47 protein-coding genes (2 of these 47 running past the window's edge) are annotated in these 57,671 nt (G+C 53.0%); 14 read left to right on the forward strand and 33 right to left on the reverse strand.

Translation table 11 applies throughout. The features are described 5' to 3' along the window. The 7 genes from hisS to yfhM form a co-directional block, all read right to left on the reverse strand. Nucleotides 1–1,026, reverse strand: the 5' portion of a protein-coding gene (gene hisS / locus ACJHYR_RS08120) for a histidine--tRNA ligase (RefSeq protein ID WP_001107167.1). It extends 249 nt beyond the left edge of the window; the window shows 1,026 of its 1,275 coding nt (coding positions 1–1,026); the start codon lies at nt 1,024–1,026; its stop codon lies beyond the left edge, outside the window. Between the two features lie 110 nt (nt 1,027–1,136). Further along, the gene (gene ispG, locus ACJHYR_RS08125; protein WP_000551818.1) at nt 1,137–2,255 is read right to left on the reverse strand and encodes a flavodoxin-dependent (E)-4-hydroxy-3-methylbut-2-enyl-diphosphate synthase; all 1,119 of its coding nucleotides are present in this window, start codon (nt 2,253–2,255) and stop codon (nt 1,137–1,139) included. Between the two features lie 26 nt (nt 2,256–2,281). Beyond that, a complete protein-coding gene (rodZ, locus tag ACJHYR_RS08130; RefSeq protein ID WP_001090848.1) occupies nt 2,282–3,295 on the reverse strand; it encodes a cytoskeleton protein RodZ in 1,014 nt (337 codons plus the stop codon). 284 nt (nt 3,296–3,579) lie between these two features. Next, a complete protein-coding gene (locus ACJHYR_RS08135; RefSeq protein WP_000003317.1) occupies nt 3,580–4,734 on the reverse strand; it encodes a bifunctional tRNA (adenosine(37)-C2)-methyltransferase TrmG/ribosomal RNA large subunit methyltransferase RlmN in 1,155 nt (384 codons plus the stop codon). A gap of 149 nt (nt 4,735–4,883) precedes the next feature. Beyond that, the gene (gene ndk, locus ACJHYR_RS08140) at nt 4,884–5,315 is read right to left on the reverse strand and encodes a nucleoside-diphosphate kinase (RefSeq protein WP_000963837.1); all 432 of its coding nucleotides are present in this window, start codon (nt 5,313–5,315) and stop codon (nt 4,884–4,886) included. A 148-nt stretch (nt 5,316–5,463) separates the two neighbouring features. Further along, entirely contained in the window at nt 5,464–7,776 is a 2,313-nt protein-coding gene (gene pbpC, locus ACJHYR_RS08145; RefSeq protein ID WP_001137960.1) for a peptidoglycan glycosyltransferase PbpC, read from the reverse strand. After that, nucleotides 7,777–12,738, reverse strand: coding sequence for an alpha2-macroglobulin (gene yfhM / locus ACJHYR_RS08150; RefSeq protein ID WP_072837398.1), 4,962 nt, complete (start codon nt 12,736–12,738; stop codon nt 7,777–7,779). It abuts the gene before it with no gap. Between the two features lie 206 nt (nt 12,739–12,944). Here yfhM and sseA point away from each other — a divergent pair, with 206 nt between their 5' ends. Together sseA and timP are read left to right on the forward strand one after the other, a co-directional pair. Next, the gene (sseA, locus tag ACJHYR_RS08155; RefSeq protein WP_000108626.1) at nt 12,945–13,790 is read left to right on the forward strand and encodes a 3-mercaptopyruvate sulfurtransferase; all 846 of its coding nucleotides are present in this window, start codon (nt 12,945–12,947) and stop codon (nt 13,788–13,790) included. 602 nt (nt 13,791–14,392) lie between these two features. Next, nucleotides 14,393–14,518, forward strand: coding sequence for a small toxic inner membrane protein TimP (gene timP / locus ACJHYR_RS08160; RefSeq protein WP_242880333.1), 126 nt, complete (start codon nt 14,393–14,395; stop codon nt 14,516–14,518). Between the two features lie 31 nt (nt 14,519–14,549). Here the strand turns inward: timP and sseB are convergent, their stop codons facing one another. From sseB to trmJ, 11 genes are all read right to left on the reverse strand, one after another. Then, nucleotides 14,550–15,326, reverse strand: coding sequence for an enhanced serine sensitivity protein SseB (gene sseB / locus ACJHYR_RS08165; RefSeq protein WP_001306288.1), 777 nt, complete (start codon nt 15,324–15,326; stop codon nt 14,550–14,552). A gap of 141 nt (nt 15,327–15,467) precedes the next feature. After that, nucleotides 15,468–16,751 carry an aminopeptidase PepB gene (gene pepB, locus ACJHYR_RS08170; protein ID WP_000133560.1) on the reverse strand — a complete coding sequence of 428 codons (1,284 nt, stop codon included), beginning with the start codon at nt 16,749–16,751 and terminating at the stop codon, nt 15,468–15,470. Between the two features lie 244 nt (nt 16,752–16,995). Next, nucleotides 16,996–17,196 (reverse strand): Fe-S cluster assembly protein IscX, encoded by a 201-nt coding sequence (gene iscX / locus ACJHYR_RS08175; RefSeq protein ID WP_000523616.1) that lies wholly within the window; start codon nt 17,194–17,196, stop codon nt 16,996–16,998. Between the two features lie 11 nt (nt 17,197–17,207). Further along, nucleotides 17,208–17,543, reverse strand: a complete 336-nt coding sequence (gene fdx / locus ACJHYR_RS08180) for an ISC system 2Fe-2S type ferredoxin (protein WP_001124471.1) — start codon at nt 17,541–17,543, stop codon at nt 17,208–17,210. A gap of 1 nt (nt 17,544) precedes the next feature. After that, nucleotides 17,545–19,395 carry a Fe-S protein assembly chaperone HscA gene (hscA, locus tag ACJHYR_RS08185; protein ID WP_001196624.1) on the reverse strand — a complete coding sequence of 617 codons (1,851 nt, stop codon included), beginning with the start codon at nt 19,393–19,395 and terminating at the stop codon, nt 17,545–17,547. 16 nt (nt 19,396–19,411) lie between these two features. Beyond that, the gene (hscB, locus tag ACJHYR_RS08190; protein ID WP_000384413.1) at nt 19,412–19,927 is read right to left on the reverse strand and encodes a co-chaperone HscB; all 516 of its coding nucleotides are present in this window, start codon (nt 19,925–19,927) and stop codon (nt 19,412–19,414) included. Between the two features lie 95 nt (nt 19,928–20,022). Next, nucleotides 20,023–20,346 (reverse strand): iron-sulfur cluster assembly protein IscA, encoded by a 324-nt coding sequence (gene iscA / locus ACJHYR_RS08195; RefSeq protein ID WP_000028953.1) that lies wholly within the window; start codon nt 20,344–20,346, stop codon nt 20,023–20,025. A 16-nt stretch (nt 20,347–20,362) separates the two neighbouring features. Continuing rightward, nucleotides 20,363–20,749 (reverse strand): Fe-S cluster assembly scaffold IscU, encoded by a 387-nt coding sequence (gene iscU / locus ACJHYR_RS08200; protein ID WP_000331707.1) that lies wholly within the window; start codon nt 20,747–20,749, stop codon nt 20,363–20,365. Between the two features lie 27 nt (nt 20,750–20,776). Then, nucleotides 20,777–21,991, reverse strand: coding sequence for a cysteine desulfurase (iscS, locus tag ACJHYR_RS08205; protein WP_001295373.1), 1,215 nt, complete (start codon nt 21,989–21,991; stop codon nt 20,777–20,779). Between the two features lie 111 nt (nt 21,992–22,102). After that, nucleotides 22,103–22,591: a Fe-S cluster assembly transcriptional regulator IscR gene (gene iscR, locus ACJHYR_RS08210; protein WP_001241357.1), complete on the reverse strand. Its 489-nt coding sequence runs from the start codon at nt 22,589–22,591 to the stop codon at nt 22,103–22,105. Between the two features lie 269 nt (nt 22,592–22,860). Further along, entirely contained in the window at nt 22,861–23,601 is a 741-nt protein-coding gene (gene trmJ, locus ACJHYR_RS08215) for a tRNA (cytosine(32)/uridine(32)-2'-O)-methyltransferase TrmJ (protein WP_000940019.1), read from the reverse strand. A gap of 118 nt (nt 23,602–23,719) precedes the next feature. Here trmJ and suhB point away from each other — a divergent pair, with 118 nt between their 5' ends. The 3 genes from suhB (at nt 23,720) to csiE (ending at nt 26,993) form a co-directional block, all read left to right on the forward strand. Next, nucleotides 23,720–24,523, forward strand: a complete 804-nt coding sequence (gene suhB, locus ACJHYR_RS08220; RefSeq protein WP_000553451.1) for an inositol-1-monophosphatase — start codon at nt 23,720–23,722, stop codon at nt 24,521–24,523. Nucleotides 24,524–24,667: 144 nt separating this feature from the next. Further along, nucleotides 24,668–25,522 (forward strand): alpha/beta hydrolase, encoded by an 855-nt coding sequence (locus ACJHYR_RS08225; protein ID WP_001207718.1) that lies wholly within the window; start codon nt 24,668–24,670, stop codon nt 25,520–25,522. A gap of 190 nt (nt 25,523–25,712) precedes the next feature. Further along, nucleotides 25,713–26,993 carry a stationary phase inducible protein CsiE gene (csiE, locus tag ACJHYR_RS08230; RefSeq protein WP_000983016.1) on the forward strand — a complete coding sequence of 427 codons (1,281 nt, stop codon included), beginning with the start codon at nt 25,713–25,715 and terminating at the stop codon, nt 26,991–26,993. On the opposite strand, the gene ACJHYR_RS08235 is transcribed toward csiE, so the two are convergent. Beyond that, entirely contained in the window at nt 26,985–28,124 is a 1,140-nt protein-coding gene (locus ACJHYR_RS08235; RefSeq protein ID WP_000244193.1) for a 3-phenylpropionate MFS transporter, read from the reverse strand. The genes csiE and ACJHYR_RS08235 overlap by 9 nt on opposite strands. 159 nt (nt 28,125–28,283) lie before the next feature. Further along, complete coding sequence (gene hcaR, locus ACJHYR_RS08240; protein WP_000423252.1) at nt 28,284–29,174, reverse strand: DNA-binding transcriptional regulator HcaR; 891 nt, start codon at nt 29,172–29,174, stop codon at nt 28,284–28,286. 135 nt (nt 29,175–29,309) lie between these two features. Here hcaR and hcaE point away from each other — a divergent pair, with 135 nt between their 5' ends. From hcaE to ACJHYR_RS08270, 6 genes are all read left to right on the forward strand, one after another. Then, nucleotides 29,310–30,671, forward strand: a complete 1,362-nt coding sequence (gene hcaE, locus ACJHYR_RS08245) for a 3-phenylpropionate/cinnamic acid dioxygenase subunit alpha (protein WP_000211172.1) — start codon at nt 29,310–29,312, stop codon at nt 30,669–30,671. Beyond that, nucleotides 30,668–31,186, forward strand: coding sequence for a 3-phenylpropionate/cinnamic acid dioxygenase subunit beta (gene hcaF / locus ACJHYR_RS08250; RefSeq protein WP_001276064.1), 519 nt, complete (start codon nt 30,668–30,670; stop codon nt 31,184–31,186). Before hcaE ends, hcaF begins: the two co-directional genes overlap by 4 nt. Next, the gene (locus tag ACJHYR_RS08255; RefSeq protein ID WP_001080102.1) at nt 31,186–31,506 is read left to right on the forward strand and encodes a bifunctional 3-phenylpropionate/cinnamic acid dioxygenase ferredoxin subunit; all 321 of its coding nucleotides are present in this window, start codon (nt 31,186–31,188) and stop codon (nt 31,504–31,506) included. Before hcaF ends, ACJHYR_RS08255 begins: the two co-directional genes overlap by 1 nt. Then, nucleotides 31,503–32,315, forward strand: a complete 813-nt coding sequence (hcaB, locus tag ACJHYR_RS08260) for a 3-phenylpropionate-dihydrodiol/cinnamic acid-dihydrodiol dehydrogenase (protein ID WP_001281389.1) — start codon at nt 31,503–31,505, stop codon at nt 32,313–32,315. The genes ACJHYR_RS08255 and hcaB overlap by 4 nt, the downstream gene beginning before the upstream one ends. Before the next feature lie 9 nt (nt 32,316–32,324). After that, nucleotides 32,325–33,527: a phenylpropionate dioxygenase ferredoxin reductase subunit gene (gene hcaD / locus ACJHYR_RS08265; RefSeq protein ID WP_059328283.1), complete on the forward strand. Its 1,203-nt coding sequence runs from the start codon at nt 32,325–32,327 to the stop codon at nt 33,525–33,527. 96 nt (nt 33,528–33,623) lie between these two features. Further along, nucleotides 33,624–34,046, forward strand: coding sequence for a DoxX family protein (locus ACJHYR_RS08270; protein WP_001087250.1), 423 nt, complete (start codon nt 33,624–33,626; stop codon nt 34,044–34,046). A 46-nt stretch (nt 34,047–34,092) separates the two neighbouring features. Here ACJHYR_RS08270 and ACJHYR_RS08275 read toward each other — a convergent pair whose 3' ends face one another. From ACJHYR_RS08275 to ACJHYR_RS08300, 6 genes are all read right to left on the reverse strand, one after another. After that, the gene (locus ACJHYR_RS08275; RefSeq protein ID WP_000158530.1) at nt 34,093–34,965 is read right to left on the reverse strand and encodes an aldose 1-epimerase; all 873 of its coding nucleotides are present in this window, start codon (nt 34,963–34,965) and stop codon (nt 34,093–34,095) included. An 11-nt stretch (nt 34,966–34,976) separates the two neighbouring features. Next, a complete protein-coding gene (locus ACJHYR_RS08280; RefSeq protein WP_000700790.1) occupies nt 34,977–36,071 on the reverse strand; it encodes a zinc-dependent alcohol dehydrogenase family protein in 1,095 nt (364 codons plus the stop codon). A 32-nt stretch (nt 36,072–36,103) separates the two neighbouring features. Beyond that, nucleotides 36,104–37,102 carry an ABC transporter permease gene (locus ACJHYR_RS08285; RefSeq protein ID WP_001276664.1) on the reverse strand — a complete coding sequence of 333 codons (999 nt, stop codon included), beginning with the start codon at nt 37,100–37,102 and terminating at the stop codon, nt 36,104–36,106. A 24-nt stretch (nt 37,103–37,126) separates the two neighbouring features. Further along, nucleotides 37,127–38,638 (reverse strand): sugar ABC transporter ATP-binding protein, encoded by a 1,512-nt coding sequence (locus ACJHYR_RS08290; protein WP_000493485.1) that lies wholly within the window; start codon nt 38,636–38,638, stop codon nt 37,127–37,129. 22 nt (nt 38,639–38,660) lie between these two features. After that, entirely contained in the window at nt 38,661–39,644 is a 984-nt protein-coding gene (locus ACJHYR_RS08295; protein ID WP_001124932.1) for a substrate-binding domain-containing protein, read from the reverse strand. Nucleotides 39,645–39,740: 96 nt separating this feature from the next. Beyond that, nucleotides 39,741–43,022 carry a DUF5107 domain-containing protein gene (locus ACJHYR_RS08300; protein ID WP_001309664.1) on the reverse strand — a complete coding sequence of 1,094 codons (3,282 nt, stop codon included), beginning with the start codon at nt 43,020–43,022 and terminating at the stop codon, nt 39,741–39,743. A 117-nt stretch (nt 43,023–43,139) separates the two neighbouring features. Between ACJHYR_RS08300 and ACJHYR_RS08305 the strand changes: the two genes are divergently transcribed. Further along, complete coding sequence (locus tag ACJHYR_RS08305; RefSeq protein WP_001200781.1) at nt 43,140–44,333, forward strand: ROK family protein; 1,194 nt, start codon at nt 43,140–43,142, stop codon at nt 44,331–44,333. A gap of 197 nt (nt 44,334–44,530) precedes the next feature. On the opposite strand, the gene glyA is transcribed toward ACJHYR_RS08305, so the two are convergent. After that, entirely contained in the window at nt 44,531–45,784 is a 1,254-nt protein-coding gene (gene glyA / locus ACJHYR_RS08310) for a serine hydroxymethyltransferase (protein WP_000919149.1), read from the reverse strand. A gap of 327 nt (nt 45,785–46,111) precedes the next feature. Between glyA and hmpA the strand changes: the two genes are divergently transcribed. Continuing rightward, nucleotides 46,112–47,302 (forward strand): NO-inducible flavohemoprotein, encoded by a 1,191-nt coding sequence (gene hmpA / locus ACJHYR_RS08315; protein WP_059328280.1) that lies wholly within the window; start codon nt 46,112–46,114, stop codon nt 47,300–47,302. Between the two features lie 44 nt (nt 47,303–47,346). On the opposite strand, the gene glnB is transcribed toward hmpA, so the two are convergent. From glnB to purL, 5 genes are all read right to left on the reverse strand, one after another. Beyond that, on the reverse strand, nt 47,347–47,685 hold the full coding sequence (gene glnB, locus ACJHYR_RS08320) for a nitrogen regulatory protein P-II (RefSeq protein ID WP_000717694.1): 339 nt from the start codon (nt 47,683–47,685) through the stop codon (nt 47,347–47,349). Nucleotides 47,686–47,745: 60 nt separating this feature from the next. Continuing rightward, the gene (glrR, locus tag ACJHYR_RS08325) at nt 47,746–49,080 is read right to left on the reverse strand and encodes a two-component system response regulator GlrR (protein WP_001298983.1); all 1,335 of its coding nucleotides are present in this window, start codon (nt 49,078–49,080) and stop codon (nt 47,746–47,748) included. Then, the gene (qseG, locus tag ACJHYR_RS08330) at nt 49,070–49,783 is read right to left on the reverse strand and encodes a two-component system QseEF-associated lipoprotein QseG (protein WP_001215899.1); all 714 of its coding nucleotides are present in this window, start codon (nt 49,781–49,783) and stop codon (nt 49,070–49,072) included. The genes glrR and qseG overlap by 11 nt, the downstream gene beginning before the upstream one ends. Before the next feature lie 164 nt (nt 49,784–49,947). Then, entirely contained in the window at nt 49,948–51,375 is a 1,428-nt protein-coding gene (gene qseE / locus ACJHYR_RS08335) for a two component system sensor histidine kinase QseE/GlrK (protein ID WP_001309666.1), read from the reverse strand. Between the two features lie 575 nt (nt 51,376–51,950). After that, nucleotides 51,951–55,838 (reverse strand): phosphoribosylformylglycinamidine synthase, encoded by a 3,888-nt coding sequence (gene purL / locus ACJHYR_RS08340; protein WP_001544847.1) that lies wholly within the window; start codon nt 55,836–55,838, stop codon nt 51,951–51,953. Nucleotides 55,839–56,094: 256 nt separating this feature from the next. On the opposite strand from purL, the gene mltF reads away from it, so the two are divergent. Beyond that, nucleotides 56,095–57,651 (forward strand): membrane-bound lytic murein transglycosylase MltF, encoded by a 1,557-nt coding sequence (mltF, locus tag ACJHYR_RS08345; protein WP_410233108.1) that lies wholly within the window; start codon nt 56,095–56,097, stop codon nt 57,649–57,651. On the opposite strand, the gene tadA is transcribed toward mltF, so the two are convergent. Then, nucleotides 57,648–57,671: the end of a tRNA adenosine(34) deaminase TadA gene (gene tadA / locus ACJHYR_RS08350; protein ID WP_001446663.1), read on the reverse strand. Its footprint extends 480 nt past the window's final position; 24 of the gene's 504 nt are visible here — the last part of the coding sequence; its start codon lies beyond the right edge, outside the window; it ends in the stop codon at nt 57,648–57,650. The two genes, mltF and tadA, sit on opposite strands and share 4 nt — an antisense overlap.

Raw genomic sequence — 57,671 nt, forward strand, 5'->3', positions numbered from 1 at the left:
AGATTGTGTATCAGCACCTGAAGCCACCAGGTATATATCGACAACAGGATCGGCTTTAAATTCCGGATTAACGGCCTGTACTAACAATACAAGACGTTCGAGGCCCATCGCAAAACCGACAGCCGGTGTAGCACGACCACCCAGTTGTTCCACCAGACCGTCATAACGACCGCCTGCACACACGGTGCCCTGGGAACCGAGGCTGTTAGTCACCCACTCGAAAACGGTACGGTTATAGTAATCCAGGCCACGCACCAGACGCTGGTTGACGGTGTAAGCGATCCCCGCGCTCTCAAGCAGTTTGCACAGACCGGCAAAATGCTCACGAGATTCCTCGTCCAGATAATCGCCTAATGCCGGAGCGTCGTTGAGAAGCGCCTGCACTTCCGGATTTTTTGAATCCAGCACGCGCAGCGGGTTAGTGTACATGCGGCGTTTGCAGTCTTCGTCCAGCTTTTCTTTATGCTGCTCAAGGAATGCCACCAGCGCATCGCGGTAATTCGCACGAGCTTCCAGCGAACCGATAGAGTTCAGCTCAAGTGTTACGTGCTCGGAAATACCCAGCGCGCGCCACCAGCGGGCAGTGAGCATAATCAGTTCAGCGTCGATATCCGGACCTTGCAGACCGAAAACTTCGCAGCCCAACTGATGGAACTGACGATAACGTCCTTTCTGCGGACGCTCGTGACGGAACATCGGCCCGATATACCACAGACGCTGTTCCTGATTGTACAGAAGACCATGCTCGATGCCGGCGCGTACACAGCCCGCCGTCCCTTCAGGGCGCAGAGTCAGGCTGTCGCCATTGCGATCCTCAAAGGTGTACATCTCTTTTTCAACCACGTCGGTGACTTCACCAATCGCACGTTTGAATAGCGGGGTCTGCTCTACAATCGGCAAGCGGATTTCACTGTAACCGTAGCTGCCGAGCACGTTTTTCAGTGTGCCTTCAATGCGCTGCCAGATGGCCGTTTCGCCAGGCAGGTAATCGTTCATGCCGCGAATGGCTTGAATGTTTTTTGCCACGTTTATTCTCTTTCTGAATATAAAAATGAACCCTCAACGCTTCCCTCAATGTTTCGGGAGCCATGCGGGTTCAATCATACACGGGAAGCGAGGCGCTTCCCATCACGTTATTATTTTTCAACCTGCTGAACGTCAATTCGACGCGCTTCGTCCAGCTGACTGGCTTTCGCACGAATGCGTGCTTCCAGCTGGTCGATCATATCGTTGTTGTCCAGACGGTCTTTGCGCACGCCATCTTCATAGAGGCCGCTTTTCTTGTTGCCGCCGGTGACGCCGAGTGTAGAAACCAGCGCCTCACCTGGGCCATTCACCACGCAGCCGATAATCGAAACGTCCATTGGAGTGATGATATCTTCCAGGCGTTGCTCCAGCGCGTTAACCGTACCGATAACATCAAATTCCTGACGCGAACAGGTCGGGCAGGCGATGAAGTTGATCCCTCGCGAACGGATACGCAGCGATTTCAAAATATCGAAACCGACTTTGATCTCTTCAACCGGATCGGCCGCCAGCGATACGCGCAGCGTGTCGCCGATGCCTTCAGACAGCAGCAGACCTAAACCAATGGCGGATTTAACCGCCCCGCTGCGCGCACCACCCGCTTCGGTGATCCCCAGATGCAGCGGCTGATCGATCTGTTTTGCCAGCAAACGATAAGACTCAACAGCGAGGAAGACGTCTGACGCTTTCACGCTGACTTTGAACTGATCGAAGTTCAGGCGATCGAGATGATCAACATGACGCATGGCGGATTCCAGCAACGCCTGCGGCGTCGGTTCGCCATACTTTTCTTGCAGATCTTTTTCCAGCGATCCGGCGTTAACGCCAATACGGATCGGAATGTTTTTATCGCGCGCACAGTCAACCACCATGCGAATACGCTCTTCATTACCGATATTGCCAGGGTTAATACGCAGACAATCGACGCCGTATTCCGCTACTTTCAGCGCAATGCGATAGTCGAAGTGGATGTCAGCCACCAGCGGCACGTTAACCCGCTGTTTGATGAGTTTGAACGCTTCTGCCGCGTCCATCGTCGGTACGGAGACACGGACGATATCAGCGCCAACGCGTTCCAGCGCCTTGATTTGATTGACCGTTGCTTCGACGTCTGTCGTACGCGTATTGGTCATGGACTGTACGGCGATGGGAGCACCATCGCCAATCGGCACATTCCCAACGTAAATACGTGTTGATTTTCTACGTTGAATTGGAGCCTGGTTATGCATGAAAAATCTCCCGCGTTACCCGTCTGTTACTGCGCCGGTGATTGTTCGGCATTGAGGGTCAGACGCGCAACCTGGTTAGTTCTGATAAAACGACTCAGATCGACAGGTTTCCCTTGATACTGGATCTGTACTGCGGCTGGCGCACCAATTTTCAGTTTATACGGTGCCTGGCCGGTTAAATTCAAATTACCGTCTTTACGCTGCATCCCGCTAAACAGTTTTTTACCGGTAGCATCAGTGACCTCCAGCCAGCAATCGGCAGTAAAGTTCATCACCAGCGCATTCGGATCAGCCGCCGGCGTAGTCACGCCTGCCTGATCGGTTGGCAACGGCGCAGCACCATCTGGCGTTATTGTTGCCGTTGGTGCCGGGGTCGCAGCAGTATCAACATTTGCCTGTGAAGGCGAAACAACCGCATTCTGTTGCGGATCAACAGCTGGTGCTGGCGCAGTTACGGCAGGTGTTTGCGTGTTGGTTGCGGTAGTATCCACAGACGCTGGCGGCGTGGACGTTGTAGCCGGGTCTGTAGTTGTCGACGTATTTAACGGAACACTCTGCCCCTGCTCGCTATTACTGCTCAGTTCCGCCGAAGATTGATCGGCCATAGTGGTGATCTCTTCCTGCTGAGCTTTGTGGTCTTGCCACCACCAGGCACCGCTCAGGCCGATAACCACAAACAACACCAGCCAGGTGAAGGTCATCAGCCAGCCGTCGCGTTTTTTGCGGCGTTTACCGAGGGAAAAACTCTGCATCGGCGCAACTTTTGCAGCCCGTAGTGGAGCCTGCTTTTCCAGCCCTGGCAGCAGTTCTTCTTCTGGAATATGTACCAGACGCGCATAAGAGCGGATATATCCGCGCAGGAATGTTGAAGCAAGATCGGCGGGTGCCTTATCTTCTTCAATGTCGCGTACCGTGGAAACCTTCAGGCAAAGTCGCTCGGCAACGGCCTGCTGACTAAGTCCTAGTTGTTCGCGAGCATTACGCAGGCGAGCGCCGGTAGTAAGTGCTTCATTTTGGTCGTGCGTGGCTTCAGTATTCATTCGCTGCAGGTACGTTTAAATGAGAATTGAGATGCCGGTGAACCATCATGCTCACCCACACCGCGAAACATCCGTTAAGTTAACCGTTATCATACAGTATAAGACCGTCTGTGTGCTCGTGACAAAGCCCACATTCACTAAGGCTAACTTACTGTTGCATCGTTACATACTGCCTTAAAGTCAGCAAAAACGCACCGTTAATATTGACCAGACAATTGCAACTTAATACTTCATTCATAAAAGATTACGCCACGGTACATAAAGTAACCGTGGCGTAATGGCTATCAGACCGCTTTAATATCGATGGCTTCACCCTGCATCCGTTTACGCAGGGTACGTTTCGTACGGTCGATAACATCGCCCGCCAACTGACCACAGGCAGCATCGATATCATCACCACGAGTTTTACGCACAATAGTGGTGAAACCGTAGCTCATCAGCACTTTTGAGAAACGGTCGATACGGCTGTTCGAACTGCGTCCATACGGCGCGCCAGGGAACGGGTTCCACGGGATCAGGTTGATCTTACACGGCGTATCTTTCAGTAGCTCCGCCAGTTGGTGCGCGTGTTCAGTGCCGTCGTTAACGTGGTCAAGCATCACGTATTCAATAGTGACTCGGCCCTGATTGGCGTTGGATTTCTCCAGATAACGGCGCACCGCAGCAAGGAACGTTTCGATATTGTACTTTTTGTTGATCGGCACAATTTCGTCACGAATTTCGTCGTTCGGCGCGTGCAGGGAAATTGCCAGTGCAACGTCGATCATATCGCCCAGTTTATCCAGCGCCGGAACTACACCGGAAGTGGAAAGCGTCACGCGACGTTTAGACAGGCCAAAACCGAAATCATCAAGCATGATTTCCATCGCCGGAACGACATTGTTCAGGTTGAGCAGCGGCTCGCCCATGCCCATCATCACTACGTTAGTGATTGGGCGCTGACCGGTGACTTTTGCTGCGCCGACGATTTTCGCTGCACGCCACACCTGGCCGATAATTTCCGATACCCGCAGGTTGCGGTTAAAGCCCTGCTGGGCGGTGGAACAGAATTTACACTCCAGCGCACACCCCACCTGCGAAGAGACGCAGAGCGTGGCACGGTCGTCTTCCGGGATATACACCGTTTCGACGCGCTGATCGCCAACGGCAATTGCCCATTTAATGGTGCCGTCAGATGAACGCTGTTCTTCAACCACTTCCGGTGCGCGGATCTCCGCCACCTCTTTCAGTTTGCCGCGCAACACTTTGTTGATGTCGGTCATCTCATCAAAGTTGTCGCAGCAATAGTGATACATCCACTTCATCACCTGATCGGCGCGGAAGGGTTTTTCACCTAAATCTTTAAAAAACTCCCGCATCTGCTGACGGTTGAGATCCAGCAGGTTGATTTTTCCATCTTTCGTGGTGACGTTTTCAGGTGTGACTAATTGTTCAGACATATGCTATTCCGGCCTCGTTATTACACGTTATGGCCCCTGGAGGGTTGAAAAAAGAAACGCCCCGGTGAGCGGCTGCTCGTCCGGGGGCGCTGCATTGTACAAATTCTGGCGCACGGATGCCACGTTTGCACGCGGCATTTACGAAATTATTAACGGGTGCGCGGGCACACTTCGCCTTCGCCGAAGAAATAAGCGATTTCGCGAGCGGCAGATTCGACGGAATCAGAACCGTGGGTACCATTTTCGGTCAGGCTGTCGGCGTAATCAGCACGCAGAGTACCGGCCAGTGCATTTGCCGGATTGGTCGCGCCCAGCAGATCGCGATGACGCTGAACAGCATTTTCACCTTCCAGCACGGAAACAACGATCGGGCCAGAAGTCATGAATTCAACCAGACCATCAAAGAACGGTTTTCCATCGTGTTCAGCATAAAAGCCACGAGCCTGTTCAACGGTCAGGTGCAGCATTTTGGTGCCGACAATTTTGAACCCTGCAGCTTCAAAGCGCGCAAAGATATTACCAATGACGTTTTTTGCTACCGCGTTCGGTTTGATGATGGAAAAAGTACGTTCAATAGCCATTTTTACCTCTGTAAATTGTTCTGTTGTTGTCTGTACCAGCGTACGAGATGGCGCGGATTATAATGAGCAACAGGGCCGTTGACTATTGATGAAAGTAACATTTTTTTAAAATAAACCTAGTTTAAGCAACAATCAGGGACAAAACAGACTATTGCATGACAAATTTCACTGTCGCGATTTGCCCCACGTCATCCATCACCAGCAATTGATAATCGCCTTTATCCGTCAAATGCAGGGTCACGTTGCGCCCGCGTTCAGTTAACGGTTCGCCGTTTAGAAACCACCAGCGTTCACCTGCCCCTCCACTTGATTGCAACGGCAAAGTCGCTTCCGCTGCGCCCGGTAAACGTTTAATAATCGCGCCATCGCGAACACCTGTCAGCTGCAGTGGGAGTTGTGCATCGTGACCGTATGGCGGGCAAATTGTCGAGGCCGGTGGTAAGCGCACAGCGCGGCGTTCTGATGCGGGCAACCAGGGTTCCAGCGGTAGCGGCCAGACATTTATCATTTCTTGTCGCGCCTGAGGGCAATCAGCGGCAACACGTTTGCCGTTTTCATCCAGCCAGATGGGGAAACGAATGCCATTAATGCCTTCCTGCTCCGGCAGTAATAGAGTTGGCGGCTGACTCCCGTCCAGCAGCCAGGTTGCCAGGCGGCGGCGGCAGTTACCGTCACCTTCCGGCAAAGACTGTCCGCCCGGCCAGCAGATAACGCCACGACTTACAGAGTCAGGACGTGGGTCTTCCGGCAGATTCGCACTGCGCGACAGTAAGATATTATTAACCTGATTCAACAATGGTACGGCGCTGGCAAAGCCAAACTGACCAACAACGGGCGTGCCGTCCGGTCTGCCAGTCCAGATCCCAATGACATAGCGAGCGTTAACCCCAATCGCCCAGGCATCACGATAGCCATAGCTGGTGCCCGTTTTCCATGCCAGTGGGGCGACGCGCGGCAAGGCACCATCCGGCAAGGGTTGCGCTTCATCAGCCATAATCCGGCGAATGATCCACGCAGCCCCCGACGACATTAAAGGCCGTTCAAGCAGCGGATCGTCAGGCTGTAAGCGCAATTTACCTGCCTTGCCGTGGCGAGCAAACGCGGTATACGCTGCCGCCATATCTTCCAGTTTTGCACCAGCGCCGCCGAGAATGAGCGAAAGATTCGGTGCAGCACCGTTGGGCAAATATAACGGCAATCCAACATTGCGTAACTTTGCCGTAAACCGTTTCGGACCATAGGCTTCCAGCACCTGCACAGCTGGTAAATTCAGCGAGCGCACCAGCGCCTCGCTCATGCTGATCGGGCCATGAAAACCGCTGTCAAAGTTACCTGGTCGATAATCACCGGTGCGCCGGGGGACGTCTTGCAACAGCGATGCCGGATGGATCAAGCCTTCATCCAGCGCCAGACCGTAAACAAACGGTTTGAGCACCGATCCTGGCGATCGGATCGCATTGACCATATCAACATGACCAAAGCGTGAATCATCGTTGAGATCAACCGATCCCACCCAACCGCGAACACGCATATCGGTATGGTCAACCACGATCATCGCCAGTGAGCTGCGCGGTGGTAATCGTCCTTTCCAGTTTTGCGCCAGTTCTTCCAGACGTCGTTGAAGACCGGCATCCAGCGTCGTAACGATTTTGTCGCTTTTGCTTTTACCGAGCATCATGCGCGAAAACAGCGGTGCCAGTTGCGGCATTTGTCGGGGTGCCAGCCAGATGGGTTCTTCCCTTGACTCTTTTACCTGCTCACGGGACCACACACCTTGCACGGCCATCCGTTCGAGCACTTTATTACGCGCGGCTTCGGCACGCTCCGGCCAACGATCCGGGCGAAGACGGCTGGGAGCTTGCGGCAAAACCGCCAGCATTGCCGCCTCGGAATAGCTTAAATTCGCAGGCGATTTTCCGAGATAAGCCCAACTTGCCGCACCGATCCCCTGCAACGTACCGCCAAACGGAGCGCGGTTAAGATACAAGGTCAGAATTTCACGCTTAGACAGATGCCACTCCAGTTGCAACGCGCGCCAGAGCTGGCGAATTTTGCCGCCAAATGTTTTGGGGTGAGGATCAAGCAGACGAGCAACCTGCATAGTGAGCGTGCTGCCACCGGAAATAACTCTTCCCGAAGTGAGATCTTGCCATGCTGCGCGCGCCACCGAGAATGGATTCACCCCCGGATGCTTCCAGAACCAGCGATCTTCATAATTGATCAGCGCTTCAAGGTAACGTGGAGAAACATCTTCGATTGTTACCGGATAACGCCAGATGCCGTCCGCATCGGCAAAGCGCCAGAGCGGCGTCCCATCCTGCGCCACAACCACGCGTGCGGGATTGACTTCATGCAGCGGTAGAGGCCAGAGTTTATCAGCTCCCCACGCTGCAAGAAAAAGGAGAAAGGGCGCAGCTGCCAGCATTATCCAGCAGCCGCGTTTTGTTAACTGGCGAGGCATTTACGGTCTGACAATCAGCAAATCTTCAGCCGCGCCGGTCGCCCGCCATTGGGGAACATACATCGATTCCACCATAGGCTGCGGCACCTGATACGTTCCCGGCGTCACCGCCCGCGCCAGATACACCAGCGTTACCGGTTGGTATTCATCAACGGCAACCGCCGCCACAAAGCGATCGTCACGGAACTCAATGTGCTTAATACTCGCCTGCTGCATCTGGTTCAGTAAGTTCTGCACTTCGCCACCACTTTGCTCCAGGCTGGCGCTACCGTTCGCCAGATTCTGGTTTTCCAGTTCCAGACCCGCAGGCAGCAGATCCACGACTAACGCATCCGGCACGCTGTTACTGGCTTTTACCTGCAACCAGACCAGCACCAGATCGCCGCTACGTAACGAGTCCAGCGATTTGCTCTTACCATCAGTACCAAGAATATGACGCTCGATTTGCAGCACATTGTTCGCCGGTAAAGGTGCGGATTGAGGATAACCGCTGGCATCCACACGCAGCCATAACGGCTGATCGCCACTGTTGGTCACCTGTAAGGTAGCAAGTTGATCGCTATTCAGATTACTGTTTTGCGCTTTCTCGCCTGTCAGCGGCTCAGCTGAGAAAGAGGTTTGCGCCTGCCATTTACCGGGTAAATCCTGAACCGTACGGGCAGCCAGGAACAACGCGTTACTTTCCTGGGTCGATAGCCAGCGTTCACCAAATGCCTGCTGCGAAAGCGTGTTCAGCAAAGTGTTCTGCTCATCGGGTAGCAGTTTATTTTCTTCCAGCAAGGAGAGCATCAACGCGTTGTCGCGCAGTGGACTACCGTAATCACCCAGCCATATCCGCTCATCACTATTACGCGGCGTTTTCAGCGCCAACGCAATTGCTTCTTCACCACGCGTCGCATCACCCATGGTTTTCAGCGCAACGCCAAGTTGCAGCAGCGGTAAACCAGAAGCGGCATCTGCACGATGCTCCCAGATTTCACGCAGCGCACCCAGCGGTACCTTTTGCTGACGGGCCAACACCAGCGCAGCGTAAGACTGTACGGCGAATTTACTGGCTTTGAGATTATCCGCGTACGGGATCGACATCATGCCCGGATCTTGTAAATAGCGCAGCAGACGCTCATTACCCCGGTTAATGGCGTCTGTCGGCACGCTGTAACCCTGTTCGCCTGCGCGGACCAGGAAATCCATCACGTAAGCCGTCAGCCAGTACTCTTCGTCACCGTTTTTATCCCACAGCGCAAAGCCGCCGTTATCACGTTGCATTTGCAGCAAACGGGAAATACCGATATCGACCGATGCACGGCGTTTCTCATCACTGTCGCCTTTGATGCCCAACGACTGCAGTTGGGCTGCGTTGGTATAAAGTGACGGGAACAGGCCGCTGGCGGTTTGCTCGAGACAGCCGTACGGATACGCTTTTAACTCTTTGATATAACGTGCGATGTTCAGCGGTGGTTTGCCGCTCAACAATAGCTGACCTTGCAGCGTAACAGGCGAGAAGTTTTGCAATCCATCCGCCGGGAGCGCCCAGGTTTCACCAGGCTGCAACGCCGTACCGTAATTAACCGTTTGTGCCGGGAACGCTGGACGGACGCCGATTTTCCACTGCTTATGCTGGTCGGCAACGGTTTCACCTGGTAACGCTAACCCACTAATGGAGGCCTGAATTTCTCCATCGCCATAACCTTGCAATGCTCGCACCGGGATAAACAGCGTAGTACGTACGCCTGGCGCTAATTCAACGGCTGCGGGTGAATCGCTGACCAGTTCAAGCAAACCACTGGCGGTCAGGGCAACGTTTAGTTTTTGCGGTTTATCGGTAAGATTAGTGATATCCAGCGTCAGGCGCGAGGTATCGCCACTCGCCATAAAACGCGGCATGTTCAGTTCAGCAATCACCGGTGCGGCAACTATCACTTTCCTTTCGTTGCTACCGAAGTCATCTGCCGTCCAGGCTTGCGCCATGACGCGCAATTCACCGTTAAAATCGCCAATCGGCAGTGTAACCGAGCCTTCACCCTGTTCGTTGAGCGTTACCGGCAGCGCCTGCTGCGCGACAATATTGACGTGATTGACCGGCGGTTTACCACCACGTTTCAGCTCATCACCATCGCCACCGAAACGCAGAGCTGCCAGACGCCCCTGACCTTCAATAACCTGACCGTAAATATCGTAAATGTCTGCGCCATAGCGTTTCTGACCAAAGAACGCCTGCCACGGATCTGGCGTGACGTAGTCAGTAATATTCAGCACACCACTATCAACGGCAGACACCAGCACATTCACCTGTTTAGGCTTCTCGCCATTTTTAGTGCTGGCTTTAATTTTCACGGTTAATGGTTGATTGGGACGCATTTTTGCTGGTGTTTCCAGCGCCAGATCGAGGCGACGGTTTTCATCGCCAAGCGGCAGATGCAACACACCAACCGCGCGTTTTGGCGTCGCGGAGCGAGATTTATCGCCAGGACGTACCACCAGCGTACTTAAATACAGATCATGACGATTCCAGGTTTTATCGACCGGAATCGTCAGATCCAGCCCTTGAGCCCGAACATCAATCTCTTGCCACCACAGCGGCCCTTCACTGGACTCGACCATCGCATAACCTTTACCCGCCGTTGGCGCGGCGATATGCAACTTAATGGTGTCGCCAGGGCGATAACTGGCTTTATCCAGTTTCAGCGTGACACGGTCGGGTCGCACGGCACCGCTCCCGTCGCTGTTGTCCTGCCAGCTATAGCCAGCCCAGAAACGAACACTACTGACCGCTTCATTCGGCGCTTTGACTTCCAGACGATAAGCGCCCCACTCTACCGGAAAACTGACCTTGCCGGTTTCGTCCGCTTTCAGATCCAGAGTTTGTTCATTTTCGATCAGATCTTTTTGATCAAACTGTGACTGCCAGCCTTCATCTTCTGACCAGTTCCAGTAGTAATCGCGGCGTTCGCGAATCAGGCGCACCTGCAAGCCCGACACGGCTTTTTTCACGCCTTGCGCATCGCTATAAACGATGTCAAAAGCGGCGTTACTGCCTTCATCAACAATGGGCTGTTTCACCGTGCTGTCAGTACGATAATCGTAAACCGATTTCGAGGCGAACTGCGGACGGATCCCCGGCAATGCATCGGCAGGCCAGATAGCCTGCTCAGCGCGGCGCGTCACCGGGCGACCGCCCGATTCCAGCAAACTACCCTGGAAAATAACCTGTAATGGGGAATGCGTTTCCTTCCACTGGCTTTCTGTAGAAACTTCGCCGCGCCCTTTATCATCCAGCGTCAACTGAACTTCATCCAGCGTGCGGGAAAGATTTTCGGCAGCTATATCGCCGAATTCAAAACCAGGTAAGGCTGACACAGCTTCACGCAGTGGGCGCAGGAAAAGTTGCCCTTGCAAAGTATTACCATTAGCAGGCGCACCGTACAGGTAGTATCCCACCACGGAGAATTTCACTTCATCTTTCGGCGTTAGCGGGGTTTTCTCACCGGTCAGATTCAGCGCCATGCGCTCTGGCATAAAATCTTCGACGTGGAAATCCCACATCCGATACTGGTTATCGCCCGTGTTAGCGCGAATATGCCACATACCGGTTGCCGCATTGCTATCGAGTGGCCAGGTAAAGTTGTAGAGGCCATTCTCCGGCTGACTAACGACGCTCCTGAGTACCTGCCCATCGGGTTTAATCACGTCTAACTTGATGGGTTGATTGGGCAACGCTTTACCGTCTGCATCACGCAGCAAACCATTGAGGATTACCGTTTCACCTGGGCGATAAAGATCGCGTGGGCCAAACATGAAAAACTGTTTGCTATAGCCTGGCGCGCCAGCAATGTTAAATTCTGCTAAGTCCAGCGCCGGAAGTTTTAAATCGAGTAGCGTTGTCTGACCGTCTTTACGCGCCAACAGTAATGCCGCGTTTTTATCATTTTCCAGCTGCACATGCCCCTGAGCGTCACTGGTTGCCTGAGTCAGAGTCTGCCCTTTCTCATTTAATAAAGAGACTTCAATTCCTTGCTGGGCCGCGCCGTTTTCCAGACTTTGGGTAAAGATATCCAGACGATTGTGATAACGGTGAGCTGAAACGCCGATATCACTTAACGTAAACAGCGTCGCGGGATTACTGTAATCGTAACGTCCAGCCTGATTCATCACAGCCAGATACACGCCCGCCTGCTGAAGCGGTTTGATATCGCCCAGCGGCAGCAATAATTTTTCACGGGTGTTACGCGCAGGATTGAGATCAAACCGTCCGGTGTAGACCAGATCCGCCATCTGCAGCAGTTTGTCTGACTGCCAGTTCGCCAGCGAATTGCGGTATTCCCATTGGCTAATGAATGCTGGCAGAGATTCTGGCTTAACGCGGAAGAAGTTAACATCGACATTATTAACGTTGAGCGCCATTACCGGCAGCCCTTCAACGACTTTGCCAGGCAGCAGCGAACCACGGCTGGCAAAACCGACGCTGGGTTGGATGTCGCGGGTAGTTATAGTTTTTTCATAATCTTTACTGAAGGTTGCGTTGTTGAGTGCTTTGACTTCCTTGCCAATAGTAACGATCAAATCACGTTTCGGTTCGAGGTGGCGTAAACGCAACTCTTTAAGATTATCTGACAGCTCCCAGGCACCATCCACTTTGCCGATTTTCTTATCGACGACATGGATAACGCGTGAGAAATCCTGATCCGGGTCGAGAGGAATGGAGAACGTCAGCACCAGCGTGGCTGCGCCATCAAGTTGAACTTCAGAGAGATCCAGCAATGTCAGCGCCTTACCGGCACTCTGTTGGGCCAGTTTTTGTCGCTCCGGCGCGGAAAGTTTTGCTGAACTCACGTTTTCTGAAGAGGCCGCTTTAGTAACTTCAGAAGGCGCATCTTTTTTCACCGCTGTTGGCGCGTTATCGTTGTTGTCGCACCCTGCCAGCGCCAGCATTAGCATGCAGGCGGCTACGCGTAACTTTTTCATTTTTCATCCCTGCCACAATGGCCCGTTAGCAACGTCGAATAATTATTATGCGTGAGAATTTACGTTATGTAATTCAGTATCACGCCCATACAATCCGAATTTTAGTGAGAATTGTGGCTCAGACAGCCAAATCAGCCTCTTTTGCTTGTCGCCTTTCACTAAACATCCGACAATTTAGCCTAACCCCGGCAAAAATGGAGATGCCTATGTCCACGACATGGTTTGTAGGAGCCGACTGGCTCGCCGAACATATTGATGACCCGGAAATTCAGATTATCGATGCCCGCATGGCGTCGCCTGGACAGGAAGATCGTAACGTTGCTCAGGAGTATCTGAATGGACATATTCCCGGCGCAGTGTTTTTTGATATAGAAGCGCTTTCTGATCACACTTCCCCGCTTCCACACATGCTGCCGCGCCCGGAAACGTTCGCCGTGGCGATGCGTGAATTAGGCGTTAACCAGGATAAGCACCTGATTGTCTATGACGAAGGTAATCTTTTCTCAGCCCCACGAGCATGGTGGATGCTGCGCACCTTTGGTGTAGAGAAAGTGTCGATTCTGGGTGGTGGACTTGCAGGCTGGCAGCGTGATGATCTGCTATTAGAAGAAGGCGCAGTAGAACTGCCGGAAGGAGAGTTTAACGCCGCGTTTAATCCTGAAGCCGTGGTGAAAGTCACCGATGTGTTATTGGCAAGCCATGAAAATACGGCGCAAATTATCGATGCCCGCCCGGCTGCACGTTTTAACGCAGAAGTTGATGAACCTCGCCCAGGTTTACGTCGCGGACATATTCCCGGTGCATTGAACGTTCCGTGGACGGAACTGGTGCGCGAAGGCGAACTAAAAACGACCGATGAACTGGATGCGATATTTTTTGGTCGCGGCGTCAGCTATGACAAACCGATTATCGTCAGCTGCGGCTCTGGTGTAACGGCAGCCGTGGTTTTATTGGCACTCGCGACACTTGATGTGCCAAACGTGAAACTGTACGACGGCGCATGGAGTGAATGGGGCGCACGAGCAGATTTACCGGTTGAGCCCGTAAAATAAGCTTTTTACAGGCAATAAAAAACCGCCGAATTTGGCGGTTTTTTATTGCTGGTCTGGTTCGCGGCCTTTCCAGCAGGTTGTATTACTGCAAGTGTATCTCGTCTACTCAATACTCGCTTTATGCATCAACGATGTCAAGTAGATAAAAAAGGATAGATTTTGAATTCATTTGGCTTATCAGTCCGAATTCAGACAAATATAAACAAATCCCGCTTAATATTAAAATATACTAACTGGTAAAAGATATTAGTTAAACGTGTAACTTCACTTTCTTTAAACAACAAAAAACCGCCAAAATCAGGCGGTTTTTTGTTGCTGGTCCGGTTCGCGGCCTTTCCAGCAGGTTGTATTACCGTAGTAATGCAAGCGCGTCTCAGCGGAGACAATACTCGCCAGTAACCCTCTTTTTGTCAAGCAAAAGAGAGTTATTATTGTTCTGTTAGTGTATTATCCACTGCGGCCCTTTCCGCCGTCTCGCAAGCGGGCGCTGGCTTAAGGAAAGGATGTTCCGCGACCGTTAGAGCAAGCGCGTCTCAGCGCTTGCTATCGCGGCAATATCGCCAGTGGTGCTGTCGTGATGCGGTCTTCGCATGGACCGCACAATGAAGATACGGTGCTTTTGTATCGTACTTATTGTTTCTGGTGCGCTGTTAACCGAGGTAAATAATAACCGGAGTCTCTCCGGCAACAATTTACTGGTGGTTAACAAACTTCAGAGCAGCAAGTAAGCCCGAATGCCGCCCTTTGGGGCGGCATATTTTAGATTATCCGATGCTGTTTAAAGTCACGCAAAAAACCACCCCAGCGACGTTCATAGAATGGCGCAATATGTTCGGTAATAAAGTGGCTAATTCCTTTTTCCCCTTTTTTCACCTGACAAATATCGATGGGTTCATCGCCAGGTAATGTATCGGTCGCTACACTTCCCGCCGCCTGAATAATTTCTTCGATATCACCATCGGCTTCAATGCCAATAAGTAAATTAGGCTGTGCCTCTTCGTTCTCTTTAATTGAACAAATAAAAGCACGCTTCACCGGCTTAATAGTTTTAAATAAGGTGGTGAGTGAATCAATCATTTGTGCTGGTGGCTCTGCGACTTCCGATAATATCAGCGATTCACCGCCCTCCAGTACTTCCTGGCTGCTCAGCGGATTTCCTTCTTCACCAATCAACAAACTGATTTCACGCGGCATAAATTCTTTACCGGTTGGCAGTTTGGCATTAAGGAAGAGCGTTTCGCCAAGGGTCATCTCAAACAATGTGCGAACGGGCATTACGACAAATGCCTGTTCGTCTTCAACCACCTGTTGAAGTGCTTCTAACGAGGTGAAAAAAGGAATGACGCTGGTGCCGTCTTCTTTTTCCCAGTGCTGTAAATCAAGCGCGCTATCTTCAACCACAGCCTCGCCCTGCGCCGCCGTACCAGGCACCCAGACGGTGGATTCCAGTAGAGTACGGAAAAAGGCCGGGCGGTGCGCCGGTTCGGTTGCTGCTTTTTCCAGCAGGTCTTCAAGTTCATTTTTTGTTTCGGACATAAGAACCACAATTCATTCAACGTTCGGGGCACAAGTACCTGATACGCCACGCTTATCAGGCCTACAAGGGAGTCGCAATCTATTGGATTTTCGCAATTTGTAGGCCGGATAAGGCGTTTACGCCGCATCCGGCATATTAGTTTACGCCGTTAACAGATTAGCAATCGTGCGCACACCAAGTCCCGTAGCACCCGCAGACCACTGTTCAACCGGCGCTTTACGGTAAGTCGCCGAGCAGTCGATATGCAGCCAGCCTTGCTGATAGTTCTCAACAAAGTGCGACAGGAAGCCCGCCGCCGTGCTCGCGCCTGCCGGGTACGCCGCGCTTCCGGTATTGTTCAGTTCGGCAAAGTTAGACGGCAGCTGGCTGCGGTGGAACTCCGCCAGCGGCAGACGCCAGAACGGTTCATTCTCCTGCGCGGCACTCGCCAGCAAGCGACCGGCAAGCGCATCGTCAAAACTGAACAGCGCGTGATAATCATTACCCAGCGCAGTTTTCGCCGCCCCGGTGAGGGTCGCCGCATCAATGATCAGTTCCGGTTTCTGCGCACTGGCATCAATCAGGCCATCGGCCAGCACCAGACGCCCTTCGGCATCAGTGTTCATCACTTCAACTTTTTTACCGTTGCGATAGGTAATAATATCGCCCAGTTTGAACGCGTTGCCGCTGATCAGGTTATCCGCACAGCAGAGGAACAGCTTCACGCGCTTGTTCAGTCCGCGCGTAATGGCAAACGCCAGCGCCCCGGTAACCGTTGCCGCGCCGCCCATGTCCGACTTCATCGAGTCCATAAATGCGGTCTGTTTGATACTGTAGCCGCCGGAATCAAAGGTGATGCCTTTACCAACCAGGCACGCATACACTGGCGCTTCTTTATCGCCAGTCGGGTTGTAATCCAGCGCCAGCAATACCGGAGAACGTTCTGAACCGCGTCCGACCGTGTGCAGCCCCATATAACCTTGATCACGCAGATCTTCGCCTTTGGTGATCCGGTAAGTCACACGATCGCCCGCGACATTGCTGATCAGATCAACAGCACGCTGTGCCAGTTGCGATGGCCCCAGTTCTTCCGCCGGTGCGTTGATGGTGTCACGCACCCAGTCGATGATCATCAGGCGGTTATCCAGTTCCTGCCGTTGGGCATCGTCCAGATCCGGCCACTCCACTTTACGTGTGCCTTTCGGGGCTTTGTAACCTTGCCAGAATGCCCAGCAGCGATCCGCATCCCAGTCTTCACCGCTTAACTGAACATGCTTGATGCCCAGACCGTCAATCTTGCGCGCCGCACGCTGGATCAGCCCCAGATCGTCTGCCCCGTTCAAATGCAGGGTAATGCCATCATTATTAATGCTGTAAGTCGCTTTTTCTCCCCAGCGCGCGTCGGCAGGTTGGGTAGAGAGGGTAATCTTCATCGCTTCTGTCATTTTAGTTATCCTTCTTTGTAAAAGGGCCGCCAGTTGGCAGCCCCAGGATTTTTCCGCTAAATGATTCGCGTTGCAGGACAAAACGCATTGCGTTTTGAACAGCGCTTGCGCTGGCCCCGGAGGGGTGAGGCCAAAAGGCCGAATCACGCGGCAAGTGAGTGAAGCCCCAGGAGCATAGATAACTATGTGACTGGGGTGAACGAGCGCAGCCAACGCATCTGCGGCGTGAAGCATGACGCGGAAATCACTCGGCTTCGTCCAGCCAGACTAACAAAATCGCTTCGAGGATTTTTTCGTTGGATGCCTGCGGGTCGTCGTCGAAATCTTCCAGATCGCAAATCCACTGATGCATATCGGTGAATCGAACCGTTTTCGGATCAAGATCGGGATACGCATCGTACAGTGCTTCGCCAATTTCGCGACTATCGGTCCACTTAAGTCCCATACTAACCTCTGTTAATGCTCACGCGCATGGTTGATAGTGTAACGCGGGATTTCGACCACTAAATCTTCGTCGGTAACGCGCGCCTGGCAGCTTAAACGGCTTTCCGGCTCCAGTCCCCAGGCTTTGTCCAGCATGTCGTCTTCCTGCTCTGAGCTTTCCGGCAGCGAGTCAAAACCTTCGCGAACGATGCAGTGGCAGGTGGTGCAAGCACAGGATTTTTCACAGGCGTGTTCAATCTCGATACCGTTACGCAGCGCAACGTCGAGAATGGTTTCACCACTATTCGCTTCCAGAACAGCGCCATCAGGGCAGAGATCCTGATGAGGCAAAATAACAATCTTTGGCATATTAAACCTCGTCCACGGAATGGCCTTTCAGCGCACGACGAACCGACTGGTCCATGCGGCGAGCGGCGAAATCCTGGGTTTGTTTGTCTACGTTTTTAATCGCTTGTTCGATAGCGTCAACATCATCGCCCTGCGCCACTTCACTCAGGTGAGCGGCAGCATCGTCAATGACCTGACGCTCTGCGGTGCTTAACAGCGCGGCATCAGCAGCCAGCGCGCCGTGCAAACTTTCCAGCACACGCGCCGCTTCTACTTTTTGTTCTGCCAGCATACGGGCTTTTACGTCCTGCTCGGCATAGCTCATTGAGTCTTTAATCATCGAGGCGATTTCGCTGTCGGTCAGACCGTAGGACGGTTTGACCTGAATAGATGCCTCAACGCCGGTGGATTTCTCCATCGCCGTCACGCTCAAAAGACCGTCGGCATCGACCTGGAACGTCACGCGAATATGCGCGCCGCCAGCCGGTAGCGCCGGAATACCACGCAGCGCAAAACGCGCCAGCGAGCGGCAGTCCTGCACCAGTTCGCGCTCACCCTGCATTACATGGATAGACATCGCCGTCTGACCATCTTTAAAGGTGGTGAAATCCTGAGCGCGCGCCACCGGAATAGTGGTATTACGCGGAATCACTTTCTCCACCAGGCCGCCCATCGTTTCGAGGCCCAGCGACAGCGGGATCACATCCAGCAACAGCATTTCGCTGTCCGGCTTGTTACCCACCAGAATATCCGCCTGAATCGCCGCGCCAATAGCGACGACTTTATCCGGGTCGATAGAAGTCAGCGGTGGACGACCGAAAAATTCGCCTACTCGTTCACGCACCAGCGGCACGCGAGTAGAACCGCCAACCATCACCACTTCCATCACTTCATCAGCCTCAACGCCAGCGTCTTTCAGCACACGACGACAAGCCAGTAAGGTTCGTTTTACCAGTGGCGCGATCAGTTCGTTGAATTGTTCACGGCTGATTTCGCCCTGCCAGCCCGCAACGTTAACGGTCACGGAGTCCGCATCGCTCAGCGCGATTTTGGCCGCAATGGCAGCATCCAGCAGTTCACGCTGAACGCGGTTATCGCTACGATCAGGAATGCCCGCCTGCTCGCGAATGTAATCCGCCAGCAGATGGTCGAAATCATCGCCGCCGAGCGCGGAATCACCGCCGGTCGCCAGCACTTCGAACACGCCGCGACTTAAGCGCAGAATGGAAATATCAAACGTCCCGCCACCGAGGTCATAAACGGCGATCACGCCTTCCTGACCGGAATCCAGCCCGTAGGCGATAGCCGCAGCGGTCGGTTCGTTAAGTAAGCGCAGGACGTGAAGGCCCGCCAGACGCGCCGCGTCTTTGGTGCCCTGACGCTGGGCATCGTCAAAGTACGCCGGAACGGTGATAACTACACCATCCAGCTCGCCTGCCAGGGCTTCAGTTGCCCGCGCCGCCAGTGCTTTGAGGATGTCCGCAGAAACGCGCACCGGGTTCAGCAGCCCCGCCGCCGTTTCAATCATCGGCAGGCCGTTTTCGCTGGCCTGGAATTGATAAGGCAGATGCGGATAGCGTTGCTGGATATCAGCCAGCGAGCGCCCCATCAGGCGTTTAACAGAACTAATGGTGTTGGCGGTGTCAAGCGCTGCGTTAGTACGCGCGTCATAACCCACCGAATGCCCTTGCTGTTGATAGTGAACAACAGACGGCAGCAGGTGACGGCCTTCATGGTCGGCTAACGTTTCGGCCTGACCGCTGCGCACTGTCGCCACCAGCGAGTTGGTTGTGCCCAGGTCAATACCGGCCGCCAGACGACGCTGATGCGGCGCAGCACTCAAACCAGGTTCACTAATTTGTAATAAGGCCATGTTTAGCTTCCAGAAATTAAAAATCGAGCAGTTTTTCTTCGAGTTGTTCGGCACTGCTTCGCAGTTTATCGAGAAAACGCAGCTTACGCACGGTATCCGCCGCCGCGTCCCACGTCTCGTTGTCTAACTGTTCAACCATCAACTGATGGCGGGTATCAAACATCTTTTTCACACGTTTGATAAAGCTTTCCAGCCGCGCTTCATCTTTCGCCTGTTCGATCTCGTCCAGTTCTTCGCGCAGTTCCAGCTGTTCCATCAGGAACGCGGTGTCGCGCACAGTATGCTGCTCGCTGGCGAGATCAAAACCGTGCAAAGAAAGCAAATATTCCGCGCGCATTAACGGATGACGCAGCGTTTGCCAGGCCTGGTTAATGGTTGCAGATTGCTGTACGGCGGCGAGTTGTTCCGCCTGGCTTCCGCTGGCGAATTTATCAGGATGATACTGACGTTGTAGATCCTGAAAACGCAGGCTCAGCGCCTGGGTATCGAGTTGATAACGGGCAGGCAAGCCAAAGAGGGTGAAGTAATCCATAACATTCTCAGGGCTGCGATCCGCCGCGATAACGGCGAATCAGGTAAAACAAACCCCACGCGCAGGCGACCACGGTGGGGTTATCGGTATGCGCATCAAACGTGGAAGCTTTCGCCGCAACCACACTCATCTTTGACGTTCGGGTTGGTGAATTTAAACCCTTCGTTCAGGCCTTCTTTTACGAAGTCCAGCTGCGTACCGTCCAGAAATTGCAGGCTTTTGCCATCGACCACGACTTTCACGCCTTTGTCTTCAAACACGATGTCTTCCGGCGTCGGTTCGTCAACAAATTCCAGTACATAAGCCATACCTGAACATCCGGAGGTTCTCACGCCCAGACGCAGGCCAAACCCTTTGCCGCGGTTAGCCAGAAAGGTATTTACTCGCGCTGCTGCACTGTCGCTCAGTGTAATCGACATAACCAAACCTCAACTCTTATTTTGCTTCACGTTTGCTTTTATAGTCCGCAATGGCGGCTTTGATCGCGTCTTCTGCCAGAATAGAACAGTGAATTTTCACCGGCGGCAGTTCAAGTTCTTCAGCAATATCGGTGTTTTTGATCGCCTGCGCTTCGTCGAGAGACTTCCCTTTCACCCATTCGGTGACCAGGGAGCTGGAAGCGATAGCAGAACCGCAGCCGTAAGTTTTAAAACGCGCGTCTTCAATGATACCTTCATCGTTGACTTTAATCTGCAACTTCATCACGTCGCCACAGGCCGGTGCACCCACCATGCCGCTGCCGACGTTCTCGTCGTTGTTGTCAAAGGAACCCACGTTACGCGGATTCTCGTAATGGTCGATAACTTTTTCGCTGTAAGCCATTATAAATTCTCCTGATTCCGATACCGATTAATGATGTGCCCATTCGATGCTGTTCAGATCCACGCCCTGCTTGTACATTTCCCACAGCGGAGAAAGGTCACGCAGACGACCGATGGATTTACGAACTAACTCGATGGTGTAGTCGATCTCTTCTTCAGTAGTAAAACGACCTAAAGAGAAACGGATAGAGCTATGTGCCAGCTCGTCGTTCAGCCCCAGCGCGCGCAGCACGTAGGACGGTTCGAGGCTTGCTGACGTACAGGCGGAACCTGAAGAAACCGCGAGGTCTTTCAGCGCCATAATCAGCGACTCACCTTCAACGTAGTTGAAGCTGACGTTGAGAATGTTCGGCGCGCCGTGTTCCAGGTCACCGTTCAGGTAAACTTCTTCGATATCTTTGATGCCGTTCCACAGACGGTTACGCAGGCCGCGCAGACGTTCCATCTCGGTCGCCATCTCTTCTTTTGCGATGCGATAGGCTTCGCCCATACCAACGATCTGGTGAACAGGCAGAGTGCCGGAACGCATACCGCGCTCGTGACCGCCGCCGTGCATTTGCGCTTCGATGCGTACGCGCGGTTTACGACGCACATACAGCGCACCGATACCTTTCGGGCCATAGATTTTGTGACCGGAGAATGACATCAGGTCAACTTTCAACTGGCTCAGGTCGATAGGCAGTTTGCCCACGCTCTGGGTTGCATCAACGTGATAGATAATGCCGCGAGCACGGCACATTTCGCCGATAGCCGCGATATCCTGCACCACGCCGATTTCGTTATTTACGTGCATGATGGAAACGAGGATGGTGTCGTCACGCATCGCTGCTTCCAGTTCTTTCAGGTCGATAATGCCATTACGCTGCGGTGCCAGGTAGGTGACTTCGAAACCTTCGCGCTCCAGCTGACGGCAGGTATCCAGTACCGCTTTGTGTTCGGTTTTACTGGTGATGATGTGCTTGCCTTTTTTCTGATAAAAGTTGGCTGCACCTTTGATCGCCAGGTTGTCAGATTCGGTTGCACCAGAGGTAAAGACGATTTCACGCGGGTCAGCGCCGACCAGATCGGCAATCTGATTACGGGCGATATCTACCGCTTCTTCAGCCTGCCAGCCGAAACGGTGAGAACGGGAGGCCGGGTTACCAAAGGTTCCGTCCATCGTCATAAACTGCATCATTTTCTCGGCAACACGCGGGTCCACCGGCGTGGTTGCGGAGTAGTCGAGATAAATCGGTAATTTCATTGCTCTATAAACTCCGTACATCACTCAATGCAAGGAACCAGGCTACCGGCTGGATGTACGACCGTGTTTACGGAGCGCGATACGCCCCGGCCTGATTCTGAATTCTTTTTATTAAGCGCGTAACTTAACGTCGATCGCGTCTTGTGTGCGGGTGCGTGGCGCGTCGTGAGTATGCTGACGACCAGACACATCCAGCACTTCCTGGTTATTAACCAGTTCGCCTAAAGTAATGTTGTTGAGAAAACCGGTGAGACGGTCGCTCAAATCACGCCATAGCGCGTGGGTCAGGCATTTATCGCCGCCCTGGCAGCCGCCTTTACCCTGACAACGGGTGGCATCTACAGATTCGTCAACGGCGCTAATCACTTCGCCAACGGCGATGCTGCTGGCATCTTTGCCTAACAGATAACCACCGCCTGGTCCACGTACGCTGGAAACCAGACCATTTTTACGCAGACGGGAAAACAGTTGTTCCAGATAAGAAAGGGAAATTCCCTGACGTTCGGAAATATCAGCCAACGGTACCGGGCCCGCTTCAGAGTTGAGCGCAACGTCAAGCATTGCGGTCACGGCATAGCGCCCTTTAGATGTCAGTCTCATGTCTTACTTCACCTCAAACTCGCCCCTGCCCGGGGTTTTTTATTGTAAAAGTGGGGGTATTGCATAGCAGGGTCAAGTCTGACATTCCCGAGTAAATTGGTCAACTATTTACTTGACTGATTTAGTCGGGTATTTAACCTTCAGTGCCATTTTTTTATCGTGGCGTTTGTACCTGTTGTCGGATGCGACGTGAACGCCTTATCCGACCTGAGGCTCTGTGCACTGTAGGCCTGATACGACGCGTTAAGCGTCGCATCAGGTAACCACTATTATTCGGCCTTATTACCTTTATTCTGCTGCTCTATAGAAGCCAGAATCCCGCGCAGGATATTCAATTCCTGGCTTTCCGGGCGCGCACGGGTAAACAAACGACGCAATTTATTCATCACCTGCCCCGGATGGTTTTCACGAATAAAACCGGTTGCCAGCAGCGTTTGTTCGAGATGACCATAAAAACGCTCCAGATCATCGACCAGCGGATACGGCGTCTCTTCATGCTCAACCTGCTCGCCATTTTCCTGAGTTGCCAGCCAGGCCATGCGCACTTCATAGGCAATAACCTGAACCGCCATCGCCAGGTTCAGCGAACTGTATTCCGGGTTAGCCGCAATGGCGACATGATAATGGCATTTCTGCAACTCTTCATTGGTCAAGCCGACGCGCTCGCGACCAAAAACCAGCGCCACCGGGGTATTTGCCGCTTCAGCGACGCTTTTCAGACCGCATTCGCGCGGGTCGAGCATCGGCCACGGCAGCGTGCGCGAGCGTGCGCTGGTACCCACCACCAGGCTACAACCGGCTAACGCTTCGTCGAGCGTATCGACGATGTGAGCATTACCAATCACATCGCTGGCCCCTGCTGCCAGGGCAATCGCCTGGGAGTCAGGTTTCACCAGTGGATTAACCAACCACAGATTGGTTAATCCCATTGTTTTCATGGCACGGGCAACAGAACCCATATTGCCGGTGTGTGACGTCTCCACCAGCACAATTCGAATATTTTGCAGCATTGTCTTTCTTCGTCTAAAGATTATTCGCGCATCTTATCATAAAACGAAGACAGATGCCGATCTCGCTGCTATACTCTGCGCCGTTTTCCCGTTCTTTAACATCCAGTGAGAGAGACCGATGCATCCGATGCTGAACATCGCCGTGCGCGCAGCGCGCAAGGCGGGTAATTTAATTGCCAAAAACTATGAAACCCCGGACGCTGTAGAAGCGAGCCAGAAAGGCAGTAACGACTTCGTGACCAACGTAGATAAAGCTGCCGAAGCGGTGATTATCGACACGATTCGTAAATCTTACCCACAGCACACCATCATCACCGAAGAAAGCGGTGAACTTGAAGGTACTGATCAGGATGTTCAATGGGTTATCGATCCACTGGATGGCACTACCAACTTTATCAAACGTCTGCCGCACTTCGCGGTATCTATCGCCGTTCGTATCAAAGGCCGCACTGAAGTTGCTGTGGTTTACGATCCTATGCGTAACGAACTGTTCACCGCCACTCGCGGTCAGGGCGCACAGCTGAACGGCTACCGTCTGCGCGGCAGCACCGCTCGCGATCTCGACGGTACTATTCTGGCGACCGGCTTCCCGTTCAAAGCAAAACAGTACGCCACCACCTACATCAACATCGTCGGCAAACTGTTCAACGAATGCGCTGACTTCCGTCGTACCGGTTCTGCGGCGCTGGATCTGGCTTACGTTGCTGCGGGTCGCGTTGACGGTTTCTTTGAAATCGGTCTGCGTCCGTGGGATTTCGCCGCAGGCGAGCTGCTGGTTCGTGAAGCGGGCGGCATCGTCAGCGACTTCACCGGTGGTCATAACTACATGCTGACCGGTAACATCGTTGCTGGTAACCCGCGCGTTGTTAAAGCCATGCTGGCGAACATGCGTGACGAGTTAAGCGACGCCCTGAAGCGTTAATGACTCTGGCGGGTGATGTCACTCACCCGCCCTCGCCTTTCAGGCGCTATTCCGAAATACTTCCTCACCGCTTTACTTTCTTTCGCCACTCTCCCACCATCTTTCCCCGATTAATGGATAATAAAGAAGTCGCAAGGAAAGGTTATGGCGCTGCCAGTGAACAAACGCGTTCTCAAAATTCTGTTTATTCTCTTTGTTGTTGCCTTCTGCATTTATTTAATACCGCGCATCGCCATCAATTTTTTCTATTACCCTGACGACAAAATCTACGGCCCCGATCCCTGGTCAGCCGAATCAGTAGAATTCACCGCTAAAGATGGCACTCGCCTACATGGTTGGTTTATCCCTTCTGCAACTGGCCCCGCTGAAAATGCCATTGCCACCATTATTCATGCTCACGGCAATGCCGGAAATATGTCCGCCCACTGGCCGCTGGTCAGTTGGTTACCCGAGCGTAATTTCAACGTTTTTATGTTTGATTATCGCGGGTTTGGTAAATCAAAAGGCACGCCGTCCCAGGCCGGATTGCTGGACGATACGCAAAGTGCCATCAATGTGGTGCGCCATCGCAGTGATGTAAACCCACAACGGCTGGTGCTGTTCGGGCAGAGTATTGGCGGGGCGAATATTCTGGATGTTATTGGTCAGGGTGATCGTGAAGGCATACGTGCGGTGATCCTCGACTCCACATTCGCCTCTTATGCGACCATCGCCAACCAGATGCTCCCCGGCAGTGGCTACTTACTTGATGAGAGTTACAGCGGCGAAAATTACATCGCCAGCGTCAGCCCGATCCCGCTTTTACTGATTCACGGTAAAGCTGATCACGTTATCCCATGGCAGCACAGCGAAAAGTTGTATAGCCTGGCAAAAGAGCCAAAACGGTTGATCCTAATCCCGGATGGCGAACACATTGATGCTTTTTCCGATCGTCACGGCGATGTTTATCGCGAACAGATGGTGGATTTTATCCTTAGCGCGTTGAATCCGCAGAACTAACCCATGATCGCTAGCACGATAATCATTCACAAAACCACCTTAAGACATGCTAATCCACTGGTCAGAACAGTTTAAGATGAGAAAAATTCTGTGACGCTTGCCAACATTTCTGATGATTAGCATTCCCTTCGCCATTTCCCTGAGCAAACTTTAGCTATTCTTATCAATTATGCTTATGGGAGATCTACAGATGATGCCTACGCTTGCTCCACCATCTGTCCTTTCGGCTCCCCAGCGCCGCTGCCAGATCTTGCTGACGCTCTTTCAGCCGGGGTTGACCGCCACCACGGCAACTTTCAGCGAGCTTAATGGTGTGGATGATGATATTGCCAGTCTTGATATCAGCGAAACAGGACGGGAGATCCTGCGCTATCATCAACTCACACTGACTACTGGTTATGACGGTAGCTACCGGGTTGAAGGTACAGTGCTTAACCAACGTTTGTGTTTATTTCACTGGCTACGACGTGGTTTCCGTCTGTGTCCGTCATTTATTACCAGCCATTTCACCCCCGCCCTGAAGAGTGAACTGAAGCGGCGCGGAATTGCGCGTAACTTTTACGACGATACCAATCTACAAGCGTTAGTGAATCTCTGCTCCCGACGGCTGCAAAAACACTTTGAAACGCGCGATATTCATTTCCTGTGTCTGTATCTGCAATATTGTTTGCTGCAACACCACGCTGGAATTACGCCTCAGTTTAATCCGCTCCAACGTCGCTGGGCGGAATCCTGCCTTGAATTTCAGGTAGCGCAGGAAATTGGACGCCACTGGCAGCGTCGAGCGCTCCAGCCTGTACCGCCTGATGAGCCACTGTTCATGGCATTACTTTTTTCCATGTTGCGGGTTCCCGATCCACTGCGGGATGCGCATCAGCGGGACAGACAACTGCGTCAGTCTATCAAACGTCTGGTAAACCATTTTCGTGAGCTGGGAAATGTTCGTTTTTATGATGAACAGGGGTTGTGCGATCAGCTTTATACCCACCTCGCCCAGGCGTTAAATCGCAGTTTGTTTGCCATCGGTATTGATAACACCCTGCCGGAAGAGTTCGCCCGCCTGTATCCACGCCTGGTGCGCACCACCCGCGCGGCGCTGACCGGATTTGAAAGTGAATACGGCGTCCATCTTTCTGATGAGGAAAGCGGTCTGGTCGCGGTGATTTTTGGTGCCTGGCTAATGCAGGAAAACGACCTGCATGAGAAACAGATTATTCTACTGACCGGGAATGATAGTGAGCGAGAAGCGCAGATTGAGCAGCAGCTACGCGAACTAACGTTACTGCCGCTCAATATTAAACATATGTCGGTAAAGGTATTTTTGCAGACAGGCGCTCCGCGCGGCGCGGCACTGATTATTGCTCCTTATACCATGCCGTTACCGCTCTTTTCACCACCGCTGATCTATACGGACCTGACGCTGACAACACATCAACAGGAGCAGATCCGCAAAATACTCGAATCAGCATGAGGGAACAACTTTCGGGCGCAAAAACATTGCCGGAAGCGCCACCAGCGCCATCACCCAGAACACGCCGTGGCCCAGATATTGATACAGGAAACCGGCGAAAACGGTCATGATGGCGATACTGCCGCCCATCGCGACGGCAGAGTAAACCGCCTGTAAACGGATGACTTCGCTACCCTGGCGAGCGGCAATATAGCGCATGGCGGCCAGGTGGCAGACCGTGAAGGTGCCGCAATGCAGAATTTGCACCACTATCAACCACGGCAACGCCGTAGTTGCTCCCATAATGCCCCAGCGCACTACGCCGCAAATCGCCGAGATCAACAGCATATCGCGTGCACTACAACGGCGGAAAAGTTTATTACTCAGCGCAAAGATAATGACTTCCGCCACCACGCCCAGCGACCACAAATAGCCCACCGCCGAGGCCGAGTAGCCAGCGGCCTGCCAGTAAATGGCGCTAAAACCGTAATAGGCCGCATGCGCCCCCTGCAATAAACAAACGCAGGCCAGAAAGCGCCAGTTCTGGCGAACCAGCGCCAACCACGCAGACCAACCGGTGCTCTCCTGCTGGCGGCTTGCCCCTTGTGGCTGAATCGTTGGACGGATGAGAAAGCCGAGCAGCATGGATGCCACGCCCAACGTCAACAGCGCGAGGATCACCCGATAATCAAACATAGTGACCAGTTTACCCGTCAACGCCGAGCCAATGACAAACGCCACCGAGCCCCACAATCGCACTTTGCCGTAATCAAGCGGGAACTGCTTTTGCCACGTATTCGCCAGTGCATCGGTCAACGGTACCAGCGGTGAGAAAAAGAGGTTAAAGCCAATCATCACCAGCATCAGCCACGCTACGTGCGCCCCCGCCCAGAAGGCGACTGCAAAGAGAAGTGTCAGCAGTGCCAGCACGCGCAAGGCGGAAATCAGGCGAGAAGGATCGCTGACGCGGGGCGCGATGAGCAAACTCCCGAGAAAACGGGCAACCAGACCTGCCCCCAATAACAGGCCGATGGTTTCTGGCGTTAAACCAATCCCTTTAAGCCAGACGCTCCAGAAAGGTAGAAAAATGCCGTAACTAAAAAAGTATGTGAAATAGCCGAGCGCCAACCAGCGCGTGGATTGCAAAACCATGAGTCCCTCCCGTCAGGAGGCGTTAGTCTGGGGTTAATCGAATGTTGGTGCAAGTTGAAAAATAAGAATATTCGAGCCTGCTTCCCGATGTCTGTAACGCCAGTTCACAAGCACTCAAAAACTGCGACCTGCGACGCATGTTGCAAAAATAATGCGTAATTATGCCGTTACGCTTGCCAAACGTTCCTGCACAATGGCGATGAAATCGCGTAATGCCGGCTTCATCTCCCCTTTCTTCCACGCCATCAGTAAAGTAATGGAAGGCACATTTCCGGCAATGGGTCGAAATACCACCTGGCCGGTATTAAAATTATTCATATAACCGGGTATCAAAGTGACGCCCAGCCCCATCCCCACCAGATTCATGGTCACCAGAATATTCGTTGCCACCTGGACGATATTTGGCTGGCTGTTTTCTTGCGCAAACCACGCTTTAACGATCGGCGCAAGCGAACCGGAATACGCTGGATCAGTACTGACGAAATTCACGCCATCCAGTTGCGCGGCAGTGATCTCTTTTTCATGTGCTAAAGGGTGATCAACCGGTAACACCACCACTAATGGTTCGTCAAAAAGCTCCAGATAATCAATCTCCGGGCTATAAACAGGATGGCGCATTAAGCCGACGTCGAGTTCACCACGGCGAATTTTTTCTTCCTGTTCCGTGGTGATTAAACTCACCAGCTCAATTAAGGTGTCTGGCTGTCTGAGACGAAACATCGGTAATACTTTTGGCAGTAAATTCACTTCCGCCGATGGCACAAAGCCAATGGTTAATTGTCTGTCTTCCTGAACAATTTTCCGCGCCCGTAATTTGGCATTTTCCGCTTGTTCGAGGATTGCCAGCGCGTCCTGGAGAAAACATTCTCCCGCCGCCGTCAACGCGACTTTGCGCTTATCCCTCACCAGTAACGGAACACCGACACAGTTTTCAAGATCGCGGATCTGGCTGCTTAACGAAGGCTGTGAGGTATGCAGTTTTTCCGCCGCACGGGTAAAGTTCAGTGCCTGCGCCACTGCGACGAAATAGCGTAAATGCCGTAGTTCCATCACCTTCCCCTTGTTATCGAAAAAACGTCTCAGCTGGTAGAAATTAACTATTTCACATATTAGCAACCAACCAGCAACATCCTTATGGCACAAAAATAGAAGGTCAATACATCTTATCTTTCAGGATTAAAAAATATGACCACCCCCTCAGATTTGAACATTTACCAACTGATTGACACCCAAAACGGTCGGGTCACTCCGCGTATTTATACCGATCCGGATATTTACCAACTGGAGCTTGAGCGCATTTTCGGTCGTTGCTGGCTATTTCTCGCCCACGAAAGCCAGATCCCAAAACCCGGTGATTTCTTTAACACCTACATGGGAGAAGATGCGGTTGTCGTGGTGCGCCAGAAAGACGGCAGCATCAAGGCGTTTCTCAACCAATGCCGCCATCGGGCCATGCGTGTGAGTTATGCAGATTGCGGCAACACTCGCGCCTTTACCTGCCCGTATCACGGCTGGTCTTACGGTATTAACGGCGAATTGATCGACGTACCGCTGGAACCTCGCGCCTACCCACAAGGGTTGTGTAAATCCCACTGGGGGCTAAACGAAGTTCCTTGTGTGGAGAGTTATAAAGGGCTGATTTTTGGCAACTGGGATACCAGCGCACCGGGTCTGCGTGATTACCTTGGTGACATTGCCTGGTATCTGGATGGCATGCTGGATCGTCGCGAAGGCGGCACCGAAATTGTCGGCGGCGTACAAAAGTGGGTGATCAACTGCAACTGGAAATTCCCGGCAGAGCAGTTCGCCAGTGACCAGTATCATGCTCTGTTCAGCCATGCTTCTGCCGTTCAGGTATTAGGGGCGAAAGATGATGGCAGCGATAAGCGTCTCGGTGATGGACAAACTGCCCGCCCGGTGTGGGAAACCGCCAAAGATGCGCTGCAGTTTGGTCAGGACGGTCACGGCAGCGGTTTTTTCTTTACTGAAAAACCGGATGCTAATGTCTGGGTCGATGGCGCGGTTTCCAGCTATTACCGCGAAACCTATGCCGAAGCAGAACAACGTTTAGGTGAAGTTCGCGCCCTGCGCCTGGCGGGTCATAACAATATTTTCCCCACGCTTTCCTGGCTCAACGGCACTGCCACGCTCCGCGTCTGGCATCCGCGCGGCCCTGATCAAGTTGAAGTGTGGGCGTTCTGTATTACTGACAAAGCCGCCTCCGATGAAGTTAAAGCCGCTTTTGAAAACAGCGCCACTCGTGCTTTTGGTCCTGCTGGTTTTCTCGAGCAGGATGACTCGGAGAACTGGTGTGAAATCCAGAAATTGCTGAAAGGTCACCGCGCCCGCAACAGCAAACTGTGTCTGGAAATGGGGCTTGGTCAGGAAAAGCGTCGCGACGACGGCATTCCAGGCATTACTAACTATATCTTCTCAGAAACGGCCGCTCGTGGAATGTACCAACGCTGGGCCGATCTCCTGAGTAGCGAAAGCTGGCAGGAAGTGCTCGATAAAACCGCCGCTTACCAGCAGGAGGTGATGAAATGAGTGCGCAAGTTTCACTGGAGTTACATCACCGCATTAGCCAGTTTCTCTTTCACGAAGCCAGTCTGCTGGATGACTGGAAATTTCGTGACTGGCTGGCACAGCTCGACGAAGAGATTCGTTACACCATGCGCACCACAGTTAACGCGCAAACGCGCGACCGCCGCAAAGGCATTCAGCCGCCGACAACCTGGATTTTTAATGACACCAAAGACCAGCTGGAACGGCGAATCGCCCGTCTGGAAACGGGTATGGCCTGGGCAGAAGAACCGCCGTCACGCACCCGTCACTTAATCAGCAACTGCCAGGTAAACGAAACCGACATACCAAACGTATTTGCTGTGCGGGTAAATTATCTGCTTTATCGGGCACAAAAAGAGCGCGATGAAACATTCTATGTCGGGACTCGTTTTGACAAAGTTCGCCGTCTGGAAGATGACAACTGGCGCTTGCTGGAACGGGATATCGTCCTGGATCAAGCGGTGATCACTTCCCATAACCTGAGTGTACTGTTCTGATGAATCGAATTTATGCGTGTCCCGTTGCGGATGTGCCGGAGGGTGAGGCTCTCCGGATCGATACCTCGCCCGTCATCGCCTTGTTCAACGTGGGCGGCGAGTTTTATGCCATTAACGATCGTTGCAGCCATGGTAATGCGTCGATGTCAGAAGGGTATCTGGAAGATGACGCCACGGTGGAGTGCCCGCTGCACGCCGCCAGTTTTTGCCTGAAAACGGGGAAAGCGTTATGCCTGCCCGCCACCGATCCGCTAACCACTTATCCAGTACACGTTGAAGGTGGTGACATCTTCATCGACTTACCGGAGGCGCAGCCATGAGCGATCTGCATAACGAGTCCATCTTTATTACCGGCGGCGGATCGGGATTAGGCCTGGCGCTGGTCGAGCGATTTATCGAAGAAGGCGCGCAGGTTGCCACGCTGGAACTGTCGGCGGCAAAAGTCGCCAGTCTGCGTCAGCGATTTGGCGAACATATTCTGGCGGTGGAAGGTAACGTGACCTGCTATGCCGATTATCAACGCGCGGTTAATCAGATCCTGACTCGTTCTGGCAAGCTGGATTGTTTTATCGGCAATGCGGGCATCTGGGATCACAATGCCTCACTGGTTAACACTCCCGCAGAGACGCTCGAAACCGGCTTCCACGAGCTGTTTAATGTCAACGTACTCGGTTACCTGCTGGGCGCAAAAGCCTGCGCTCCGGCGTTAATCGCCAGTGAAGGCAGCATGATTTTCACACTGTCAAACGCCGCCTGGTATCCCGGCGGCGGTGGCCCGCTGTACACCGCCAGTAAACATGCCGCAACCGGACTTATTCGCCAACTGGCTTATGAACTGGCACCGAAAGTGCGGGTGAATGGCGTCGGCCCGTGTGGTATGGCCAGCGACCTGCGCGGCCCACAGGCGCTCGGGCAAAGTGAAACCTCGATAATGCAGTCTCTGACGCCGGAGAAAATTGCCGCCATATTACCGCTGCAATTTTTCCCGCAACCGGCGGATTTTACGGGTCCGTATGTGATGTTGGCATCGCGGCGCAATAATCGCGCATTAAGCGGTGTGATGATCAACGCTGATGCGGGTTTAGCGATTCGCGGCATTCGCCACGTAGCGGCTGGGCTGGATCTTTAAGGAAGCACGATGAAAGAAAAAACGATCATTATTGTCGGTGGCGGGCAAGCGGCGGCAATGGCTGCGGCCTCGCTACGCCAGCAAGGGTTCACCGGTGAGCTGCATCTGTTTTCCGATGAGCGACATCTACCTTATGAACGCCCCCCGCTCTCGAAATCCATGTTGCTGGAAGATTCCCCGCAGTTACAGCAGGTGTTACCCGCTAACTGGTGGCAGGAAAACAATGTTCATCTGCATTCCGGTGTAACCATCAAATCGCTGGGCCGCGACACAAGAGAGTTAGTGTTAACCAACGGCGAAAGTTGGCAGTGGGATCAGCTGTTTATGGCAACCGGCGCGGCAGCCCGACCGCTGCCGTTGCTTGATACACTGGGAGAACGCTGCTTTACCCTGCGCCATGCCGACGATGCCGCCAGACTGAGAGAAGTTCTGCAGCCCGAACGGTCAGTCGTGATTGTCGGTGCCGGAACTATTGGTCTGGAACTGGCTGCCAGCGCCACGCAGCGTGGATGTAAGGTGACAGTGATTGAACTGGCGGCAACCGTCATGGGCCGTAATGCACCACCGCCCGTGCAACGCTATCTTTTACAGCGCCATCAGCAGGCTGGTGTGCGCATTCTGCTCAATAATGCCATTGAACATGTGGTCGATGGTGAAAAAGTAGAACTGACGCTGCAAAGTGGCGAAACGCTTCAGGCCGATGTGGTGATTTACGGTATTGGTATCAGCGCCAACGACCAACTGGCTCGCGAGGCCAACCTTGATACTGCCAATGGCATTGTCATTGATGAGGCTTGCCGCACCTGCGATCCCGCGATCTTTGCCGGTGGCGATGTGGCAATCACCCGTCTTGATAATGGTGCACTACACCGCTGCGAAAGCTGGGAAAACGCCAATAACCAGGCGCAAATTGCCGCTGCCGCAATGTTGGGGCTACCGCTTCCGCGACTGCCGCCGCCGTGGTTCTGGAGCGATCAGTACAGTGATAACTTACAGTTTATTGGCGATATGCATGGCGATGACTGGATTTGTCGTGGCAACCCGGAAACTCAGAAGGCGATTTGGTTTAATCTGCAAAACGGCGTGCTTATCGGTGCAGTCACGCTGAATCAGGGCCGTGAGATTCGCCCAATCCGCAAATGGATCCAGAGCGGCAAAACGTTTAATGCGAAACTGCTGACAGATGAGGACATCGCGCTTAAATCACTGTAACCAGGATAATTAGCGAATATCTCAACGCCTGGGGCGTGGCGAGGTACCAGAGTGTGTATTACGTTTAAATCACATTATCTTGCAAAGGGATTGGTTATGAACTCACTACGTTATTTTGATTTTGGTGCTGCACGCCCCGTTTTGTTATTAATTGCCCGTATCGCCGTGGTCTTGATTTTCATTATTTTTGGTTTTCCCAAAATGATGGGCTTTGACGGTACGGTCCAATATATGGCCTCGCTGGGCGCGCCAATGCCAATGCTGGCAGCGATTATTGCGGTAGTTATGGAAGTGCCCGCCGCAATATTAATCGTGCTTGGCTTTTTCACCCGTCCGCTGGCGGTGCTGTTTATTTTCTACACGCTGGGTACGGCGGTAATTGGTCACCATTACTGGGATATGACCGGCGATGCGGTTGGGCCAAATATGATTAATTTCTGGAAGAATGTCAGTATCGCTGGCGCATTCCTGCTGTTGGCAATTACCGGGCCGGGGGCAATTTCTCTCGATCGGCGTTAAAAACATGCCGGATGCGGCGTGAACGCCTTATCCGGCATTTTATAAATTACAGTAACGCAACCCGCAACGACATCTCTGAAGTTGTTGATTCCCCTGGTGCAAGCGCAATGAGATCACCCCCTTCCGGGCGATGATGGTCATCTGGCGCATGGCTCATCGGTTCCAGACAGAAGAAATCAAACGCATATCCTTTATCAAACGCCGGGTCGGAAACAAAGATGAAATAACATGGTGCAGGTGGCGTCGTTTCCATGATGATGGCGTACCCCTCCTGCGGCTGCTCGATGCGGGACTGACCATTCCATCCGGCAAAGCCATTGTTTACCCACTGGCGCGGCAACGGCGCGAGCTGGTTGAAATCCAGCTCCTGCGGTAGCTGCTCGCAAAACTCACCCGCCAGCCACTGCTCCCGCTCCAGCCAGTAACCGCTCGCCTGCGCCTGAATCCGCGTTTGTGGTGACAACGGAAAATAAGGATGCCAGCCGGTACCAAATGGCAGCGTCTCTGCCCCTTGATTGGTGACAGAGAGCGTCACCGTCAGCGTATCTGCCGTTAAATGAAACGCCTGACTTACCCGATAGTGATAAACACCGCTGCGATGTTCATACACCAGACACAAGCTATCTTCGCTGCGCGAGACACATTGCCACTGCCCCAGCCAGCCGTCGCCGTGCAGATAGTGCGCATCCCACTCAACATTCGGTTGCAGTTGATACTCACGCCCCTGCCAGACAAAACGGTTGCCACTCACCCGGTTTGCAAACGGCACCAGAGGGAAACAAGAGGCATCGGTTGCCACACCGCTTTTTTTACCGGGACGTAAGAGCGGCGTCGCGTCACGCCAGAAGCCTTCGATGACGCCGCCCCGGTCAGAAACGTCCAGCTTTAGCGGCCCGTGAGATAACGTATAGATGGTCATCAGCTGACTCCTTAATCCGGGAAGTTAATCACAACTTTCCCGCATTTACCGCTCGCCATCAGCGCATAGGCATCTCCTGCCTGTTCCAGCGTGAAGCGATGGGTAATGGCGTTACGCGGCCACAGTTTCCAGTCCGTTAAATCGTGGGCGCATTTTTCCATATGGAACAGACTGGTCACCCAGGAGCCAATAATCCGCCGTTGATGATGCATCAGATCAGCGCTAACCTCGAACTCCACTTTTCCGGTTTCTCCGATGTAAACCACCCGTCCCCAGTCAGCAGTGGATTGCAACGCCAGTAAGCGACCTGCGGCATTACCGGAACAATCGAGCGCAACATCCGCGCCACCGTGGGTAAGTTCGGCGATAATCTGCGGCAGACCTTCGGTCGTTGCTAAATAGCCATGATCCATCACCCCTAACTGTTTCGCCATCGCCAGACGTTCCGGCAGCATATCAACGCCGATGATCCTTTTTGCACCGCGACCTTTCGCCAGCATCATCGCCATCATGCCGACCGGCCCCAGACCGACCACCAGCACGTTATCACTGCCGGAAACTTCGCCGCGCAAAATCCCTTCATACGCTGTACCAACGCCGCAACTGATAAACGCACCATCTTCATAGCTCAGCGCGTCCGGGAGCAGGATCAGATCTTTTTCTTCCGCCAGCAGGTATTCAGCATGGCCGCCGTCACGCTGCCAGCCGTAAGCCGCTTTTCCTTCGCCAGTACAAGAGATAGGAAAACCACGACGGCAGTTCGGGCAAAAACCACAGCCAGAAATATGATACACCAGCACACGGTCGCCCTCTTTAAAATGGCGGCAGCCTTGCCCCATCGCCACAATTTGCCCGCACGGTTCATGACCGTTGATAAATCCCTGGTATAACGGTTTATCGGGTGCCGCCGCCGTAGCGCGGTGTTGGTGGTAGATATAGTGGACATCGCTTCCGCAAATTCCGGAGGATTTCATTTTGATCAGTACCTGGTTAATCCCCGGCGTCGGCACCGCAACTTCCCGCAGATCGACGGTCGAATTTCCTGGTAAATAAGCTGCCAGCATCGTTTTCATAAATCCCTCATTAACAATACGATTAATTTTCATCCCTGCCGCACCCGCGCCAGGGACGTTTAGGTTTAGCGTTTCGCTTTACTGCTTCGCTGAGTCAGCAAGATATTCGCCAGCACCGCCACCACGATGATGACGCCGCGCACCACCTGCTGGAAAAAGGAGTTAATCCCGAGCAGCACCAGACCGTTACCGATTAGCGTAATCACCAACACACCAAGCAATGTACCGAACAGGGAACCGCGACCACCGGAAAGCGCCGTACCGCCAACCACGACCGCGGCGATGACGTCAAACTCCAGACCGTTTGCGGCACCTGCGTTACCGGAACCGAGGCGCGCCGCCAACAAAATGCCGGTCACCGCTGCTAATAATCCCGAAAGGGTAAAAATAAGAATGCGTACCCGACGAACGTTAATACCGCATAACTGCGCCGCCGTGGCATTACCGCCAACGGCAAAAACCGAGCGCCCGAAGGCGGTTTTGCGGCTAATGAACACAAACAGCGCAAACAGCACCATCATGATCAGCGCGGATACCGGCACACCGAGAAATTGTCCGCCCAGCCAGTCCAGCACTTCGTTTTCGTCAATCGGCACTGGCAAGGCGTTCGTCATAAATAGCCCCATTCCGCGCAGGGCGCTCCATAAACCCAGCGTGGCAACAAAACTTGGCACGTTAAACACGCCGCGCAGCACCCCGGCGAGCGTTCCCATCAGCGCGCCTAACAGCAACACCAGCAGACAAGCAATCGCCAGCGGAACCTCAAATTGCAGCAAAAATGCCAGGCACACCGAGACAAAAGCCACCATCGGCCCAACGCTGACATCAATTTCCCCGGAGATAATAATCAGCGTCATCGCCCAGGCGGCGATCCCAATGGTGGCGGCATCGCGCAGCACGTTCATCTGGTTATTCAATGAGATAAAGCCAGGCGCGTTCAGAGAGAAGACCAGATAAAGAATGGCGATCACCACCAGCAAACCGATCTCATTAATATGGCGACTGACAAATTGTTTGAGCGAGACGCTCTTGCCCTGCGGCAATGGTAATGACGAAGCAGACATCTTCAGGTTCCTCGGTAAAATTCATCAGTGCACAGACAGAATGGCGGACATCAGCTCATCCACATTGACCGGCGAGTGAAACTCCTGCGAGAACGTACCGTGCTGTAATAACAGGATGCGGTCACACACCAGCGGCAACTCCTCCACTTCACTGGAGATAAACACCACGCTTTTTCCTTCGGCAGCCAGCTCGCGGACAATACGGTAAATCTGCTGTTTGGCTTCGATATCGACGCCGCGCGTTGGCTCGTCGAGCAACAAAATCTGGCTGGCAGCATAGACCCAACGACCGATCACCACTTTTTGCTGATTGCCACCAGAAAGCGTGCCGATGGGCGTTTCGCTACTGGCGGCCTTGACCGTCATCCGCTGCATCACCTCTTCGGTCAGGCGGCGGATGGTGGACCATTGCAGCACACCGTTGGCGCTGATTTTTTGCCGATTGGTCAGCACTGTATTTTCGTCAACGCCCAGCCAGGGAATGATCCCCGCTTCTTTGCGGTTTTCTGGCGTATAGCCAATGCCGCGTTTCAGCATGTCGCCGTAATCGGGGCGAGTGATTTTCTCGCCGTTGATAACAATTTCGCCCTGTTCATACGTCTCCAGCCCAACTATGGCTTTCAACAATTCACTGCGCCCTGCCCCCAGCAGGCCAGCAATGCCGAGTACTTCGCCACGACGGAGCGTAAAGCTGATATCCTCCAGCTTGGGCTTATGGCGTAACGCACGGACTTCCAGCACGGCCTGATCGACAATTTCCTGAGGGGAAACCGGCGCAATATCAACGTGATCGCGCCCGAGCATTAGCGACACAATATGATGCGTGGAGGTGTTTTCGAGCATCACATCGCCCGCCACCTGACCATCGCGCATAACGGTGGCACAGGAGGCAATGCGGCGGATTTCTTCCATCCGGTGGCTGACATAAATCACCGCCACGCCCAGTGCCGACATCTTTTTAACCGCGCTGATCACCAGTTCAACTTCCGCACTGGCAAGCGAACTGGTAGGTTCATCAAGAATGACCACGCGCGGCTCGCCCTTCATCACCCGCGCAATTTCCACCAGTTGCTTTTGCGCCGGGCTTAGCGTTGAAACAAGTTGTTCAGGGCTAACGTCAACGCCCAGCGCCTGTAAGCAACGTTGGGCATCCTGCGCCATTTGCAGGTAATCAATCATGCCGTTGCGGCGGGGCCACTGACCGAGGCAGAGGTTTTCCGCCACCGTCAGTCCCTCCACCAGACTTAACTCCTGATAAACCGCACGAACCCCCAGTTCAGCGGCACGGCGAGTCAACGTAGCTTCGTCACCTTCCAGTCGCGTCTCGCCAATCCAGATATCACCGCTATCCGGACGTTCACTGCCGGTAAGCATTCGAATGAGGGTCGATTTGCCCGCGCCGTTTTTGCCTAACAGCGCACGAACTTCGCCTTTATTGAGCGTGAAGTTAACGTTATCCAACGCAACGACGCCGGGATAACGCTTATTTCCTGCCACCACTTTTGCTACCGGGACTGCCTCTGTTGCCGTGAACATAGGGACCTCTGCGAATCAGCGATTAGGGCAGACCATCAACGTGCGTTGCCAGCCACTGTTTACCGTCTTCCGTTTTGGTATAGAGATCGATAGGCACCTGAATCACTTTTTCACCGTCGGCTTGTTTGTTGATAACCTTCAATGTTTGCGCGAAGACAGCATTGCCCATTTTCTTACCGGAAATATCCACCACCGCTTTCAACACCTGATTGTTTTCCAGCTCCTGAGCAATTTCAGTGGTCATATCCGAACCGAAAACAGCAATTTTTCCGGCCTGATTTTGATTACGTACCGCTTTTACCGCGCCGAGTGTCGCACCACCCGATTCTCCCATAATGGCGTTGAGATCCGGCGTGGAGATAATTAGTTTTTCACCAACGGAAATCGCTTTATCTAAAACAGTCCCTTCCTGATTAGCGACAATTTGCGCGCCGGGAACGCGGGATTTTAATACTTCTTCAAATCCTTTACGTCGCTGCACACAAACTTCAAAGGCTTCGCAATTGATGACGGCAATTTTCGGCTGGTCAATTTTATTGGCAATAAAATAATCGGCGGCAGCGTTACCCAGTTTTTTACCAAATTCCAGCGGATCGCCGACCAGATACGCCGAGACATATTTATCGACGCCTTTTTGATTAATACAGGTGTTGTAGCAAATCACCGGAATACCCGCTTCACTGGCGCGACGAACGGTACGGCTACTGCCATTTTCAGACACTGCCGATAAAATAATGGCATCGACATTACGCGCCACGAGGGTATCAACAAAGGTACTTTCTTTCGAAATATCACCCTGTGCGTTAGTTTCAATTAACTGTACCTGTACTGAAGAATCTTTTGCCGCATCCTGAACGCCCTGACGCACGCCAGCGTAATATCCCTGAGTATCAAGGTATATTGCGCCAATGGTCATTTCTTTATCCGCAGCTCTGGCAAATAGTGCGCTACCTAATAGCGTAGCCATTAATAATAGATTACGGGTTGTTGTCATTTTTTTAGGCATAGTGCCTCCTGTAGGGTTTTTATTTACAACGGCTTATTCTAATTATTTTGTGATGAGCGGCAGCGCGTGCCGCTCAAATATTACAGTTAATAGGGTTTAGTGAACGCGGTTAAAAATAAAAGGCATCACAGTGGTGAATAATGCCGCTTTCGGCCAGGCCGGATTAATCGCCGTCAATTCAGCGCGAGCAGATTCATAGTGCGCAGCCTCCCCGAGTCCCGCGGACGCCAGCATCGCCACCATCAGGCATTTTTCTTTATGCTGCTGTTGTAAATCGCCATACAGCGACAACAGGTCAGGTTGTGAAACAGCAAAGAAATCCGCCTCAATACTGGTTTTCGCCATCTCTTGCGCCCACTGTTTCATTTCACTAAACAGTTGCTGTGCGGTTTGCTGTTCACCCAGCAGTCGCAGCGCCATTCCTTGCCAGAAGAGATAATCAACCGGCTGATCGTTGTAATAACTGTGAATGTTAATGGTGCGATCGCCAGTCGCCGCCAGACGTAAACAACGCATCGCTTCAGTTTGATCGCCCTGCGCGTTGGCGCATATCGCCTGCCAGAACCAGATGTCGTTATCAGTTTGCCCCGGTAAACGGCCTTCGCTTAAATTCTCCGGATAATGCAGCGCGGCATGAAGCAGTTCGCTGGCCTGCTGCGGCTCTCTGGCATCAAGATGCTGCCAGGCGCGTAATAACTGGTTGAGGATAAACTGACTGGTGATCTTCCCTTCCCCGCCTTCCCACGGGTGGAATTTGCGCGTGGCGAGAATGTCCGCCGCTTTGTCTGCCTGACCCGTGAGATGCCACAAATTGAGCAGTTCTGCGGTCATGTCGTCGCGTTTCAGCGCAATTTCCAGATTATTTTCCAGACGCGCCAGTCGTTTCTCCGGTGTGGTTCCACTTAACTTATCCAGCAAATCCCGTTCGAAAAGCAGACGTGCATCCTGCGGCGCAAGCTGATAAGCATTATCAAGATAACGCGCGGCCAGCTCATAATCGTGTTGCTTATTCCACGCATGGATCGCCAACCCGCGCCAGCCATCGGCAAACTCTGGCGACATCTCTACGCAACGTTGCCATAAAGTAATGGCTTTGTTGTAGCTGCGCTTGTTGTAGTAGAAGCAGGCCAGTAAATGACGGGCAAACCAGCACTCTTCAATACTCTCCAGCGCCGCCACTTCTTCCAGCGTATTCGGGAAACGGACAAACTGTGGGAAGACATCAATGGCTTTTGCGACCAGTTCGCCGCGTTCAGCTTTCGGCAGCAAGCTGGCTTGCAGGTAAAGCGGCAGCGTGCGCTGGCAGTCCAGTGCGTTCAGCATCTCTGCCGCCAGGGTGGGCATTCCCCAGTTAATCAGTTGCCCGGCGGTCACCAGGGCGTTAACGTCGCGTCCCTGACACAGACCGCGCCACTGCGCGAAGGCTGATTCGCTACGACCATCGAACCAGTTCAGCCACCACAGAGTGGCGTTCAGCGGATAATCACGCAGCAGTTTCTCACGCTGCAAACGCGCGTTGCCCTGACGACCACTTAACACCAGCAGCAGATTATGCAGGCAAAGCACTTCCTGATTGGTTGGGCAGGCGCGAAGACTTTGTTGGCAAAAATCCAGACCAGCGTCGAAGTTACCATTACGCGCCGCCAGCCGTGCCAGACCATAATAGCCACCTGCTTTACTGTTGCCGCTCCAGACCGCACGCCAGAAATCCTCTTCGGCTTGTTGATATTGCCCCTGACGTTCGTAAGCACTGGCGCGAATCAAACTCGCCTGTCCGCACTGCGGATTTTTGTTCAGCGCATGTGCGCGTTTCAGCGCCTGAGTGGCATACGCCACCGCTTGCGGGAAATCTGCGCGGTTATATTCCAGCATCGCCAGCGCCAGGTTACAGCGATAATCCAGCGGATCCAGCGCCACGCCGCGCAGGTAGTAATCGAACGGTGAACGGCTGGCGTGATGATATTGCTCCAGATGCTGACCGATAAACCAGGCTTCATCTGTACTGGTAATGTCTTGTGCTGCCAGTGGCGCTTTGGCGACGTCCGGCAACGGCAACTCTTGCGGCTGATGTTCCTGATAACTCAGTATGATATTGCCGTCGGCATCGGAGAGCTCAATGGTCAGTCTGTCAGGATTGATACCGTGCAACACGCCCTGGATGGCGGTCGCTGGCATCAGTGCCACGGCATCATCAAGTAACGCGTTGCATTTGCCGATTTCGCGGATCGCCAGGCGGTATCCGTTCAACGGAGAGATGGCATACAGCCCCCACTCAATCCCCCGCTCACTACGCTGGAGTTTTATCACCGCATCGCGGGAGGCATTTTGCACCATGCCCAGAGAATGATAAGGCAGGAAATACTGCTCGAAACGCTTCTCTTCGTACGCATCAAGCCAGGTAAAATCAGGCTGGTTATCGGCAAAAATACCGGTCATCAGTTCGATATACGGGCCGTTATTGTCGGTCAGACTCTTATCCCACGCCTGGCCAAACTCACTGTGTCCCCAACTCCACTGTTTTTTACCTGGCGCAATATGGTGGTTGGCAACGTGCAGCAAACCGCCATCTTCATCGTGACACCACGCGCCGACAAAATCGTACTGCGATTTTTCAGCCATATATGAGGTTGGAACGGGCACATTTTTATAGCGAGAAATGTCCACTCCAGAGGAGTAGTCCACTTTGTAGTAAGTGCCGGTGGCGATGGGGAAAGCGGAGACGGCCCGTTTGCCGTGATCAAAGACCGCCGTTACATCCGGCGGGAAGACGCTCTGATGCCCTTCACCCCCTTTCACTGCCGGGTTGGCCCACCACAAGAAATGACGCGGAGTGGCGTTGCCGTTATAGACGCGGCTGGCGATTTCCAGAGCCGCCCGGTCAGGGCGCAGGGTGAAACCTGTCATCACCTGTAAACCGTGCATCGGCTCCGTTTCGCCGACCCACACGGTTTGTGCGCCGTCTTCATGGGCTTCGAGGGTGAAATCGACGGGCATAAAGGTGGTCGGGCGATGGTGTTGCGGCCAGTTAAACTCAATCCCGCCGGAGATCCACGGTCCCAGCAGCCCCACCAGCGCAGGTTTAATGACTTCATTGTGATAGACAAAATCGCGCTGTTTCACTTTATCCCATGCGCGATGCACCCGACCGCCCAGTTCCGGCAGGATCATCACTTTAATGTAGTCGTTTTCCAGCCACACCGCCTGCCAGGATTTCAGGGTTTTCTGCTCGCTCAGCGTATCGGTCACGCCGTAGGGATAAACCGCGCCGGACGATCCCTGATAAACGCGATTTTCCAGGAACATGGGATGTATATCCTGCGGCCCGGTTTCATAGGTCGGGATCTCAACGCGCTCTTGCCACACTTTTACTGGAGTCATGGTGCCCTCAATATTAACAAGACATACTGAATTAAAAGATTTGTGGCAGTGTATTGAACAATCTGGCAATGTTTTCGCGGAATAATCACGCAATTAACTAAACAAGGTTTAGTAAAGATGAGAGCCTGCATTAACAATCAACAGATTCGCCACCATAACAAATGCGTGATTCTGGAACTGCTGTACCGGCAAAAGCGCGCCAATAAATCAACGCTGGCCCGGCTGGCGCAAATTTCGATTCCGGCGGTCAGTAATATTTTGCAGGAACTGGAAAGCGAAAAACGGGTGGTGAATATCGACGATGAAAGCCAGACGCGCGGGCATAGTAGCGGTACATGGCTGATTGCGCCGGAAGGTGACTGGACGCTGTGCCTGAACGTGACGCCCACCAGTATTGAGTGTCAGGTTGCTAATGCTTGTTTAAGTCCGAAAGGTGAATTTGAGTATTTACAGATTGATGCACCGACGCCGCAGGCGCTGCTGTCCGAAATCGAAAAATGCTGGCATCGCCACCGTAAATTGTGGCCGGACCGTACCATCAACCTGGCGCTGGCAATCCACGGTCAGGTTGATCCGGTGACTGGCGTGTCGCAAACCATGCCGCAAGCGCCGTGGACAACGCCGGTTGAGGTAAAATATCTGCTGGAAGAGAAGCTCGGCATTCGGGTGATGGTCGATAATGACTGCGTGATGCTGGCGCTGGCGGAGAAATGGCAAAATAATTCGCAGGGCCGGGATTTCTGCGTGATCAACGTTGATTACGGCATTGGCTCGTCGTTCGTGATTAACGAACAAATTTATCGCGGCAGTTTGTATGGTAGCGGACAAATTGGTCACACCATCGTTAATCCGGATGGCGTCGTCTGCGACTGCGGACGTTATGGCTGCCTGGAAACCGTCGCCTCGTTAAGCGCGTTAAAAAAACAGGCGCGGGTATGGCTAAAATCACAACCGGTTAATACTCAGCTTGATCCTGAAAAACTGACTACCGCGCAGTTAATCGCTGCCTGGCAGAGTGGAGAACCGTGGATCACCAGTTGGGTTGATCGCTCTGCCAACGCCATTGGTTTGAGTCTGTATAACTTCCTCAACATCCTCAATATTAATCAGATTTGGTTGTACGGTCGCAGTTGTGCCTTTGGTGAGCACTGGCTTAATACCATTATTCGCCAGACGGGATTTAACCCGTTCGACCGCGATGAAGGACCGAGCGTGAAAGCAACGCAAATTGGCTTTGGGCTATTAAGCCGCGCACAACAGGTGCTGGGGATTGGCTATTTGTATGTTGAGGCACAGTTACGACAGATTTGATGGCGCGATAACGTAGAAAGGCTTCCCGAAGGAAGCCTTGATGATCACAAACCTAAGATTGCCTGATGCACTACGCTTATCAGGCCTACACGGATATTGCAATATATTGAATTTGCAAAGTTTTGTAGGCCGGATTAGGCGTTCATGCCGCTTCCGGCATGAACAACGAGCACATTGTCAGCAAATCACCGTTTCGCTTATGCGTAAACCGGGTAACGTGCGCAGATGTCGAGAACTTTACCTTTGATGCGCTCAATAACCGCTTCATCATTGATGCTGTCCAGCACGTCACACATCCAGCCAGCCAGTTCTTTCGCTTCGGCTTCTTTAAAGCCACGACGGGTAATCGCCGGAGTACCCACGCGAATACCGGAGGTCACAAACGGGCTCTTCGGATCGTTCGGTACGCTGTTTTTGTTAACGGTGATGTTAGCACGGCCCAGAGCGGCGTCCGCTTCTTTACCGGTCAGGTTTTTATCAACCAGATCAACCAGGAACAGGTGGTTATCAGTGCCGCCGGAAACCACTTTGTAGCCGCGTTCCAGGAACACTTCTACCATCGCTTTAGCGTTTTTAGCGACCTGCTGCTGGTAAGTTTTGAACTCAGGCTCCATCGCTTCTTTCAGAGCAACCGCTTTACCGGCGATTACGTGCATCAACGGACCGCCCTGACCACCAGGGAAAACGGCAGAGTTCAGTTTTTTGTACAGCTCTTCGCTACCACCTTTCGCCAGGATCAGGCCGCCGCGCGGACCCGCCAGGGTTTTGTGAGTGGTGGTAGTAACAACGTGAGCATGAGGAACCGGGTTCGGGTAGACGCCAGCTGCAACCAGGCCCGCAACGTGCGCCATATCAACGAACAGGTAAGCACCGATGCTGTCAGCGATTTCACGCATTTTCGCCCAGTCAACCACACCGGAATATGCAGAGAAGCCACCGATAATCATTTTCGGTTTGTGTTCTTTGGCTTGTTTTTCCAGATCGGCGTAGTCGATATGACCGCTAGCATCGATACCGTAAGGAACGATGTTGTACAGTTTACCGGAGAAATTAACCGGAGAACCGTGAGTCAGGTGGCCGCCATGCGCCAGGTTCATACCCAGAACGGTATCACCTGGTTCCAGCAGCGCGGTGTACACCGCAAAGTTAGCCTGGGAGCCGGAGTGCGGCTGGACGTTAGCGTAGTCAGCACCGAACAGTTCTTTCGCACGATCGATCGCCAGTTGTTCAACGATATCAACATACTCGCAACCGCCGTAGTAGCGTTTGCCCGGATAACCTTCAGCATATTTGTTGGTCAGCTGAGAACCCTGCGCCTGCATTACGCGCGGGCTGGTGTAGTTTTCGGAGGCGATCAGTTCGATGTGCTCTTCCTGACGTACTTTTTCCTGCTCCATAGCCTGCCACAGTTCGGCATCATAATCGGCAATGTTCATTTCACGCTTTAACATCCGCATCTCCTGACTCAGCTAACAATAAAATTTTTGGCCTTTATAGGCGGTCCTGTTGGACAACGGCGAACAGTATAACCGAATCATTGTGTGATAACAGGTCTTGACAAAGGAATTTACGCAAACGATTACCTTCAGGCTACGCAAGGCTTTGGAGAATAAAGAGCTTGCAACCGGAAACGGATTTCTTTTCAGGTTTGTGATGCAAATTTTTCACTTCATCACATTCTTTCTGAAAAACACCAAAGAACCATTTACATTGCAGGGCTATTTTTTATAAGATGCATTTGAGATACATCAATTAAGATGCAAAAAAAGGAAGACCATATGCTTGACGCTCAAACCATCGCTACAGTAAAAGCCACCATCCCTTTACTGGTGGAAACAGGGCCAAAGTTAACCGCCCATTTCTACGACCGTATGTTTACTCATAACCCAGAACTCAAAGAAATTTTTAACATGAGTAACCAGCGTAATGGCGATCAACGTGAAGCCCTGTTTAACGCCATTGCCGCCTACGCCAGTAATATTGAAAACCTGCCTGCGCTGCTGCCAGCGGTAGAAAAAATCGCGCAGAAGCACACCAGTTTCCAGATCAAACCGGAACAGTACAACATCGTCGGCGAACACCTGTTGGCGACGCTGGACGAAATGTTCAGCCCGGGCCAGGAAGTGCTGGACGCGTGGGGTAAAGCTTATGGCGTACTGGCTAATGTATTTATCAATCGCGAGGCGGAAATCTATAACGAAAACGCCAGCAAAGCCGGTGGCTGGGAAGGTACTCGCGATTTCCACATTGTGGCTAAAACACCGCGCAGCGCACTTATCACCAGCTTCGAACTGGAGCCGGTCGACGGTGGCGCAGTGGCAGAATACCATCCGGGGCAATATCTCGGCGTCTGGCTGAAGCCGGAAGGTTTCCCGCATCAGGAAATTCGTCAGTATTCTTTGACTCGCAAACCGGATGGCAAAGGCTATCGTATTGCGGTGAAACGCGAAGAGGGTGGGCAGGTATCCAACTGGCTGCACAATCACGCCAATGTTGGCGATGTCGTGAAACTGGTTGCTCCGGCAGGTGATTTCTTTATGGCTGTCGCAGATGACACACCAGTGACGTTAATCTCTGCCGGTGTCGGCCAGACGCCAATGCTGGCAATGCTCGACACGCTGGCAAAAGCTGGCCACACAGCACAAGTGAACTGGTTCCATGCGGCAGAAAATGGCGATGTTCACGCCTTTGCCGATGAAGTTAAGGAACTGGGGCAGTCACTGCCGCGCTTTACCGCGCACACCTGGTATCGTCAGCCAAGCGAAGCCGATCGCGCTAAAGGTCAGTTTGATAGCGAAGGTCTGATGGATTTGAGCAAACTGGAAGGTGCGTTCAGCGATCCGACAATGCAGTTCTATCTCTGCGGCCCGGTTGGCTTCATGCAGTTTGCCGCGAAACAGTTAGTGGATCTGGGCGTGAAGCAGGAAAACATTCATTACGAATGCTTTGGCCCGCATAAGGTGCTGTGATTTGATGTTGCCGGATGGAAACATCCGGCAACCCTTGACGCGGTTTAAATTGCCGCGTCGTCTTCTTCACCGGTACGGATACGAATGACCCGTGCCACGTCAAAGACGAAGATTTTACCGTCACCGATTTTGCCGGTTTGCGCCGTGCGAATAATGGTATCGACACAGGTATCGACAATGTCGTCCGGTACGACAATCTCAATTTTCACCTTCGGCAGAAAATCCACCATATACTCCGCGCCGCGGTACAGCTCGGTATGGCCTTTCTGGCGGCCAAAACCTTTCACCTCAGTGACCGTCATGCCGGTAATGCCGACTTCAGCCAGTGCTTCGCGAACATCGTCCAGCTTGAAGGGTTTAATAATCGCATCAATCTTTTTCATGCTATTCCTTGAAAAGGTCGCCTGTCTTTTGATCTGCTAAACGTAACACATAACGCCAATTCATTCCTTGAAATCGTTTGCATCCAGCTCGTGTCGGGATAGCAGTTTATAAAATTCTGTCCGGTTGCGCCCCGCCATTCTCGCCGCGTGGGTGACGTTGCCTTTGGTAATTTGCAGCAGCTTACGCAAGTAGTTGAGTTCAAACTGATTACGCGCCTCAACAAAGGTTGGCAGCGCCGTGTTTTCGCCCTCCAGCGCCTGCTCCACCAGCGCATCACTAATCACCGGAGATGAGGTCAGCGCCACGCACTGTTCAATCACGTTGACCAACTGGCGCACATTACCCGGCCAGCTCGCGGTCATCAGGCGTTTCATCGCATCGGTGGAGAACGCGCGGACAAACGGTTTATGTCGCTCTGCCGCCTGGCGCAACAGGTGATTTGCCAGTAGCGGAATGTCTTCTGTGCGCTCCGCCAGTGCCGGAATTTTCAGGCTGACAACGTTGAGGCGGTAATAGAGGTCTTCACGGAATTCCCCGCGCGCCATCGCTTTTGGCAGGTCGCGGTGAGTGGCAGAAATAATCCGCACGTCGATATCAATATCGCGGTTACTGCCCAGCGGGCGCACTTTACGCTCCTGCAACACGCGCAGCAGTTTAACCTGCAACGGTGCGGGCATATCGCCAATCTCATCGAGAAATAGCGTACCGCCTTCCGCCGCCTGGAATAAACCTTCGCGATTGCTGACAGCGCCAGTAAACGCGCCACGCGCATGACCAAACAGCTCCGACTCCAGCAATTGCTCGGGCAATGCACCACAGTTAATAGCAATAAATGGTTTGCTGTTGCGCGGGCTGGCGTTGTGGATAGCCTGGGCGAAAATCTCTTTCCCGGTGCCGCTCTGGCCGTTAATCAAAACGCTAACGTCTGATTGCGCCACCAGCCGCGCCTGTTCCAGCAAACGCAGCATCAGCGGGCTGCGGGTGACAATCGCCTCGCGCCAGCGTTCGTCGGTGGCTGGCGCGGATTGTTCCAGCGCATCATCAATTGCCTGATATAGCGCGTCTTTATCGACAGGCTTGGTGAGGAAACTGAACACGCCCTGCTGAGTTGCAGCAACGGCATCGGGAATAGAACCATGCGCGGTAAGAATAATTACCGGCATTCCCGGCTGCACTTTCTGAATTTCAGCAAACAGCTGCATACCATCCATTTCATCCATCCGCAGGTCGCTGATGACTAAATCTACTTTTTCGCGATTCAGTACCCGTAATCCTTCAGCACCACTTTCCGCCGTGACCACGCTGTAGCCTTCGCTGGTCAGGCGCAGGCCAAGCAGTTTCAGCAATCCCGGATCATCATCGACCAATAATAAATGCGCAGGTTTATGGCTCATCAGGAGTGACCTCATCGGTGGATGGCGCGGGCTTTTCACCCTCGTGCGGCGTATCCGGCGAGAAATTTCCAGCCGGTTTGCGGGTCGAGAGCTGGCGTTCAATATCGGTCAGGTTTTCCAGCTTGCGGGTAGTGAGTTCCAGTTGCTGTTGTAGAACGTGATGTTGCTGGCGCAAAGTATCCAGCTCGCTGTCGCTGGACTGCTGGAGTTTGCTGTAGCGTTGGCGCTCTTCCGCCAGTTGCAGTTGCAGCGCCTGACCGTCGCGCCAAAGTTGATACAGTGGGCGAACCTGTGCCGGGATTTCGGTACTTAGCGCATCAATGCGCGCGACCAGCTGGCGGCGCTCATACGGCGTAATTTTGGCGTCGGCGAGCAAAATCCCTTGTTTAAAGGTATTTTGCCAGCTGCCGTCGTTATATTGGCGAGCTTGCTGACGCGACTGCGCAGGCATTAAACGATCAGCACAATCCATCGCCCGCAGCCAGTAAAGCGGATTGGTTTCGGTTGATTTACCTTGCAGCGCCCAGATGTCGCTACATTCAGTAGAAAGATAGTCAGCCAGTTGATAAACCGGAATTTTTTCTTCTGCTGGCGTATTAATGGCTGGCTTATTGTGACTCTGCACGCAACCCAGCAATGCCAGACATGGCAGCCCTGCCAGCCACAGCCGTCGGGGCAATAATCGTTGAAAAATGTGTCGCATATTCACCAGACTTAGCGCCTTTCCCAGTGGGCGTAATTGTTACAGACAGTCTGGACATGGACAGCGCGGAGAAACCGGAGCGTACATGTCGTACGTGAGGATTTCGAGCACTGCCCAGGGCCAAACTGGCAAATAAAATAGCCTGATGGGATAGACTGTTAGCATTATTTCGTGTTTTTCGACGACGGCAATTCAATGCGGAAGCAAACGTCTTGCCCGCTCTCGTCGACCAGATACAGTTCCCCTTGCATACGGCGAATACAATCCCTGGCAATGCTTAATCCCAGACCGCTGCCCTTCACCGCCCCTTTTCGCTGGTGGCTTCCCTGAAAAAAGGGTTCAAAGATCATGGCGCGTTCCTCTTGCGGAATGGGTGTGCCTGTATTGATGACATCAATATAAACCCGCGCGCCATGTAAACTGCTGCGAAGGCAAATGTTACCGGATTCAGTCCCGTAGTGCACAGCATTGGAGTAAAGATTATCCAGTACGCTCATCAGCAGCATTGGCTCCGCCAGGCAAGCTGTTGCTTGGAGATCGACGTCGGTATGCATCATTTTAGCCCGTGCGGGCAGGCTATGAGCAGAAACTACTGTCTCCACCAGCGGTGCTAATTCAACATTCTCCAGTTCCACCGCACTGTCCGCCTGTTTACGGTTGTAATCAAGCAGTTGTTCGATCAGTTTTTGCAAATTGCGGCTGCTGCTATCGAGGATGCTCACCACCTCTTTTTGCTCTGGCGTAAGCGGCCCGACAACCTGGTCAGCCAGTAATTCAGTGCCCTCGCGCATACTTGCCAGCGGCGTTTTTAATTCATGAGATAAATGTCTTAAGAATTGATGACGTTGGGATTCCAGCCATGACAGGCGCTCACTTAACCAAAGAATACGTTGCCCAACCGAGCGTAACTCGCTCGGTCCACTGAACGAGACACTATTGCCCAGAGAACGCCCTTCCCCCAGCCGGTTGATCATGCGCTCGATATTTTTCACCGGACCGATAATCATCCTCGTGAAAAGTAGCACCATCACCAGACTCACCAGAAATAACACCAGCGATTGCCAACCAAAATATTGCCCACGTTCGGCGATTTCACGCTGAAGTTGCTGCCCACGAGAGAACACCACTGTGCGCGTGGCCTGCACCATTTCGGTATTGGCACTGGCAAAGGCTTCAAGACGCGCGGCGGCGGCGGCATCGGGACCACTGTTGTTACACTGAAGTTGGGCCAGATTGTTCAAGTCCTGACGCAATGCCTGGTAAAGTTTATCGTCTGGCAGTACGCCTGCGTGGGCATCGAGCATTTCGCTGTAACGCTTGCGCTGGCTTTGATAAACCTTCGCAAGCGTAGGGTCGTCCAGCACGCAATACTGACGGTAGCTACGCTCCATCTCCAGTGCCGCGTTGGTCATCGCTTCACTACGCCGGGCATCAATAAGCGTAGTGCGGTTAACCAGCGCCGCCTGATCGCTAAGTGCATTCAGGCTTTGCCAGGCTTGCCATGCCAGCACCAACAGGGGTAGCAGAATCAGCAAAAATGCCAGCATTACCAGTTGTCGTAATGAGCGGGGAAAAACGGGCCAGCGTTTCAAGGTGTTACTTTCGTCAGACGCGAATAGCCTGATGCTAACCGAGGGGAAGTTCAGATACAACAAAGCCGGGAATTACCCGGCTTTGTTATGGAATAAGGCGGTGCCTAACTCGACGTTTCGCCCGATGGTTGATATAGCTACGCTGATATCAGAAGTTGGACGGCAGGCACCTTGTTGTGCGTCATTCGAATTTTATGTAGCACGTCCCGAAGGGGCTGACATAAGTCGGTGAATGAGCCACTGGTTACTATTATGCAGTAACTGTGCCAATAAAGAAAATAGTTTGGTAACGTACTGATTATACGCCGCTTTGAGGGATTTATGGCTTCTTCGCTATTTGAATGTAAATCAGCCACTGTGTCGCTAAAAAGAGACAACTTAAGATAAACTTATTAGATAATATTAAAATCAATAAGTTAAATGTCGCCAGAAAGCGACACGGCACACCACCCATTGTCGTGATTTACAGACACAAAAAAGCTCCCGAAGTTGGGAGCTTATAATAGCGGTTGGTGCTTAATGCCGGATGCGGCGTGAATGCCTCATCCGGGCTGCAAAACCAATGGGCTGACGACTTACCCCAACTGCTTACGCGCATTGCGGAAAATGCGCATCCATGGGCCATCCTCGCCCCAGTTTTCCGGATGCCAGGAGTTGCTGACAGTACGGAAAACACGTTCCGGGTGCGGCATCATAATGGTGACTCGACCACTTTCAGTCGTGACTGCCGTAATACCATTCGGAGAACCGTTCGGGTTAGCCGGGTAGGTTTCAGTGACTTTGCCGAAGTTATCGACATAGCGCAGTGCCACCAGCCCTTTGCTTTCCAGTGCCGCCAGATGCGCCGCATCACGCACTTCCACGCGCCCTTCACCATGAGATACAGCAATCGGCATTTGCGAGCCCACCATCCCCTGCAACAGCAGAGACGGGCTTTGGGTTACTTCAACCAGGCTGAAACGCGCTTCAAAGCGATCGGAGGTATTGCGCACAAAACGTGGCCACAACTCACTACCTGGGATCAGTTCGCGCAGATTAGACATCATCTGGCAACCGTTACATACCCCCAGCGCCAGCGTTTGCGGACGGTGGAAGAAGGTTGCAAACTCATCGCGTACACGGTCATTGAACAGGATAGACTTCGCCCAACCTTCACCGGCACCCAGCACATCACCGTAGGAGAAACCACCGCACGCGACCAGGGCGTGGAAATCCTCCAGGCCCGTGCGTCCAGCCAGCAGGTCACTCATATGCACATCGATTGCATCGAAGCCTGCACGGTGGAAAGCAGCCGCCATTTCAACATGCGAGTTCACGCCCTGCTCACGCAGTACGGCAACTTTCGGACGTGCGCCAGTAGCAATATACGGTGCTGCCACATCTTCGTTGATATCGAACGACAGTTTCACATTCAGGCCCGGATCGGCGTCGTTGGATTTCGCCTGATGTTCCTGATCGGCACATTCAGGGTTGTCACGCAGGCGCTGCATCTGCCAGGTAGTTTCTGCCCACCAGACACGCAACGTGGTGCGGCTTTCGCTGAATACAGTCTGCCCGTTGGCGGTAATCACAAAACGGTCACCGGAAACCGCCTGGCCAACATAATGGACGCAATCAGCAAGGCCATGCTGTGCCAGTACCGCTTCAACTGCTTTACGGTCAGCGGCTCGAACCTGAATCACCGCACCCAGTTCTTCGTTAAACAACGCCGCCAGGCGATCGTCACCCAGAGTGGCGATATCCGCGTCAATGCCGCAATGACCAGCAAAGGCCATTTCCGCCAGCGTTACCAGCAGGCCGCCATCAGAGCGGTCGTGGTACGCGAGCAGCTTACGCTGTGCTACCAGCGCCTGAACCGCGTCATAGAAACCTTTCAGTTGCGCGACGTCGCGTACATCTGCCGGTTTGTCGCCAAGCTGACGATAAACCTGCGCCAGCGCCGTTGCGCCCAGCGCGTTATTGCCTTTGCCCAGATCAATCAGCAGTAATGCGTTATCTTCGGTAGAAAGCTGCGGCGTGATGGTGTGACGCACATCTTCCACACGGGCAAATGCAGAAATCACCAGCGACAGCGGCGACGTCATTTCGCGCTCTTCGTTACCTTCCTGCCAGCGGGTTTTCATCGACATAGAGTCTTTACCCACCGGGATCGTCAGGCCCAGCGCCGGACAAAGTTCTTCGCCCACAGCTTTAACGGCTTCATACAGGCCCGCATCTTCACCAGGGTGGCCTGCCGCCGCCATCCAGTTGGCGGAAAGTTTAATGCGTTTGATATCGCCAATCTGTGTTGCGGCAATATTGGTTAACGCTTCACCGACCGCCAGACGGGCAGAGGCGGCGAAATCCAGCAGCGCAACCGGCGCACGCTCGCCAATCGCCATCGCTTCACCATAGTAGCTGTCAAGGCTGGCGGTAGTGACCGCGCAGTTAGCGACCGGCACCTGCCACGGACCCACCATCTGATCGCGCGCTACCATGCCGGTTACGCTGCGGTCACCAATGGTCACCAGGAAAGTTTTCTCCGCCACGGTCGGCAGGTGCAGCACGCGTTTCACCGCGTCAGCAATGGTAATCCCTTCACGAACCAGCGCATCACCCTTCGCTTTCAGCGTTTGTACTTCGCGGGTCATCTTCGGCGTTTTACCAAGCAGTACGTCCAGCGGCAGATCGATCGGCTGATTATCAAAATGACGATCGTGCAAAGAAAGATGCAGTTCTTCGGTCGCTTCACCAATCACCGCGTATGGCGCGCGCTCACGCTTACACAGTTCGTCAAACAGCGGTAACTGATCGGCAGCAACCGCCAGCACGTAGCGTTCCTGGGATTCGTTACACCAGATTTCCAGCGGGCTCATGCCCGGTTCGTCGCTCAGGATATCGCGCAGTTCGAATTTACCGCCGCGCCCGCCGTCGCTCACCAGTTCCGGCATGGCGTTAGAAAGACCGCCTGCGCCAACGTCGTGGATAAACAGGATTGGGTTGGCATCACCAAGCTGCCAGCAACGGTCGATCACTTCCTGGCAGCGACGCTCCATCTCCGGGTTGTCGCGCTGTACGGAAGCGAAGTCGAGGTCGGCATCAGACTGACCAGACGCCATGGAAGACGCCGCGCCGCCGCCAAGACCGATGTTCATTGCCGGGCCGCCGAGAACGACCAGCTTCGCACCAACGTTGATCTCGCCTTTTTGTACGTGATCGGCACGAATATTGCCGATCCCGCCCGCCAGCATGATCGGTTTGTGATAACCGCGCAGCTCTTCGCCATTGTGGCTGTTCACTTTTTCTTCATAAGTACGGAAGTAGCCGTTCAGTGCCGGACGACCAAATTCGTTGTTAAATGCCGCGCCGCCCAGCGGGCCTTCGGTCATGATGTCCAGCGCGGTGACAATGCGCTCAGGCTTACCGAAATCTTCTTCCCACGGCTGTTCGAAGCCTGGAATTCGCAGGTTGGAAACGGAGAAACCTACCAGACCAGCTTTCGGCTTTGCGCCACGCCCGGTGGCACCTTCATCGCGGATTTCACCGCCGGAACCGGTCGCCGCGCCCGGCCACGGAGAAATCGCCGTCGGGTGGTTGTGAGTTTCGACTTTCATCAGAATATGCGCCGGTTCCTGATGGAAATCGTAGCGGCCCGTTTCGTGGTCAGCAAAGTAGCGGCCCACTTCAGACCCTTCCATGACGGCGGCGTTATCTTTATAAGCAGAGAGAACGTGATCCGGCGTAGTTTCGAAGGTATTTTTGATCATCTTGAACAGCGATTTCGGCTGCTGTTCACCGTCGATAATCCAGTCGGCGTTAAAAATTTTGTGGCGGCAGTGCTCAGAGTTCGCCTGAGCGAACATATACAGCTCGATGTCGTTCGGGTTACGACCAAGCTTTGTGAAAGCATCCTGCAGATAGTCGATTTCATCTTCCGCCAGTGCCAGGCCAAGACGCAGGTTAGCGTCGATTAGCGCCTGACGGCCCTGTCCCAGCAAATCAACGCTGGTGACCGGAGTCGGTTGATGGTGTGCAAACAGCTGCTCTGCATCATCTAAAGCAAAAAAGACCGTTTCCATCATGCGGTCGTGCAGTACAGCGGTAACTTGCTGCCATTGTTCATTGGTCAGCGTACCGGCTTCTATATAGTAAGCCACGCCGCGCTCAAGACGGTTTACCTGTTGCAGCCCGCAGTTATGGGCAATATCGGTCGCTTTCGAAGACCAGGGAGAGATGGTGCCAGGACGCGGGGTCACCAGCAGGAGTTTGCCTTGCGGGGCGTGGCTGGCGAGTGCCGGGCCATATTTCAGCAGGCGTTCAAGTTGTGCGTGCTCATCATCGTTTAACGGCGCATTGAGGTCAGCAAAATGGACATACTCGGCGTAAATAGTGTGAACCGGGAGCCTGGCAGCCTGAAAACGTGCCAGCAGTTTGTTGATTCGGAATGCCGACAATGCAGGCGAACCACGCAGAATTTCCATCATAAGTCTCTCGTCTTCTAAGCTTTCGGTGTACCCAAGGGGGGAAACGGGCGTCATTATAAAGAATCTGATGCGCTGACGAAACCGTTTGCGTGGAAATAAAATCACCATCGCGAATTAGCAACGCGTGCCGCCAATGGCTGTAATAAGTTGCCAACTGGCGCAGGTTTACGCAAAATGCCGCTCATTTATGAGTAAACCTTTCACTATTATTACGTTTTTTCAAGCTGGGACGCGCACGACACAGAGAATTAACTAATTGAAAAAATTAAAGATTAATTATCTGTTCATCGGCATTCTGGCACTGCTACTCGCGGTCGCTCTCTGGCCATCCATTCCCTGGTTTGGTAAAGCCGACAACCGTATCGCCGCCATTCAAGCGCGGGGAGAGTTGCGTGTGAGCACCATTCATACTCCCCTGACTTATAACGAAATCAACGGGAAACCTTTTGGCCTGGATTACGAACTGGCGAAACAGTTTGCCGATTACCTCGGCGTAAAACTGAAAGTGACCGTGCGGCAGAATATCAGCCAGCTGTTTGACGACCTCGATAATGGTAACGCCGACCTGCTGGCGGCAGGACTGGTCTATAACAGCGAAAGGGTTAAAAATTATCAGCCAGGCCCGACCTACTACTCCGTTTCACAACAACTGGTTTATAAAGTGGGTCAGTATCGCCCACGTACGCTGGGCAACCTGACGGCGGAGCAACTCACCGTTGCACCGGGTCATGTGGTGGTTAACGATCTCCAGACCCTGAAAGAAACAAAATTCCCGGAATTAAGCTGGAAGGTTGACGACAAAAAAGGCTCTGCGGAATTAATGGAAGATGTCATCGAAGGAAAACTCGATTACACCATTGCTGATTCTGTTGCCATTAGCCTGTTTCAGCGCGTTCATCCGGAACTCGCCGTAGCGCTCGACATTACCGATGAACAACCGGTGACCTGGTTTAGCCCGTTAGATGGCGATAATACCCTTTCCGCCGCTCTGCTCGATTTCTTCAACGAAATGAATGAAGACGGTACGCTGGCACGCATTGAAGAGAAATACCTGGGGCATGGCGATGATTTTGATTACGTCGATACGCGCACATTTTTACGCGCCGTCGATGCGGTACTGCCGCAGTTAAAGCCCCTGTTTGAGAAATACGCCGAAGAAATTGACTGGCGTTTGCTGGCCGCTATTGCTTATCAGGAATCGCACTGGGATGCGCAGGCCACTTCACCGACGGGGGTGCGCGGCATGATGATGTTAACCAAAAATACCGCGCAAAGCCTCGGCATTACGGATCGTACCGATGCCGAACAGAGCATCAGCGGCGGCGTGCGTTATTTGCAGGATATGATGAGTAAAGTGCCGGAAAGTATGCCTGAGAACGAACGGATCTGGTTTGCCCTCGCCGCGTACAATATGGGCTATGCGCATATGCTGGATGCCCGCGCCCTGACGGCAAAAACTAAAGGTAATCCTGACAGTTGGGCTGACGTAAAGCAGCGTCTGCCTTTACTTAGCCAGAAACCCTATTACAGCAAGCTGACTTACGGCTACGCGCGTGGGCATGAAGCCTACGCTTATGTCGAAAATATTCGTAAGTATCAGATTAGCCTGGTGGGTTATCTGCAAGAGAAAGAGAAGCAGGCTACAGAAGCGGCGATGCAACTGGCGCAGGATTATCCGGCGGTATCGCCTACGGAGTTGGGCAAAGAGAAATTTCCTTTTCTCTCGTTTCTTTCCCAGTCGTCATCAAACTATTTGACCCACTCTCCCTCTCTGCTGTTTTCCAGGAAAGGGAGTGAAGAGAAACAAAATTAATCCGTCGAGGATCGCGCTTT

The sequence above is a fragment of the Escherichia sp. WS1450 genome (assembly GCF_046487395.1).
GTDB lineage: Bacteria > Pseudomonadota > Gammaproteobacteria > Enterobacterales > Enterobacteriaceae > Escherichia > Escherichia coli.

Coding starts and splice junctions, on each gene's coding strand:
- ispG (WP_000551818.1), bottom strand. CDS start 2,255: ATGCATAACCAGGCTCCAATTCAACGTAGAAAATCAACACGTATTTAC.
- rodZ (WP_001090848.1), bottom strand. CDS start 3,295: ATGAATACTGAAGCCACGCACGACCAAAATGAAGCACTTACTACCGGC.
- ACJHYR_RS08135 (WP_000003317.1), bottom strand. CDS start 4,734: ATGTCTGAACAATTAGTCACACCTGAAAACGTCACCACGAAAGATGGA.
- ndk (WP_000963837.1), bottom strand. CDS start 5,315: ATGGCTATTGAACGTACTTTTTCCATCATCAAACCGAACGCGGTAGCA.
- pbpC (WP_001137960.1), bottom strand. CDS start 7,776: ATGCCTCGCCAGTTAACAAAACGCGGCTGCTGGATAATGCTGGCAGCT.
- yfhM (WP_072837398.1), bottom strand. CDS start 12,738: ATGAAAAAGTTACGCGTAGCCGCCTGCATGCTAATGCTGGCGCTGGCA.
- sseA (WP_000108626.1), top strand. CDS start 12,945: ATGTCCACGACATGGTTTGTAGGAGCCGACTGGCTCGCCGAACATATT.
- timP (WP_242880333.1), top strand. CDS start 14,393: ATGAAGATACGGTGCTTTTGTATCGTACTTATTGTTTCTGGTGCGCTG.
- sseB (WP_001306288.1), bottom strand. CDS start 15,326: ATGTCCGAAACAAAAAATGAACTTGAAGACCTGCTGGAAAAAGCAGCA.
- pepB (WP_000133560.1), bottom strand. CDS start 16,751: ATGACAGAAGCGATGAAGATTACCCTCTCTACCCAACCTGCCGACGCG.
- iscX (WP_000523616.1), bottom strand. CDS start 17,196: ATGGGACTTAAGTGGACCGATAGTCGCGAAATTGGCGAAGCACTGTAC.
- fdx (WP_001124471.1), bottom strand. CDS start 17,543: ATGCCAAAGATTGTTATTTTGCCTCATCAGGATCTCTGCCCTGATGGC.
- hscA (WP_001196624.1), bottom strand. CDS start 19,395: ATGGCCTTATTACAAATTAGTGAACCTGGTTTGAGTGCTGCGCCGCAT.
- hscB (WP_000384413.1), bottom strand. CDS start 19,927: ATGGATTACTTCACCCTCTTTGGCTTGCCTGCCCGTTATCAACTCGAT.
- iscA (WP_000028953.1), bottom strand. CDS start 20,346: ATGTCGATTACACTGAGCGACAGTGCAGCAGCGCGAGTAAATACCTTT.
- iscU (WP_000331707.1), bottom strand. CDS start 20,749: ATGGCTTACAGCGAAAAAGTTATCGACCATTACGAGAATCCGCGTAAC.
- iscS (WP_001295373.1), bottom strand. CDS start 21,991: ATGAAATTACCGATTTATCTCGACTACTCCGCAACCACGCCGGTGGAC.
- iscR (WP_001241357.1), bottom strand. CDS start 22,591: ATGAGACTGACATCTAAAGGGCGCTATGCCGTGACCGCAATGCTTGAC.
- trmJ (WP_000940019.1), bottom strand. CDS start 23,601: ATGCTGCAAAATATTCGAATTGTGCTGGTGGAGACGTCACACACCGGC.
- suhB (WP_000553451.1), top strand. CDS start 23,720: ATGCATCCGATGCTGAACATCGCCGTGCGCGCAGCGCGCAAGGCGGGT.
- ACJHYR_RS08225 (WP_001207718.1), top strand. CDS start 24,668: ATGGCGCTGCCAGTGAACAAACGCGTTCTCAAAATTCTGTTTATTCTC.
- csiE (WP_000983016.1), top strand. CDS start 25,713: ATGATGCCTACGCTTGCTCCACCATCTGTCCTTTCGGCTCCCCAGCGC.
- ACJHYR_RS08235 (WP_000244193.1), bottom strand. CDS start 28,124: ATGGTTTTGCAATCCACGCGCTGGTTGGCGCTCGGCTATTTCACATAC.
- hcaR (WP_000423252.1), bottom strand. CDS start 29,174: ATGGAACTACGGCATTTACGCTATTTCGTCGCAGTGGCGCAGGCACTG.
- hcaE (WP_000211172.1), top strand. CDS start 29,310: ATGACCACCCCCTCAGATTTGAACATTTACCAACTGATTGACACCCAA.
- hcaF (WP_001276064.1), top strand. CDS start 30,668: ATGAGTGCGCAAGTTTCACTGGAGTTACATCACCGCATTAGCCAGTTT.
- ACJHYR_RS08255 (WP_001080102.1), top strand. CDS start 31,186: ATGAATCGAATTTATGCGTGTCCCGTTGCGGATGTGCCGGAGGGTGAG.
- hcaB (WP_001281389.1), top strand. CDS start 31,503: ATGAGCGATCTGCATAACGAGTCCATCTTTATTACCGGCGGCGGATCG.
- hcaD (WP_059328283.1), top strand. CDS start 32,325: ATGAAAGAAAAAACGATCATTATTGTCGGTGGCGGGCAAGCGGCGGCA.
- ACJHYR_RS08270 (WP_001087250.1), top strand. CDS start 33,624: ATGAACTCACTACGTTATTTTGATTTTGGTGCTGCACGCCCCGTTTTG.
- ACJHYR_RS08275 (WP_000158530.1), bottom strand. CDS start 34,965: ATGACCATCTATACGTTATCTCACGGGCCGCTAAAGCTGGACGTTTCT.
- ACJHYR_RS08280 (WP_000700790.1), bottom strand. CDS start 36,071: ATGAAAATTAATCGTATTGTTAATGAGGGATTTATGAAAACGATGCTG.
- ACJHYR_RS08285 (WP_001276664.1), bottom strand. CDS start 37,102: ATGTCTGCTTCGTCATTACCATTGCCGCAGGGCAAGAGCGTCTCGCTC.
- ACJHYR_RS08290 (WP_000493485.1), bottom strand. CDS start 38,638: ATGTTCACGGCAACAGAGGCAGTCCCGGTAGCAAAAGTGGTGGCAGGA.
- ACJHYR_RS08295 (WP_001124932.1), bottom strand. CDS start 39,644: ATGCCTAAAAAAATGACAACAACCCGTAATCTATTATTAATGGCTACG.
- ACJHYR_RS08300 (WP_001309664.1), bottom strand. CDS start 43,022: ATGACTCCAGTAAAAGTGTGGCAAGAGCGCGTTGAGATCCCGACCTAT.
- ACJHYR_RS08305 (WP_001200781.1), top strand. CDS start 43,140: ATGAGAGCCTGCATTAACAATCAACAGATTCGCCACCATAACAAATGC.
- glyA (WP_000919149.1), bottom strand. CDS start 45,784: ATGTTAAAGCGTGAAATGAACATTGCCGATTATGATGCCGAACTGTGG.
- hmpA (WP_059328280.1), top strand. CDS start 46,112: ATGCTTGACGCTCAAACCATCGCTACAGTAAAAGCCACCATCCCTTTA.
- glnB (WP_000717694.1), bottom strand. CDS start 47,685: ATGAAAAAGATTGATGCGATTATTAAACCCTTCAAGCTGGACGATGTT.
- glrR (WP_001298983.1), bottom strand. CDS start 49,080: ATGAGCCATAAACCTGCGCATTTATTATTGGTCGATGATGATCCGGGA.
- qseG (WP_001215899.1), bottom strand. CDS start 49,783: ATGCGACACATTTTTCAACGATTATTGCCCCGACGGCTGTGGCTGGCA.
- purL (WP_001544847.1), bottom strand. CDS start 55,838: ATGATGGAAATTCTGCGTGGTTCGCCTGCATTGTCGGCATTCCGAATC.